General features: G+C 51.4%; 37 protein-coding genes, 1 pseudogene and 2 other annotated features. All 38 genes and pseudogenes read left to right on the forward strand.

Annotated elements, in window-relative coordinates:
• Positions 1–488: pseudogene (locus AC3WT9_RS20990) on the forward strand (hypothetical protein); the annotation flags it as partial.
• A gap of 103 nt (positions 489–591) precedes the next feature.
• On the forward strand, positions 592–1,590 hold the full coding sequence (hemB, locus tag AC3WT9_RS20995; RefSeq protein WP_341095763.1) for a porphobilinogen synthase: 999 nt from the start codon (positions 592–594) through the stop codon (positions 1,588–1,590).
• A gap of 32 nt (positions 1,591–1,622) precedes the next feature.
• Entirely contained in the window at positions 1,623–2,924 is a 1,302-nt protein-coding gene (gene hemL / locus AC3WT9_RS21000) for a glutamate-1-semialdehyde 2,1-aminomutase (RefSeq protein ID WP_341095761.1), read from the forward strand.
• 71 nt (positions 2,925–2,995) lie between these two features.
• On the forward strand, positions 2,996–3,868 hold the full coding sequence (locus AC3WT9_RS21005; protein WP_341380414.1) for an RluA family pseudouridine synthase: 873 nt from the start codon (positions 2,996–2,998) through the stop codon (positions 3,866–3,868).
• A 558-nt stretch (positions 3,869–4,426) separates the two neighbouring features.
• Positions 4,427–4,873 carry a hypothetical protein gene (locus tag AC3WT9_RS21010; protein ID WP_341379621.1) on the forward strand — a complete coding sequence of 149 codons (447 nt, stop codon included), beginning with the start codon at positions 4,427–4,429 and terminating at the stop codon, positions 4,871–4,873.
• Positions 4,874–5,036: 163 nt separating this feature from the next.
• Complete coding sequence (gene ypfJ, locus AC3WT9_RS21015; RefSeq protein ID WP_341095755.1) at positions 5,037–5,888, forward strand: KPN_02809 family neutral zinc metallopeptidase; 852 nt, start codon at positions 5,037–5,039, stop codon at positions 5,886–5,888.
• Between the two features lie 334 nt (positions 5,889–6,222).
• A complete protein-coding gene (locus AC3WT9_RS21020) occupies positions 6,223–7,644 on the forward strand; it encodes a glycosyltransferase family 4 protein (protein WP_341095753.1) in 1,422 nt (473 codons plus the stop codon).
• A gap of 138 nt (positions 7,645–7,782) precedes the next feature.
• Positions 7,783–9,201 carry a LysM peptidoglycan-binding domain-containing protein gene (locus AC3WT9_RS21025; protein WP_341379620.1) on the forward strand — a complete coding sequence of 473 codons (1,419 nt, stop codon included), beginning with the start codon at positions 7,783–7,785 and terminating at the stop codon, positions 9,199–9,201.
• A 219-nt stretch (positions 9,202–9,420) separates the two neighbouring features.
• Positions 9,421–9,705 (forward strand) — a binding site (T-box leader).
• Between the two features lie 173 nt (positions 9,706–9,878).
• Complete coding sequence (locus AC3WT9_RS21030; RefSeq protein WP_341380413.1) at positions 9,879–12,515, forward strand: valine--tRNA ligase; 2,637 nt, start codon at positions 9,879–9,881, stop codon at positions 12,513–12,515.
• A 5-nt stretch (positions 12,516–12,520) separates the two neighbouring features.
• Positions 12,521–13,897, forward strand: coding sequence for a bifunctional folylpolyglutamate synthase/dihydrofolate synthase (locus AC3WT9_RS21035; protein WP_038595716.1), 1,377 nt, complete (start codon positions 12,521–12,523; stop codon positions 13,895–13,897).
• Positions 13,898–13,904: 7 nt separating this feature from the next.
• Positions 13,905–15,290, forward strand: coding sequence for a UDP-N-acetylmuramate--L-alanine ligase (gene murC, locus AC3WT9_RS21040; protein ID WP_341380412.1), 1,386 nt, complete (start codon positions 13,905–13,907; stop codon positions 15,288–15,290).
• Between the two features lie 192 nt (positions 15,291–15,482).
• Positions 15,483–16,640, forward strand: a complete 1,158-nt coding sequence (locus AC3WT9_RS21045) for a GGDEF domain-containing protein (protein ID WP_341379619.1) — start codon at positions 15,483–15,485, stop codon at positions 16,638–16,640.
• A gap of 59 nt (positions 16,641–16,699) precedes the next feature.
• Positions 16,700–17,884: a GGDEF domain-containing protein gene (locus AC3WT9_RS21050; RefSeq protein WP_492407938.1), complete on the forward strand. Its 1,185-nt coding sequence runs from the start codon at positions 16,700–16,702 to the stop codon at positions 17,882–17,884.
• A gap of 179 nt (positions 17,885–18,063) precedes the next feature.
• Positions 18,064–19,245 (forward strand): glycosyltransferase family 4 protein, encoded by a 1,182-nt coding sequence (locus AC3WT9_RS21055; protein ID WP_341379617.1) that lies wholly within the window; start codon positions 18,064–18,066, stop codon positions 19,243–19,245.
• A 174-nt stretch (positions 19,246–19,419) separates the two neighbouring features.
• Entirely contained in the window at positions 19,420–20,601 is a 1,182-nt protein-coding gene (locus AC3WT9_RS21060; RefSeq protein WP_341379615.1) for a glycosyltransferase, read from the forward strand.
• A gap of 79 nt (positions 20,602–20,680) precedes the next feature.
• Positions 20,681–21,952, forward strand: a complete 1,272-nt coding sequence (locus AC3WT9_RS21065) for an SPOR domain-containing protein (protein WP_341095740.1) — start codon at positions 20,681–20,683, stop codon at positions 21,950–21,952.
• 225 nt (positions 21,953–22,177) lie between these two features.
• Positions 22,178–22,423: a DUF4321 domain-containing protein gene (locus AC3WT9_RS21070; RefSeq protein WP_038595700.1), complete on the forward strand. Its 246-nt coding sequence runs from the start codon at positions 22,178–22,180 to the stop codon at positions 22,421–22,423.
• A gap of 33 nt (positions 22,424–22,456) precedes the next feature.
• Positions 22,457–23,065, forward strand: a complete 609-nt coding sequence (locus AC3WT9_RS21075; protein ID WP_341095738.1) for a Maf family protein — start codon at positions 22,457–22,459, stop codon at positions 23,063–23,065.
• A 20-nt stretch (positions 23,066–23,085) separates the two neighbouring features.
• The gene (gene radC, locus AC3WT9_RS21080) at positions 23,086–23,775 is read left to right on the forward strand and encodes a RadC family protein (RefSeq protein WP_038595695.1); all 690 of its coding nucleotides are present in this window, start codon (positions 23,086–23,088) and stop codon (positions 23,773–23,775) included.
• Positions 23,776–23,815: 40 nt separating this feature from the next.
• Positions 23,816–24,850: a rod shape-determining protein gene (locus AC3WT9_RS21085; protein ID WP_038595693.1), complete on the forward strand. Its 1,035-nt coding sequence runs from the start codon at positions 23,816–23,818 to the stop codon at positions 24,848–24,850.
• Between the two features lie 60 nt (positions 24,851–24,910).
• Positions 24,911–25,789, forward strand: a complete 879-nt coding sequence (gene mreC / locus AC3WT9_RS21090; RefSeq protein WP_341095736.1) for a rod shape-determining protein MreC — start codon at positions 24,911–24,913, stop codon at positions 25,787–25,789.
• Positions 25,789–26,319, forward strand: coding sequence for a rod shape-determining protein MreD (gene mreD, locus AC3WT9_RS21095; RefSeq protein WP_341095735.1), 531 nt, complete (start codon positions 25,789–25,791; stop codon positions 26,317–26,319). The genes mreC and mreD overlap by 1 nt, the downstream gene beginning before the upstream one ends.
• Before the next feature lie 79 nt (positions 26,320–26,398).
• The gene (gene minC / locus AC3WT9_RS21100) at positions 26,399–27,058 is read left to right on the forward strand and encodes a septum site-determining protein MinC (RefSeq protein WP_341095733.1); all 660 of its coding nucleotides are present in this window, start codon (positions 26,399–26,401) and stop codon (positions 27,056–27,058) included.
• 5 nt (positions 27,059–27,063) lie between these two features.
• Positions 27,064–27,858 carry a septum site-determining protein MinD gene (gene minD, locus AC3WT9_RS21105; protein ID WP_038595685.1) on the forward strand — a complete coding sequence of 265 codons (795 nt, stop codon included), beginning with the start codon at positions 27,064–27,066 and terminating at the stop codon, positions 27,856–27,858.
• A 184-nt stretch (positions 27,859–28,042) separates the two neighbouring features.
• Entirely contained in the window at positions 28,043–28,900 is an 858-nt protein-coding gene (locus tag AC3WT9_RS21110) for a peptidoglycan DD-metalloendopeptidase family protein (protein WP_341095731.1), read from the forward strand.
• Positions 28,893–29,735 (forward strand): M50 family metallopeptidase, encoded by an 843-nt coding sequence (locus AC3WT9_RS21115; RefSeq protein WP_341095729.1) that lies wholly within the window; start codon positions 28,893–28,895, stop codon positions 29,733–29,735. Before AC3WT9_RS21110 ends, AC3WT9_RS21115 begins: the two co-directional genes overlap by 8 nt.
• 58 nt (positions 29,736–29,793) lie before the next feature.
• Complete coding sequence (locus tag AC3WT9_RS21120) at positions 29,794–31,035, forward strand: Rne/Rng family ribonuclease (RefSeq protein ID WP_341379612.1); 1,242 nt, start codon at positions 29,794–29,796, stop codon at positions 31,033–31,035.
• 110 nt (positions 31,036–31,145) lie between these two features.
• Positions 31,146–31,232: a sequence feature (ribosomal protein L21 leader region), on the forward strand.
• A 14-nt stretch (positions 31,233–31,246) separates the two neighbouring features.
• The gene (gene rplU, locus AC3WT9_RS21125) at positions 31,247–31,558 is read left to right on the forward strand and encodes a 50S ribosomal protein L21 (RefSeq protein ID WP_341017227.1); all 312 of its coding nucleotides are present in this window, start codon (positions 31,247–31,249) and stop codon (positions 31,556–31,558) included.
• 12 nt (positions 31,559–31,570) lie between these two features.
• Positions 31,571–31,906 (forward strand): ribosomal-processing cysteine protease Prp, encoded by a 336-nt coding sequence (locus AC3WT9_RS21130; protein WP_341095726.1) that lies wholly within the window; start codon positions 31,571–31,573, stop codon positions 31,904–31,906.
• 18 nt (positions 31,907–31,924) lie between these two features.
• Positions 31,925–32,236 carry a 50S ribosomal protein L27 gene (rpmA, locus tag AC3WT9_RS21135; RefSeq protein WP_019908993.1) on the forward strand — a complete coding sequence of 104 codons (312 nt, stop codon included), beginning with the start codon at positions 31,925–31,927 and terminating at the stop codon, positions 32,234–32,236.
• Positions 32,237–32,446: 210 nt separating this feature from the next.
• On the forward strand, positions 32,447–33,187 hold the full coding sequence (locus AC3WT9_RS21140) for a Spo0B domain-containing protein (RefSeq protein WP_341095721.1): 741 nt from the start codon (positions 32,447–32,449) through the stop codon (positions 33,185–33,187).
• A 15-nt stretch (positions 33,188–33,202) separates the two neighbouring features.
• The gene (obgE, locus tag AC3WT9_RS21145; RefSeq protein ID WP_341095719.1) at positions 33,203–34,513 is read left to right on the forward strand and encodes a GTPase ObgE; all 1,311 of its coding nucleotides are present in this window, start codon (positions 33,203–33,205) and stop codon (positions 34,511–34,513) included.
• Between the two features lie 329 nt (positions 34,514–34,842).
• On the forward strand, positions 34,843–35,280 hold the full coding sequence (locus AC3WT9_RS21150) for an ACT domain-containing protein (RefSeq protein WP_038595667.1): 438 nt from the start codon (positions 34,843–34,845) through the stop codon (positions 35,278–35,280).
• A gap of 75 nt (positions 35,281–35,355) precedes the next feature.
• Positions 35,356–36,642 carry a homoserine dehydrogenase gene (locus AC3WT9_RS21155; protein ID WP_492407939.1) on the forward strand — a complete coding sequence of 429 codons (1,287 nt, stop codon included), beginning with the start codon at positions 35,356–35,358 and terminating at the stop codon, positions 36,640–36,642.
• Positions 36,643–36,704: 62 nt separating this feature from the next.
• On the forward strand, positions 36,705–37,685 hold the full coding sequence (thrB, locus tag AC3WT9_RS21160) for a homoserine kinase (protein ID WP_341095716.1): 981 nt from the start codon (positions 36,705–36,707) through the stop codon (positions 37,683–37,685).
• Positions 37,682–38,569 (forward strand): prephenate dehydratase, encoded by an 888-nt coding sequence (pheA, locus tag AC3WT9_RS21165; protein WP_341095715.1) that lies wholly within the window; start codon positions 37,682–37,684, stop codon positions 38,567–38,569. The genes thrB and pheA overlap by 4 nt, the downstream gene beginning before the upstream one ends.
• A 4-nt stretch (positions 38,570–38,573) precedes the next feature.
• Positions 38,574–39,455, forward strand: coding sequence for a branched-chain-amino-acid transaminase (gene ilvE, locus AC3WT9_RS21170; protein ID WP_038595656.1), 882 nt, complete (start codon positions 38,574–38,576; stop codon positions 39,453–39,455).
• A 313-nt stretch (positions 39,456–39,768) separates the two neighbouring features.
• Positions 39,769–41,322, forward strand: a complete 1,554-nt coding sequence (locus tag AC3WT9_RS21175) for a LysM peptidoglycan-binding domain-containing protein (protein ID WP_341379606.1) — start codon at positions 39,769–39,771, stop codon at positions 41,320–41,322.
• Positions 41,323–41,687 lie beyond the last annotated feature (365 nt).

The raw sequence follows: 41,687 nt of genomic DNA on the forward strand, positions 1-41,687 counted from the left end.
GGTTAGCTTGGTTAGCTTGGTTAGCTTGGTTAGCTTGGTTAGCTTGGTTAGCTTGGTTAGCTTGGTTAGCTTGGTTAACGGGGTTTTCTTGGTTTGCAGGGTTTGCAGGGTTTGCAGGGTTAGCTGGGTTAGCTGGTTTTGCTGGTTTTGCTGGTTTTGCTGGTTTTGCTGGTTTTGCTGGTTTTGCTGGTTTTGCTGGTTTTGCAGGGTTAGCTGGGTTAGCTGGGTTAGCTGGGTTTACTGGGTTTACTGGGTTAGCTGGTTTTGCTTGGTTAGCGGGGTTTTCTTGGTTTGCAGGGTTAGCTGGGTTTACTGGGTTAGCTGGTTTTGTTGGTTTTGCAGGGTTAGCTGGGTTAGCTAGGTTAGCTGGGTTAGCTGGGTTTACTGGGTTAGCTGGTTTTGCTGGGTTAGCTTGGTTTGCCCTTTGTTTGCCTGTATTTTTCTGTGTTACTCTGAGTTCACCTCAGTCCGACCGAGTTCGTCTGTGACTATATGGGATGCCCCTCTTCGGGTCTGATTCACAGCTGGGCTATTGTTCAATAGATCACTTACCGTATGTGTTTATATATCTATTATACAGGAGGATGTCCAATGAGTTTTCCAATTACACGGCACCGCCGTCTGCGAGGAACAGCCGGAATTCGCGGAATGGTGCGTGAGACAATATTAAATACGCTGGATTTCATCCAGCCGATTTTTGTAACCTATGGAACAGGTGTGAAGAATGAGATCGGCTCCATGCCGGGTGTGTATCATTTTTCGCTCGACATGCTGAAGGCCGAAGTGGATGAAATTGCTGCACTGGGCATTCCTGCTGTGCTGCTGTTTGGCATTCCTGAGACCAAGGACGCGATCGGTTCTTCTGGTTTTGCCGATGACGGCATCGTGCAGGAAGCTACGCGGCTGATCAAGCAGTGGTACCCTGAGCTGCTGGTCGTTGCCGATACCTGCTTGTGTGAATTCACCGATCACGGCCACTGCGGGATGGTTCATACCCACACAGTAGACGGTGTCGTGCACGGCGATGTCATCAACGATGCTTCGCTTGAGCTGCTGACCCGAACAGCGGTGTCGCAGGCCAAGGCCGGGGCGGACATTATCGCACCTTCCAACATGATGGATGGTTTCGTGCAGGCGATCCGCACCGGACTGGATGAGAATGGCTTCGAGCATGTGCCGATTATGTCCTATTCGGTAAAATATGCTTCGGCCTTCTACGGCCCGTTCCGTGAAGCCGCTGACTCTGCTCCGCAGTTCGGCAACCGCAAAACCTACCAGATGGACCCGGCCAATCTGCGGGAGGCGATCCGCGAAGCGGATTCGGATGTGCTGGAAGGTGCAGATATGCTGATGGTGAAACCTGCGCTGGCTTATCTGGATGTCATCCGGACCATCCGCGACCAGTTTGATCTGCCGCTGGTTGCCTACAATGTGAGCGGAGAATACTCCATGGTCAAAGCGGCGGCGCTGCAGGGCTGGATCGACGAGCAGGCGGTAGTACTGGAAATGCTGACCGGCATGAAGCGTGCAGGAGCGGATATTATCATTACCTATTTTGCCAAGGATGCGGCACGCTGGCTGAAGGGCTAAGCTAATCAAGAATCGAACAGGAGTGAGAAACCATGGGTAATGTACCATTGGCGCGCCGGGAAGAAGCTTCCCGTGCAGCTTTTGAAGAAGCGAAGCAGTATATTCCCGGCGGGGTGAACAGCCCGGTGCGGGCGTTCAAATCCGTAGGATTGACACCGGTTTATGTGGATCATGGCGCGGGTTCGCGCATTTACGATATTGACGGCAACAGCTTTATCGACTACGTCTGCTCGTGGGGACCGCTCATTATGGGGCATGCTCACCCAGAGGTCGTAAAGGCATTGCAGGAGACGGCCGTAAAAGGGACAAGCTTTGGCGCGCCTACGCTGCTGGAGACGGAAATGGCCAAAACAGTGGTGGAACGTGTCCCTTCAGTGGATATTGTGCGGATGGTCAACTCCGGTACGGAAGCTACTATGAGTGCGATCCGGTTGGCCCGCGGAACTACCGGACGCAGCAAAATCCTCAAGTTTGAGGGCTCGTACCATGGCCATGCGGATAGCCTGCTGATCAAGGCCGGCTCCGGCGTAGCCACGCTTGGTTTGCCGGATAGCCCTGGCGTGCCTGAAGGCGTAGCAGTCAACACGATCACTGTGCCGTACAATGACCTGGAAGGGGTCAAAATCGCTTTTGAACGCTATGGCAGTGAGATTGCTGCGATTATTGTAGAACCGATTGCCGGGAATATGGGCGTTGTGCCGCCGCTTCCGGGCTTCCTTGAAGGCTTGCGCAAGGTGACGACGGGTTACGGAGCACTGCTGATTTTTGATGAGGTCATGACAGGCTTCCGCGTAAACCGCAGCTGCGCTCAGGGACTATTCGGCATTGAACCGGATCTGACCTGCTTCGGCAAAGTAATCGGCGGCGGTCTCCCCGTAGGCGCTTATGGCGGCAAAAGAGAGATTATGGAACAGATCGCTCCATCCGGCCCGATCTACCAAGCGGGTACGCTCAGCGGCAATCCGCTGGCGATGGCTTCCGGTCTCAGCACGCTCAAGCTGCTGACGCCAGAGGTGTACGACCGCCTGGAGATACTCGGCGCACGTCTGGAGGCAGGTCTTAAGCGGAATAGCGCCGAGACCGGTATTCCTCTGACGATTAACCGTGTGGGCTCCATGGTTTGCCCGTTCTTTACCGAAGGGCCGGTAATCAACTTCGAAACGGCCAAAGCCAGTAACCTGGATATGTTCCGCAGCTACTTCGCCAAGATGCTCGATCAGGGCATCAGTGTTCCGCCATCGCAGTTCGAAGGAATGTTCGTATCCGCCGTACACAGCGAGCAGGATATCGATGATACTATCGAAGCTCACTTGAACGCCCTGAAGTCACTGTGACGTCCGGAGCAGATAATGTATCGGTCCAGGGCGGCGGCGCCTGGACCCGGCGCGGCGAATGGCTGGAAGCCATGCCCGGCCGGGTCGTTACCGGAGCAGCCGATCCGCAGGCTGCGGTAGACCGCTGGCTGCTGGAGACGGCCGGGATGCCGGTGAAACTCCATGCCCGGCTGCGCCGCGAAGGCGGCATCCAGTGGAAGGGCGACCGGCTGCGGCTGGCGCTTTTTCCTTACCGGGAAGCGGGCATTGAGCCGGTGTGGCAGGAGCTTGAAGTGCTGTATGAGGACGACTTTTGCCTTGTTGTCCATAAGCCTGCGGGTATGGCGGTTCACCCGGACGGCAGCGGGTCAGATACAACGCTGGATCATGTTGTTGCAGCGCATTATGCCGCTTCCGGCGGAGGCGTCGCTGTGCGGCATATACACCGGTTGGACAAGGATACCACGGGTCCTGTGCTCTATGCGAAGAACGAATATGCGCAGCTTGTACTCGATGAAGACATGCGCGAGAAGGTGATATCGCGGCGGTACGCTGCGATTGTGGAGGGCGTCGTCCCGCCTGCGCTCAAGGTGATCGACGCCCCGATTGGCCGCGACCGCCATCATGCGGCGCGCAGACGTGTTTCACCCGGCGGACAATCCGCGGTAACGTTAATCCTTGGACGCGAGGTGCTGCAAGGCGGCACTTCGCTTAAGGTGCAGCTTGAAACCGGGCGCACGCATCAGATCCGCGTTCACCTCAGCCATATGGGTCATCCGCTGTATGGGGATGAGCTGTATGGCGGGCCGCGCTGGGGTTTGACAGGCAGTAGCCGTCAGGCTCTGCACGGTGAGGTGTTGGCTTTCAGCCATCCATGGAGCAAGGAAAGGCTGGAAATAGCCGATCCATGGCCGGAGGATATGCTGCGGCTGCGGGAGGAACTGGGCGGCGGGACAATAGGCTGAAATCAGTCTGTTGGAGCTTCCTAGCGACTAAATGATCTAAAGACAATCAAATTTTATAATGCAACTATAAAGAGACCCGAGGCTGAAGGGGCTACACCCTGTTTGTGAGACGAGGTGCAGTCCCGTCCCCTGCCTTGGTGTCTTTTTTTTGTTGCTGGAAAATTAATAATCACAATCACAAATGTGAATAAGTCACAAACTTGATGATGCGAATCCGCGAATGAGAGGCACAAGTACCTCCGAATAGGCGGAAAGTAAGCGATTTGGCGAAATGAGAGGTACAAGTACCTCCGAATAGGCGGAAGTTGAGCAAATTGGCGAATGAGAGGTAAAGATACCTCCGAATTGGCGGAAGGTGAGCGATTTGGCGAAATGAGAGGTACAGATACCTCCGAATAGGCGGAAGGTGAGCGAATCCGCGAAATGAGAGGCACAAATACCTCCGATCAGCGGAAAGCTGAGTGTCGCCCCCTTCAAGCTCCAGCCGTGCTAATTATTTAACGAATGATACATTTCTGCGTCTCGGTTCGTCTTTCTAATAAAGGAGATGGACAGCAGATGAAATGGAACAGAATCTCTGTAACGATAGCCGTCTTCGATGCGGTTTTAATAATTGCCGGGAGTATTACTGCAGCTACTGTCGGTTCGGATGTTGTGAAACTGATTCAACAATTTGGCAGTTTTACTGTGACTGTAGACAATCAATCCGATTACGATCTGTTTTCCGTAGAAACTGGGGTCCTTACCAGCGATTCTACTGGACAGGTCGTTGAGAGCAGTTCCAAGGAAAGCTTCGAGCAAGGGATACCCAGTGGAAGAAAGGTGAAAATCAGCCCTGAGCTAAGCCTTTTCGGTGAAGGCGGAATTTATCTTAAGTATACCGATCCAAGAGATGAGGACTCGCCGAAAACGGTCGGGATATGTTCGTATACCGAAAGCTTATCCGGCCATTCCAACGTCATCATTACAAATGACGATGTAAGTGTTGCAGAAAATTGCAGCTGAATTAGCGTTGCCGCCGTGTTTCTACTTTCTTGTCCCCCCATTTCCTGCCTGCCCAGCAAGTGGAAGTGCCAATCTGCCGTTTTTGGGTATAACACTAATAAGATATATACCCTTACGAAATGCAGCTTGGCACATTAACGATCCTACGACTGGGGGCATAGCCATGAAATGGCAGGGAAGAAGAGGCAGTTCGAATGTGGAGGACCGCAGAGGCAGAGGCGGGGGCGGCGGGAAGGTCATCGGCGGCGGGATCGGCGGAATTATTCTTGTCGTGATTGTAACACTGCTCAGCGGGGGCAATGCCGGGGATATCTTAGGGAACCTGACATCCAGTGGTACCAATTCTTCAGCTCCTTATGAGCAGACGGCTGAGGAGCAGGAGCTTTCCGAATTTGTATCCGTGGTTCTTGCCGACACCGAGGAGGTGTGGGGTGAGATTTTTAAGCAGCAGGGAATGACCTATAAGGATCCGACGCTGGTAATGTACAGCGGCAGTGTGGATTCTGCCTGCGGAACAGCCACTTCGGCAGTCGGGCCGTTTTATTGTCCCGGGGACGCCAAGCTGTATATTGATCTGAGCTTCTATGATGAGCTGCAGCAGCGCTTCCAGGCGCCGGGCGATTTCGCGATGGCTTATGTCATTGCCCACGAGGTGGGCCATCATGTACAGACCCTGTTGGGCACGTCGAAGCAGCTGAATTCGCTTCGCCAGAGCCTGAGCGAGAAGGAATTCAATAAATATCAGGTCCGGTTCGAGCTGCAGGCCGATTATCTGGCCGGAGTCTGGGCCAATCACGCCCAGGGCATGAACCTGCTGGAAGAAGGCGATCTGGAGGAGGCCCTGACGGCGGCGAGTGCGGTCGGCGATGACACGATCCAGAAGCAGGCACAAGGATATGCGGTGCCGGACAGCTTCACCCACGGGTCTTCGGAGCAGCGGAAACGCTGGTTCTACAAAGGTTTTAACTCCGGTACCATTGAAGGCGGAGATACTTTTAACGCTGCTCAGCTATAGAATGTGAGAGGGCAAAGTGTCAGCCGCTTAACCCGGGAACCGCCCATCCCCCTATGCGGGAGCGAGCTAAGCCAAGTATAAATAAGCCTGGAGACAGAGCCGATACGGCCTCGTCTACAGGCTTTTATTCTTTGGGCGAAAACCGCTTCCTTCCAAACTTTTTGGATTCCGGCAGCTGGTCGGCAGACCTACTTCTATTAACAGGCAGGTACTTTTTTCATAGAAAGAGACTGTTGCCCATGCCTTATAATCAGCGCCGGTCATATAATACTTTGTTAACGCGGAGCAGGCTGCTCCTCATGAAATGAATTCTACAAGCCGGGGAGAGGGGTTCATGAAAATACTGCTGGTCACCTACTGGGGACTCACCAATATGGGCGGAATCTGGACGTATATGAAACAGCTCTCAGACAAGCTGAGCGAGCAGGGTCATTCTGTTACGCTGATGGGAAGCCATGTAGAGAGCAATACGTTATATTTGCTGAACCAGGAGAGCTATTTTGATAAAAATGCATACTATAACACGCTGCTGCCTTATCTCGATCCTCTGCGGTTTCCGCATCTGCACCTGGAGCATGGCATTTTCAGTTTTGAAATCGGCCGTTATGTGTTTGAGGGAGGAGCGGCTGTGCTCGGCCTGGAGGACTATGATCTCATCCACGCCCAGGATCCCATTTCCACTTACGCGCTGCGGCGGGTGATGAAAAAGCGGGTGCCGCTGGTGGCCAGCGTTCACGGGGCATTGGCCCGGGAGTCGTACTACGAGTATAAGGGGATTGAACGGGAGCTTACGAAGGAGGAGTACGAGAGCCGGCCGATTTGGAGCTATTTCCGCCGGATCGAGCAGCTTGGCGCACATGCCGCTGACCTGATCCTGGTGTCTTCGAAATGGATCGGTCAACTGGTGAATGAGCTCGGCGTCACTCGGGAGCGGATTCATACGCTGCCTTACGGAATCAACCTGGAGCAGTACAATGACAAGGCTGCATTGCCTTCCCCGGTACAAGTTGGCGGGGGACATAAGGTGATTATGTATGCCGGCCGTTTCGAGTACATCAAGGGTGTACATGTGCTGATCGGCGCACTGGGTCTGGTGCATCGCAGCCGTCAGGACTGGGTCTGCGTCTTAGCCGGGAGCGGTAGTCTCCTGGAAGAGCTGAGATCACAGGCGGCAGCGCTGGGGATTCAGGGACATCTGGTGTTTGTGGGTAATTTAGACAATATCCCGTCCACGTTGCAGCAGGCCGATATCTATGTGCAGCCCAGCCTGCAGGATACGCAGCCCTACTCGGTCACAGAAGCCCAGCTTGCCGGTATTGCACCGATTGTGGCCGGGACGACGGGGATGCCGGAAATGGTTAAGCACGGGGAAACAGGCTGGATCTTTCCTACGGAAGATTCAGGGGGGCTGGCGGAGCTGCTGCTACTGCTGCTAGGTGATGATGAACTGCGCGGGCGGACAGGAAACCAGGCGAGAAAATGGGCGGTCCGCTGCCGCTCGCTGGATGTCATGACGGAAGGAACGCTTAAGGTGTACCGCAAAGCGGTGGGAAAGCAAACCTTGCGTAGAGGGGGGACCGGAGGCGAAATGCTGGCAGTGGAAAAGGAAGCAGGAGCGGTTCAGGGAGCTTTTCATCCGGCTGATTTGCTGGGCAGCGTTACCCCCGGCAATCCACTGGTACCGGCTCTGCGGAGCAGGCTGCCGCTGGATTATTCCGTTCCCGATGCCCGTATTTTTGGTTTTGACAAGCAATAAGAGACGGCCGCTCTGATGAAGTGTCCAAAGTTGTCATGCCTTTCTGATTGAAGCATATACATGAGAGGAGTAACATTTTGGGCTTATGCTCTGGGCTTGTCTCGGGGTTAGATTATGCCAAGAAGGAGGACATTTCCCGTGTTTGACCAGTCCCACGGTTTGCGGTTTGATATTTATGAACGCATCCACCTTTCGGAAGAACTTCCGGGAATCGCTGAACTGGAAGAGGTGGAGCTGATTCCGGAAATCCAGGTGATTCAGCGGGAGGACCGGGCCGAGCTGTACGGACAGCTTCTGCTCACCGGACTCTACCGGGGTGAGAACGACCGGACGGAACGTCTGGAGCATGCCATTCCTGTTGAAATCACAGTACCGCTGACCCGGGTCAGCTCACTTGAAGACATAGGGGTGGAGATTGAGAATTTCGATATCGACCTGCTTACGATGCGTACGGTCAATATAACTGGTGTACTCTCGCTGCGGGGAATCGGGGGATCGGAGACGCAGCCCGCCTGGCAGCAGGAAGAGTACACGGCAGCTTATTCACCTGACGAGGAAAAACAGGCCACGGGGGTTAGGGTAGAGGCCAAGGAGCATGAGAACGATGCGTTGTATGAAAACTCAGTGTGGACTTATGGCGAAGGCACCGCAGAGAATTTCGCTGAGGAGCATGAGTTTGCCCACAGTGGTCCTGAAGCTGCTGTGAATCCGCTGTTTTTGGAAGGCACTGTGTTCACCCACCAGCCTGCTGCATCCCCACCGGCCCAACAGAAGGACAAGGAAGTGAAGGTGCGGACACACAGCTTTGATAGCCCGCAGGGGATATCAACAGCCGGAACCGCGAACAACGAACCTGTTTCGGGACACTTCTTCGGGGCGCAAGGGAGAGCGGAGCAGGCTGTTCCGGCCGCTGGAAATCAGGCTGGCTATACAAATCCCTTTAACAGTTCTGACATTGCCAAAGTATCAGGCACCGAAAGTTCAGGCAGCGCAAAGGACATTTCGGATGCTGCCGCTGAGAACACAGCCGCGGAGGCGCAGGCGTCCCATCAGGAAGAAGAGGATTTCTCTGCTGAAAATGGGGACTATGCGGCACTTTTTGCTCAGGATAGCTCCGTATCTCACGCTGATCAGGAGAACGCGGGCGAAGGCGCGATCTCTAAGGAAGCAGCACCTCCGCAGGAGGAGAAGCCGGATCTGAAGGTTGCCCTGGGAAGCAAGAGACAAGAAGATATTCCTGCGAAGGAGCATCTCACCTTCTCTTCCCTGCTCAGCTCCAGCCGCTCCAGAAAGGAACAGGAGGAGCTTATCGCCGAGGATACAGCTGCGGCGGCGCCTGTTCCGGACTCCGGCCGTGACGGGGAATGGAAAAGCCGCTTTATCGGTGGCTTGAACGGCAAGGATCTGTTCCGTAAAGTGCGCCTCTGCATTGTCCAGCGTGAAGAAACAATCGATACTATAGCAGAGAAATATCAGCTCAGTGCAAGAGAACTTGTCATGTACAACCGTCTTTCCGGTCAGAATGTGGAGGAAGGCCAAGTTTTGTATATCCCTTAAGAGATGCCGGCAGGCGCATCGGTGTCAGAATCCCGATCGGATGAGATCGGGATTTTTTGTATTTCTGTCCTCTGACCTGAGATTAAGGATGAACATCAGGGGTTCGAATCAGGAGAAGGGGCTAATTTTAGAAATGGGCGGTATAAGTCCCGCAGTTTGTGTGTATGCTGGTTGACTAGGAATAGTACTAAATGTATTATTGGATTAAGTAAATTCTTAATAAAGACTGGGAACGGGAAGAGTAGGCGGTCAGCCCTTCAGAGAGCGGAACTATAAATTGCTGTGAGTTTCCGCAGGATGCAGCCACCGAAGTCGCCCCGGAGTTGCCCCTCTGAGCTTGTCTTCAGATTTATGAAGCATAGGTTAGGAAGTGGCCGGTTGCAGCCGTTATCTGCGTGAGTGTCGCGCTAAGTCTCCGGAACCTATGGGACCGGAACGGTGGTTTATTTTTCATTGGCGCGAAACAAAGGTGGTACCGCGAAAGAATGGCCTTTCGTCCTTTGAGACGAAGGGCCTTTTTGTATTTTTTTTCAGAGGTCCAGCTTCAGAGATACATCTACCAATGTTACTTAAATGGAGGGTTTAGAATGGCTGATCACAACAAAGCGGCGGCAGAGCTGCTGAAGCCGCAAGATCCGGCACAGGATGCTGCTGAGGGCAATAGCGCAAAGAGCGATATGCCGACTACATATGATCCGAAGGCGGCTGAACAGAAATGGTATGCCTATTGGATGGAGAAGGAGTTCTTCAAGGCTGGAATGCGGCCTGAAGCAGAGCCTTACAGCATTGTAATTCCACCGCCGAATGTAACCGGGATGCTGCACATCGGGCATGCGCTCGATTTCACGCTGCAGGATATCCTGATCCGTACCAAGCGGATGCAGGGCTTCGATACCCTTTGGCTCCCGGGAACGGACCATGCTGGTATTGCTACCCAGACCAAGGTGGAGCAGAAGCTGCGCCAGCAGGGCCTTTCCCGGCATGATCTGGGCCGCGAGAAATTCCTGGAGCAGGTATGGGAGTGGAAGGACCAGTATGCCAAGACCATTCATGAGCAGTGGGCCAAGATGGGCCTGTCTCTCGACTATTCGCGCGAGCGGTTCACTCTGGATAAAGGGATGTCCAGCGGTGTACGCCAGGTATTTGTGGAGTTATACCGTAAAGGACTGATCTACCGCGGCAAGCGCATTATCAACTGGGATCCGGCAGCCCGTACCGCTTTATCCGATATTGAAGTTGAGTACAAAGAGGTTAACGGTCACCTGTACCACCTGCGCTACCCTCTTAAAGACGGCAGCGGATTCATCACCGTAGCAACGACACGTCCGGAGACGATGTTGGGCGATAGTGCGGTAGCGGTGCATCCGAAGGATGAACGCTATCAGGATCTAATCGGCAAAACGTTGATCCTTCCGGTCATCGGCCGGGAAATTCCGATTATCGCCGATGATTACGTAGAGAAAGAATTCGGCAGCGGCGCGGTTAAGATCACTCCGGCCCATGATCCTAATGACTTTGAAGTTGGCCTGCGCCATAACCTTCCGCAGATCAATGTGATGGATGAAGGCGGCATGATGAACGAGGAGGCCGGTCCTTATCAGGGACTGGACCGCAGCGAATGCCGCAAAGCGATTGTTGCTGATCTCAAAGAGCAGGGCGTTCTGATTTCGATTGAGGACCATCTGCATCAGGTAGGACACAGCGAGCGTTCCGGCGCAGTGGTTGAGCCTTATCTGTCCACCCAGTGGTTCGTGAAGATGCAGCCGCTGGCCGAAGCTGCCATCACTGCACAGAAGAATGGTGACGGCGTTAACTTCGTGCCGGACCGTTTCGAGAAAACATATTTGAACTGGATCGAAAATGTGCGTGACTGGTGTATTTCCCGCCAATTGTGGTGGGGACACCGCATCCCGGCCTGGTACTCTGAATCTACAGGTGAAGTGTTTGTAGCGTATACGGAAGAGGAAGCCCGCGAAATCAGCGGACTTGATGATCTGAAGCAGGATGAGGACGTTCTCGATACGTGGTTCAGCTCCAATCTGTGGCCGTTCGCCACACTGGGCTGGCCGGATGAAAGCAGCAGCGACTATCAGCGGTTTTATCCGAACAATGTCCTGGTTACCGGCTATGACATCATCTACTTCTGGGTAGCGCGCATGATCTTCTCCGCGCTGGAGTTCACCGGCAAGAAGCCGTTCTCCGATGTATTCATGCATGGCTTGGTGCGGGATGCCGAAGGACGCAAGATGTCCAAATCGCTCGGTAACGGGATCGATCCGCTGGATGTTATCGAGCAATATGGTGCAGATGCTATGCGTTATATGATTTCGACAGGCAGCACAGCCGGACAGGATCTGCGTTTCCGTATGGAGAAGGTAGAGCAGGCGCGTAATTTTGCCAATAAGATCTGGAATGCCTCGCGCTTTGCATTGATGAATCTGGAAGGCGTAAACTTTGCAGATATTGACATTACAGGTGAGCTTAGCACGGCGGACCGCTGGATTCTACATCGCTTAAACGAAACTTCTCGTGATATTACGCGTCTAATTGACTCGTACGAGTACGGCGAGACCGGCCGCCTCTTGTATAACTTCATTTGGGATGATCTGTGTGACTGGTACATCGAGTTCGCGAAGCTGTCGCTTTATGGGGCTGACGCTGCTGCCAAAGCGAAGACGCAATCGGTGCTGGCCTATGTGCTGGACCGTACGCTGCGCCTGATTCACCCGTTCATGCCGTTCATTACCGAAGAAATTTGGCAGCATCTGCCGCATGAAGGCGAAACGATCACCCTGGCGGAATGGCCTAAATATGATGAGGCGCTTGAGAATCCGCAGGCAGTGGCAGAAATGACCCTGCTGATGGATATCATTCGTGCGGTTCGTAATATCCGCGCCGAGGTGAATGTGCCGATGAGCAAGAAGGTTGAGCTGATCATCAAAGCCGGAAATGAAGACACCTTGAGCATCATTACCCGCAACGACAATTACATCGGACGCTTCTGCAACACATCTTCGTTCGAAGCAAGCCTTGATCCGCAGACGCCGGATAAAGTCATGTCCGCAGTAGTTACGGGCGCAGAGCTTCTTCTGCCGCTGTCGGGGCTGATCGATATTGAGCAGGAAATTATCCGTCTGGAAAAAGAAGTTCAGAGTCTGAACAGCGAAGTAGAGCGCGTGGAGAAGAAGCTCGGCAATCAGGGCTTCGTGGCCAAGGCGCCGGCAAAAGTCATCGAAGAGGAACGTGCAAAGCAGGCGGACTATTCCGCAAAACGCGAGAAAGTGCTCGCCCGTATCGCAGAGCTGAGAGGATAAGGGATATGGAAGAGATCATCGGGGGCGGCGGTACCGCTCCCTTAAGTTCCTATACAGAAGCGGTAGAGTGGATCAACAGTCTGATTCCTTTCGGCATCCGTCCGGGCCTGGAGCGGATTGAGCTGCTGATGGAGAAGCTGGACCATCCGCACCGCAAGCTGAAATTCATTCACGTGGCGGGGACGAACGGAAAGGGCTCGACCTGCGCTTTTTTGACCAGTGTGCTGATCCAGAGCGGTTACAGCGTAGGGACCTTTACTTCGCCCTATATCACCAAGTTCACTAACCGTTTCCAGTACAATGGGACGGATATTCCCGAAGATACTTTGCTGGAGCTGTCGAATAAGCTTCGCCCGCTGGTACAGGAAATAGCAGACAGCGAGCTTGGTTCACCGACGATGTTCGAGGTGGCTACAGCGCTGGCGATTCTCTACTTCGGGGAGGTCTGTTATCCGGATGTAGTCGTATGGGAGACGGGGCTTGGGGGAAGGCTGGATGTAACAAACATCGTGACACCTATTGTGTCCGTGATTACGAATGTCGGACATGATCATACCGATGTGCTGGGAGATACGCTGGAGGAAATTGCCGGTGAGAAGGCCGGAATTATCAAACCGGGTGTTCCTGCAGTCAGCTGTGTGAGCCAGCCGGAAGCGATAGCGGTGCTTAAGGCCAAAGCGGCAGACAGCCGCTCTACCCTCTATCTGGCCGGGGAAGATTTCAGCTATGAGCTAGCCGGAATCAAAGATGGCGTGCAGAGCTTTAACTTTAAGGGTCCCTTCCGCTCCCTTGAGATCGGCATTGCCATGAAAGGCGAGCATCAGCTCAGCAATGCGGCCGGGGCCATGATGGCGCTGGAGGTTCTGCGGCAATATATGGCCTTTATGCTGGAGGATGAGGATGTGCTGGAGGGTTTCCGAAGCACATTCTGGGCTGGAAGGCTGGAAGAGGTAAGTGCTTCTCCGCGCATTGTACTGGATGGGGCGCACAACCCCGAAGGTGCGGAGAGCCTGGCCAAGAGCCTTCCGCAGTTTTATAAATACGGTAAATTAAATTTGCTCATGGGGATGCTGGCAAATAAGCATCATGAGTCATACTTCAAGCATATACTGCCTATAGTGGATACGCTCATCCTGACCGAACCGGATTTCCGGAAGAAAATGGACGCGGAAGATCTGCAGGCCATCGCAGAACGTCTGCGTGAGAAATATGCTAAAGAAAACTTGAAAATCATAGTAGAACGTAATTGGGGTAAGGCGCTGCAACTGCTGCAATCGATCACAGCGGAAGACGACCTTGCTGTCGTGTCCGGAACGCTGTATTTGATTTCTGATGTACGAAGTACGCTTTTGCAGCAACCCGATTCTGAAAAAGGCTGGTGACGAACTGTTGGATACTACTGAACGTGTGCATTTTATAGGGATCGGCGGCTACGGAATGAGCGCGATTGCCCGGGTGATGCTGGAAATGGGATATACGGTTACGGGCTCCGATGTGGCAGCTCAGGAATTAACTGAGAAACTGATTGCCAAAGGTGCCAAAGTTTATATTGGACATACTGCGGAACAGGTTAAGGGTGCAGATCTGGTTGTTTATTCTACGGCACTCGCAAGTGATAATGTGGAATGGGTAGAGGCGGAACGTCTCAAAATCCCGGTTCTGCACCGCTCGCAAATGCTGGCCCGGCTGCTGAATGAACGCAAAGGGGTAGCTGTCGCCGGCGCGCACGGCAAAACTACCACCTCTTCGATGATCGCGCTGATCATGGAAGATTGCGGAGTGGACCCGACCTATATTATTGGTGGAGAGATTATGAATGTCGGTACGAATGCGAAGGCTGGACAAGGGGAGTTTGTTGTGGCCGAAGCGGATGAAAGCGACGGCTCGTTCCTGCAGTATCATCCTTGGCTGGGGATCGTAACGAATATTGAAGCGGATCATCTGGAGAATTACGGCGGTGACTTCGGCCGCCTGAAGGCCGCTTATGTGCAGTTTATGAACCAGCTGCGCGAAGACGGCACCGCGATTGTGTGTGCGGATGATGAGACGGTCAGCGCCCTTTTACCTGAAGTTAAGGGCGCGGTGATTACCTACGGTATTCATCAGAACGCTGATTATATAGCCACTGACATCGTGCTTGGCGACCGGCAGGTGGCGTATACAATGAACAGCGGCGGTCAAGTGCTGGGGCGAATTGAGCTCTCCATTCCCGGACAGTACAATCTGTACAATTCAATGGCTGCGGTCATTGCTTGTCTGAAGTCAGGGATTGCATTTGAAGAAATCGCTGCAGCTATCGTGAAATTCCATGGAGCTAAGCGCCGGTTTCAGGTGCTTGGCGAAATCAATGATATTCTTGTAATAGACGATTACGCCCATCATCCAACGGAGATCCAGGCAACGATCAGTGCAGCCAAAGCGACCGGCAAACGGATTATTGCCGTGTTCCAGCCGCAGCGCTACACCCGTACCTTCTTTCTGCTGGATGCGTTCAGCCGTGCCTTCAGCGAAGCTGATGAAGTGATCATTACAGATATCTATTCGCCGGCCGGAGAGAAGCAGATTGAAGGTGTCACTTCCGCAAAGCTGGTGGAGCTGATTATTCAGAACAGCAACGCCGGTGCGAGGCATCTGGCTACCAAAGAAGCCGTGCTGGCTGACCTGCGGGGCCGTATCGCTCCCGGTGATCTGGTGATCACGATGGGCGCAGGAGATATCTGGAAGGTTGGGTATGCACTCGCTGATGACTTGCGTGAACTTGAAAAACAGGAATAGGATGACTTCTGTGAGCCGTTAATGCAGAACTGATTCTCATGAAGCCAAAGCGTATTTTGTCCGTGATGCCGGACAAAATACGCTTTTTGCTATAGAGTCCTAAGCCTGCAAATGATGTTGCGGGCAGAGTCTTGGAATGCTATAGTTTTGTGACAACAGAGTACTGATTTCCGTGTATATGGTGGTGTATTCATGAACTTCCAGCTTGATATTACAACGCTCTTATACTTGTTTATCTTTGGGAATTTATTTATTGCCTTGCTCGTCACCTTTTACCGCTTCCACTTCCCGAAGGACATTGCTTCATGCGTATTTATTGCTGCGAAGTGGGTGCAGGTCCTGTATTGGAGTTCCATCCTGCTGTGGGATATTCTCCCTCGCTTTATTGGAATTCCAGTGAGTAATGGGCTCATTCTTGCCGGAGGCTTCATGGAGATTGCAGCGCTGCTGGTGATGATGGGCATGTTCGGGCGGAGGGTGAAGCTGTACTATTTAGTGCTGATCGCGGGGAGTATAATCAGCTTTTGCATAATCGCGCTGTTTTTTAACCGTCCAAATTTACGGGTTGCGTCTACATCGCTGTGGTCGATGTTTTTTGTGATTTTACCGGCGTATCTTCTGACCTCTAACAAGGAGAGAACACCGCTTCAGAGTATGCTGGGATTCGTATTTTATGCGTTTGCCCTGTCAATGCTGGGACGGGCGTTTGCGGCTCTGTTTCTGGAACCCGGCATGGGCGCCTTGTCTGCGAATACCGCGCAATATCTATATTATCTGGGAATGTTCTTTTTGCTGATTGTAGGTACCGCAGCCTTTATTCTCCTCTCCAATGAGCATTCTTATAAAAAGCTGAAGAAAATGGCCACCTACGACTCGTTGACCGGGATCTTGAGCCGCCGGGCTTTTCTTCTGGAGGCGGAAGTGAAGCTGACTCTCGCGGTCAGAAAACAGGAGTATTATTCCCTTTTACTGCTGGATCTGGATCACTTCAAGGAAGTCAATGACACCTATGGTCATGATAAAGGGGATAAGGTCTTGCAGGATTTTGCATTTACGATTGAGAGCAGCCTTGGAAATGACGATCTGTTCGGCAGAGTGGGCGGCGAAGAGTTTGCCGTTCTGCTCTATGGGTTGAACGAAGAGGACAGCGGCCGCAAAGCGGAACAGCTGCGCACCGCTGTGATGGATGCCCCAAAGTTGAATCTGCCTTGCGGGTATACAGTCAGCATTGGTGTGATTACCGTTCTCCCCACTCCCCGGACATTCTTCAATATGCTGTATAAGCTCTCAGACCGGGCATTATACCAGGCGAAGCAGCAAGGCAGAAATTGTGTGGTGATCTCCCGGTAAGCGCAGATGCTCAGGTTGGATTGGAGAATACATATGCCTATGGTTATAGATGCAGGAAGGTGAAATTTATAGCTGTCCATTTTGATCTTAAGACATTGCTCGTTTGCCTTTTTTTCGCCAATCTTTTTACGGTGCTGCTGGTATTGGCCTACCATTCCCGTTACCCGAGGGATGGAACCTCCAGATTATTTATAGTTGCAAAGCTGCTTCAGCTTGTGATCCTGATTTTGCTGCTGATGGAGGGTTCTACTCCCTTTAAGTTTCTTCGGCTGATCCTTGTGCTGGGCTGCCTGGCGGGAGCAACCGCAGAGATGTTAGCCCTGCTGAGACTGCTCGGAGTAAGCACAGACCGGGTGAAGAGAAGTTACTATACGCTTGCAGGCTGCTCCGGGGCTGGACTGCTGGTGATAGAAATGCTGTTTCCCTTAAGGGCTCAGCCTATCGTCATCGTCTGGACATCCCTGTCCGTCGCGGGTCTTATGGCTTATCCGGTGTATATCCTCTGCGTGAAGCTGAAAGAGACTCCGCTGCAAAAAATTATGGGCCTGCTCTACAGCCTCGTGATGTTGTCGCTGCTGGGACGGGCGGTTGATCCGTTCTTAGAAACCGGGGCAACAGACACTGCGGCTTCGGGGTTATTGCAAACGTTTTTTTATATTGCCGTCTATCTGTTGATGTTCCTGTGGACAGCAGGTTTTATGCTGCTTTCCCGGGAGCGGATCTATGCAGAGCTGGAGCGGGTATCGACCTATGATGAACTGACCGGCATTCTTAACCGCAGAGCGTTTGTGCAACGTGCCGGCCCCCTGCTTGCTGCCGCAGCCAAGGAAGCTACCCCTTTCTCGTTCCTGCTGCTGGACGTGGATCATTTCAAAAGTATAAATGATACCTATGGCCATGATACCGGGGACAAGGTGCTGCGGGATTTTGCAAATAAAATTGAAGGGCAGCTTGCTACCAGTGATCTGTTCGGCAGGTTCGGCGGCGAGGAATTCGCCGTGTTTCTGCACCGTACAGACGAGGCGGCAAGTGATGAAATCGCCGAACGGCTGCGCCTTTCCGTACTTGATACGGTTGTCGAAGGGCTGCCGATGCCCTATACCATAAGCATCGGGGTAATTACCGTCACCTCAGCAGAAAGGATTCCGCTGAATACACTGTACAAGCTGAGTGATAATGCCTTGTACGAAGCGAAGCAGCAGGGCCGGAATTGTGTCTCCAGAAGCCGGCTAACGAGAACCTAGCCTCTGCCCTGACGGGAGGGCGGGGTTCTTGACGTTCAAGAAATCCGGGCTTATTTGAAATTTTTTTCTCGAAAATCCATAAAACGACAAAAACAAGATACACTTTGGGGTAATATATGCTAGACACATAACATTGCTATAGAACATACAGAAAAAAATGGAGATTAGGAGACAAAGACATGAGGGAGAAATTACTGTTCATATCCGCAGAGAATCCGTTTCCGCAAGATAGTGGAGGCAAACTCAGAACGGGAAATATACTAAATATTCTGCTAACCAAATATGATGTGGATCTCCTGACCTTCAGGAATCAGAGGCAGGTTGATAAAGAAGAGGCCATACCCGCACTTACTGTGCATGAAGTGGAACGAACCATGAATTACCGCAAGGCGATGCTGCGTTCACTTTATACATGGCGTAATTGTTCTTATATGAGCCATGTCGATGTGGACATGAAGGATGCAATTAAGAGACTATGTAATCAGAACCGCTACAGCCATGTGTTTATTTCACACAGCTTGCTTGGCTGCTGCATTGATATTGTACGGGTCGAGTTGCCGGACGCTGTCATTGTCACTGATGCCCATAATTTCGAGAGCAACCTGTCAGCCCAGCTGGCGCATAAGAAAAGCGGATTCGCTAAGCTTTTCTATTCACTGAATGCGCATTGGACAAAACGGGATGAGCTGAAGCTGATGGACAAAACCAACCTGCTGCTGACTACTTCGGAACAGGATGGTCTAGCTTTCAAGTCGATCTCTGTCAAGAATGCAAATAAAGTGCATGTTATCCCTAATTTCATCCGTATCAGCGATTACCGCACAACTGTTAATACCCTTAAGGAAAAATGGATTATTCTTCCGGGTAATATGAACTATTTCCCAAATGTGAATGCAGCGGCCTATTTTTTCCGTGATATTTATCCGCTTGTGAAAGCCCGGGTACCCGAAATCAAATGGTATATCGTAGGGCGGGATGTACATCCTGATGTGGCTGCTTTGGGTGAAAAAGATCCTTCCATTGTGATTACCGGCTATGTGGACAGCGTGGCGGATTATGTCCGGAAGGCCCAGGTAGTCATCGCCCCCTTGCAGGAAGGCAGCGGAACACGCCTGAAGATTCTTGAGGCATGGGCGCTGAAGACACCTGTTGTGTCTAGCACAAAGGGAGCTGAAGGCCTGTTGTACGAGCATTCCCGGAATATTTTGATTGCTGATGATCCCGTAACTTTTGCAGACAGTGTGGTGAAACTTCTTCTGGATCATGAACAGGGCCTGGTACTCGCAGACCGGGCGCATGAGACACTGATGGCAAATTATGAGGCTGAAAGTGTCAGGGAAAAGCTGCTCAGTTTGGTCTAAATTAAATAAATAATCTTTTCTCCCATAAATCGACAATCTTTTGAATGAAAATGCGGTACTATTGATCTACAACTAAAGTTTCATAAAAAGTGGCAGGACGGTTACCTCTCCTGCTTTTTTTTCTGAATCTTATTAGAAGAACAATCATTTTCATAGAACCAAGGAGCTATAGTCATGAGAGAGAAAATGCTGTTCCTATCCGCACATCATCATTATCCGGAAGATTTTGAGAGAGAAATAAGAACGGAGAATTATCTGGGCATACTGCTGGAGAGATTCGATATTGATTTGTTGGAATATTGCCATTGCGACTGGGAGGCCCCCTATACGGCTGGACCGGCGCTTAAAGTCCACAGGGTAACACGGGTGCCCGGGCAGCGAAGCTCATTACTCGGTTCCTTGAGTAAGCTGCGCAGCAGCACTATTTTGGCCGATGCCAACAAAGACTTGCGTGCGGAGATCACTGCGCTCAGCCGTTTGCATACATACAGCCATGTGTTTATAACGCATCCCTTGCTTGGAAACTGCATTGATATGATCTCTTCCTTATTACCCGGCGCAATGATTATTACGGATGCCCATCGTTTGGAGAGCAGACACTCGGAAGGAAAAGCTGCCGGCAAAAGGGGCTTAAGCAGACGTTACCATCAATTGAATGCAGCATTGTACCGCCGGGAAGAACGCAAATTAATGAATAAAACCGCTCTGCTGCTGACAGCCTCCGAGTGGGATGCCCTGTCCTTTAAGGCTTTATCCTTTGCAGATGCCGGCAAGGTGCATGTAGTCCCTCCTTTTATCGACTTAAATGACTATTATGATGCTGAACCGTCCGTTAAAGACAACTCCATTGTCCTTCACTGGAATATGCATACGAACCAGGGCAGAAATGCTGCATTGGTATTCTATCGAAAGGTTTACCCTTTCATTAAGGCGAAAGTACCGGACTGCAGATGTTATATTTTCAGTGGTCAGACACATTCCGAAATCCTGGCTTTGGCCAAAAGTGATCCCTCTGTTGTGATTATTGAAGAGCCAAGGCAGGAGGGGGAATACATACGCCGGGCGAGGGCCGTTATTGCAACACTGCGTGAAGGCTGCGGCGGGCATTCGAAGATTCTGGAGGCGTGGGCGCTCAAGACTCCGGTAGTTACTAGCCTGAAGGGCTCGGAAGAATTGATCTGTGAGCCGGGGCGGAATATTTTGCTGGCAGGCACAACCGGCGGGATAGCTGACCATGTGGTGAAGCTGCTCCAGACACCGGAGCTGGGTGCAATTATTGCGGACCATGCCTACCGGACGCTGCAGAAGCATTACGAAGCGGACAATGTTAGGGCTAAAGTGCTCAGCTTGGTCTAATCATATCAAAATAGCATAATCCTCTCTTCTCTATCATATATTCTCATATAGATTAGACGATAGCGAGGTGTGACGCTTGATGAACGGAAGAATGACTTTCCGGTTTGATATCGATCAGGACAAGGGCAAAATTGAACCGGTGGAAAGGCGTTCCAGTGCGGGACTGGGGACGGCAAGAGACTATGAGAACAAGGAGCTTCACCGCACTCCGGTTCCCCTGCATCATACACAGCCCTACGATACCGGCTTTACTGTTGGCGGGGAAGAACCGCCGGATGATATCGGGAATGACGATCTGGAACCTTATAATTCTCACGGTCAGGAGTGGGAGGGAGCCAGATGGGAAGCTGAGCCGTCCAAGCAACCGTTGTTATCCCCATATCCTGACCCCGATGTGTGGGAGAGAGCTCCGCAATATCCTGTTGAGGAGTGGAATGACAGTGCTGGGCGGTTCGGTGACATTTCATTGTCAAGTGCCGGATATGGCGGCTCTTATCATACCCGCCGTCCCTCCTACTGGTGGAAGTTTGCACTTTCCATAGCAGGAGCCGTTGGTACGGGACTGCTGCTCGGATACGCTGCATTGTCTTTCATTAGCGGAGGGAGCCCGCAGGCTGGAGAGAACACCAAGCCGGGCGCTGCTGCCGTGCAGAATCAGAACGCCGGGACAGCTAACCAGCCGGTAGCCGGAGACACCGGTTTGCCGAATGCTGGTCCAGCGGGCAGTGAAGCAGCCCGCATTCAGGTGGCGGTAGCGGCGCAAAGCTATTATCTGCTGCAATATGGCGTGTTCAGCACACCTGATGGAGCTGCGCAGGCTCAGCAGGAACTGCTTACCGCCGGACTTGCCGCAGGGCTGGATCCTTCAGAAGGCAACCGGGTGTACGCCGGGATCTCGCCTGACCGCGAACAGGCCAAGCTGCTGAGCAGCGGCCTGAAGAATCAGGGGATTGAGCTTTATGTAAGAGGAGTGGAGCTGCCGGCCGCAGAGCAGGTTGCTTTTGCCGGAACGCCACAAGCTGTGGAGGGTTATTTCGCAGCCAGCGGACAACTGCTTAATGAGTTGAGCAGCCTGTCCGCATCCTTGTTAGGCGGGGAAGTCCAGACGTTGGACAAATCGGCAGTCAGCAATTTGCATATGGAGTGGACCGAGGCGCTCAAAGCGCTGAAGCCGGGTCTGACCCCTGAAGGGCAGAGCATTTGCGGCGGGCTTGAGAAAGCAATGAGCCGGGGAATGGCTGCCCTGAATGAATATGAGAAGAACAAAGCACCGGGTCTGCTTTGGGAAGTGCAGGAAGCCATGTTGAGCTTCCTGACCGGTCAGAAGGGCCTGATGTCAACTTTGGTGTAAGCGTAAATACAAAATCCCCCATCCGGCTTGGGGGATTTTATGTGTTGCTTGCAGGGTTATACTCAGGTAAGGTTAAATGAGCCGCAACCACAGTTAGCTCCACTACACAGCTGCCTCGTGACTGCGTGTATGGTAATCATTTCCGTACCGGATTTTGCGTTTGTATTGAACTCAGTTTCACCGTATAATAATTAAGGTGTCAAAAAATGGCGAGGGAAGACTTAGATGAAGAAGAAAAATGTAGGAACACTGCTGTTATTTCTCATTCTGGGCTGGCTGGCCGGAGCGTGGATCGCGAAGCTGCTGGAGCCTGTAAAAACTTTGTCTTTTCTTACAACCTCGACGGTACTCAAGTGGTCCCCGCAAGCCGATTTGGACATCATAACCTATGACATCACTATTCATTTGAAATTGTGCTTGCTCAGTCTGGCCGGAATGATTACTGCCGTATGGCTGTACCGGAGGCTGTAATGGTCACTGCTGATTGGGAAGGGGCGTTTATACGTGGAATCTGACAATTCACGCCTCATTATTCTTGCTTCGGGTTCGCCGCGCCGCCGGGAATTGCTGTCTTTGCTGGGTTTGCCTTTCGAGGTGATTTCCAGTGATGCGGACGAGAGTACACCGCCGGAATTCACACCGGAGATGATTGTGCGCAGTCTGGCTTTGCGTAAAGCGGAGGCTGTGGTCCCGGCTGCCGGCAAGCGTAATGCCGTTATCGTCGGCAGCGACACGATTGTTGTGCTGGATGATAAGGTGCTTGGTAAACCTGTGGACGAGCAGGACAGCAGGGTTATGCTGGGACTGCTTCAAGGCAAGACCCACCAGGTGTACACCGGAGTAGCCTGCATCGGGCTGCCAGAGGGCAAGATTCTGGTAGAGCACCGGGTAACCTCAGTAACTATGAGAGCATTAAGCGAAGAGGAAATCTCCGCCTACATAGCGACTGGAGAACCTGCCGATAAGGCTGGTTCCTATGCGATACAAGGACTTGGTGCCACCCTGGTGGAGAAGATTGAAGGCTGTTACTTTAATGTGGTTGGACTGCCGTTGTCGCTGCTTGAGCGTATGCTGTCCCGGGTTGGCATTTCGGTGCTGGGCCGGCAAGGATAGCGGAGGAAAGAGGGATCGGGATGGAGTCGCAAACATTTATGCTGCGGGACCTCCCCCATGAAGAACGACCACGAGAGCGCATGATGCATTATGGGGCGGAATCATTAAGTCAAGCGGAGCTTCTGGCTATACTGCTGCGTACAGGCACACGCCGGGAATCAGCTATTCATATCGCCCAGCAATTGCTGGGACGGGCTGGTGGTCTCCGCGGACTGGCGGACCTGAGCATTGACGAACTGACGAATATTAAAGGCATCGGCCCTGCCAAGGCCGTGCAACTGAAAGCTGGCATAGAGCTGGGAAGACGGATGGCGAACTCCAGGCTTACCGAGCCGGTTACCATCCGCAGTCCGCAGGACGCGGCGGAGATTCTGACCGAGCAGCTGCGTTATTTGCAGAAGGAGCATTTTGTCTGTCTCTTTTTGAATACGAAGAATCACGTTATAGCGCAGGAGACATTGTCCATGGGCAGTCTCAACGCCTCTATTGTGCATCCCCGTGAGGTGTTTCGGGCAGCCATGAAATGCAGCAGCGCAGCCATTATATGCGCACATAATCATCCGAGCGGCGATCCTACGCCAAGTCCGGAGGATATCTCCCTGACCTCCAGACTTCTTCAGGCAGGCGAGATTGTCGGAATTGACGTACTGGATCACCTGATTATCGGAGACAGCAGATTTGTAAGTTTGAAAGAAAAAGGGTACATGTAATATAATTGTCCAGATTCACTGGGAAAAGGAGAATACAAGCATGTTAGGTGGTTTTACGAAAGATTTAGGGATTGACCTGGGGACAGCAAATACGCTCGTCTACGTACGCGGCAAGGGGATTGTTGTAAGAGAACCTTCCGTGGTGGCCATTAATACCGATACCAAGACAATTGAAGCTGTAGGCGAATCCGCCAAAAAAATGATTGGCCGCACACCGGGCAATATTCGTGCTATTCGTCCGATGAAGGACGGAGTTATTGCCGATTTCGAAACGACGGCAACCATGATCAAATATTTTATCCGTCAGGCCCAGAAGCAGCGTTCGATGTTCCAGCGTCACCCGAATGTAATGGTCTGCGTTCCGTCCGGAATAACTGCAGTTGAGCAGCGTGCCGTTGAAGATGCTACCAAGCAGGCGGGAGCCCGTGAGGCTTATATTATCGAAGAGCCGTTTGCCGCTGCTATTGGTGCGGATCTTCCGGTATGGGAGCCGACAGGCAGTATGGTTGTTGATATCGGCGGCGGTACTACCGAAGTGGCTGTCATCTCTCTTGGCGGTATCGTGACCAGCCGTTCAGTTCGTGTAGCCGGTGATGAGGCCGATGAGTCAATCATCCAGTACATCAAACGCCAGTACAACCTGATGATCGGTGAGCGCACCTCGGAGCAGCTCAAGATGGACGTGGGTTCTGCCCTGCCGCTGGAGAAAGCCGAAACGATGGAAATCCGTGGCCGCGATCTGGTGACCGGACTGCCGAAGACACTGACGATTACTTCCGATGAAATTTGCGAAGCTTTGTCGGATACGGTCAATGCGATTGTCGAAGCGGTTAAAGTGACCCTGGAGAAATGTCCGCCGGAGCTTGCTGCTGATATTATGGATCGCGGTATTGTTCTTACAGGCGGAGGTGCGCTGCTGCGCAATTTGGACAAGCTGCTGGCACGTGAGACCGGAATGCCGGTGATTGTCGCCGATAACCCGCTGGACTGCGTAGCTATCGGAACAGGCAAAGCGCTTGAGAATATCCATCTCTTCAAGAGCCGCAGCGGATCGAGCCTGCGCTCTAAGCGTTAGAATCCGACTTGGTTTGTTGCATGTCAACCCCTGTTGTGGGAGAAATACGGTTGTTAGAGGGTGTTGAAAATGTTTAAGCTGTTTAACAATAAACGTCTATTCATATTGCTGATTACATTAGTCATGTTTATCGTGGTGATGGGGTTCAGCCTGGGGACAAGAAAATCCTTGTCCTGGCCTGAGAATTTCCTCCGTGATACGACCGGTTTCGTGCAGAATCTGTTCTACAAGCCCGCTGGATATGTAGCGGGCTTGTTCCAAGATATCCGGGAGTTGAGTGAACTGGCCGAGGAAAATAAACGCCTGAAGATTCTAGCTGCCCAATATACGATAGATAAAGCGAATTACAATTTTGTTAAGGCACGTAATGAGAGTCTGCAGAAGGACCTTCATTTCACTAACGCGCAGAAGGAATTATATAAATATAACTATAATACTGCCCAGGTTCTCAGCCTGACCACGGAACCCAGCAACAGCACGCTTGTGATCGACCTTGGCTCCAGTGATGGTATGAAGCCGAATATGTCTGTAATTTCCGTAGATGGGCTCGTAGGTGTCATCAGTAAGGTGAGCAATTTCACTTCTACCGTGAAGCTGATGACTATGATGGATGTGAATGATCCGAATTCCCAGCCGCCTATAGCGGCCACGGCCATCGGTAAAGAGGGTAAGACCTTCGGCATGATTGAAAGCTATGATCAGGAAACCGGAATGCTCAAGATGAACAAGATTCCGCAGGGTGACCCTATCGCGGAGAAGGATACCATCGTTACCTCCGGCATCGGGAGATTATATCCGCAAGGGTTGACGATAGGAACCGTAATGAGCGTTGAGGAAGGACAATTCGGATTAACTTCGACTGCAATCATCAAGCCCAGTGCCGAATTTCAGGACTGGAAACAGCTGATTGTTGTATCTCAGGAGGAGCGTGCCGAATAGTGAAGATGCGCAGGTCGGTTCTTATTCTGTTATTGTTTCTCCTGTTTATCCTGGAAGGCGCCATTCTGCCCTGGCTGCTTCCGGACGCCTGGCAGCTGCGGATTATTCCGAATCTTGTATTTATTGTGATCCTGTTCGTCACGGTATACCATCACCGTCATACTGCACTTATATTAGGATTGTCTTTTGGCATGCTGCATGATGTCATTTATTACGGCAGAATTCTCGGTGCTCATTCCTTTGCCATGGGGCTGTCCGCCTATTTAATTGGTCTGATTTTTCAGATTCCACGCGCACCGCTGCCGATGATGATGACTGTTGTCCTGCTTGGCAGTCTGCTTCAGGACAGCGTGCTGTTCGCTATTTACAGCGTGTTTAATTTGAACCAGGAGCCTTATAATTGGGCGCTCCTGCATCATATGCTGCCTACCATGCTGTTTCATTTTGCTATGGCCCTGATCCTCTACATTCCGCTGCGGCGTCAACTCGAGCTGCTGAAGAAGGAGACCCGTAAGGAGGAAACGGTGTGAAACGGCCTGCATTTCTTTCGGCTGAAAGAAGGAATTTGCCCGGCCCGGCACGAATGATTCAGGATAGGGGGACAGGCATATGACAGTAAAATCCAAGCATGTGAGGATTAAGGGCATCAAGGACGGCCTGGTATTCCTGCTAGACGACAAGTGTCCCTTTGAAGATCTCTTAAGCGAGCTTCGCTATAAGCTGGAGCACAGCCATCAAAATATTCTGACTGGACCGATTGTGCATGTAGATATTAAGCTGGGCAGCCGAATTGTGACGGAGGATGACAAATCAGCTGTGCTGGAGATTCTCAAAAGTCAGGGCAATTTGCTGATTCGTTCCATTGAAGCGTTCGAAGCGCCGGGCATTGAGGATACAGACGCATTGTTTCTGATGAGCGGCATGGTTCGTTCCGGCCAGGTGCTGCATCATCAAGGTAATCTGCTGTTGTTGGGCGATGTGAACCCGGGAGGAACCATTACATGCTCGGGTGATATTTATATCCTCGGTGCGCTCAGAGGCATGGCTCATGCTGGAGTAGACGGCAATCAGGAAGCGATTATTGCTGCTTCTCTGCTGTCTCCGACACAGCTGAGGATCGCCGACGTGATCAGCCGGCCTCCGGATGAATGGGGGACCCGGGAGAGCACCATGGAATTTGCTTATTTATCAAGCGGTGCGATGCAAATCGACAAAATTCATAATATAGTCAGATTACGTCAGGGTTTAAATGTGTTTAAAGGGGTGTAGCCTCCATGGGAGAAGCGATTGTCGTAACCTCGGGCAAAGGCGGAGTTGGCAAAACAACTACAACGGCCAATATTGGAACCGCACTTGCATTGCAGGGCAAAAAAGTATGTCTGGTTGATACCGATATCGGGCTGCGCAATTTGGATGTAGTCATGGGGCTGGAGAACCGGATCATTTATGATCTGGTGGATGTGGCAGAAGGGCGCTGCCGGTTGAATCAGGCACTGGTCAAGGACAAGCGTTTCGATGAGCTGTACATGCTGCCTGCGGCCCAGACCAAAGATAAGACCTCCGTGACCCCGGAGCAGGTGAAGGATATTATTCTTGAACTCAAGAAGGAATATGAATATATTCTGATCGATTGTCCTGCCGGGATCGAGCATGGCTTCCGCAACGCCATCGCGGGTGCCGACAAGGCGATTGTTGTCACTACGCCGGAGCATGCGGCAGTGCGGGATGCAGACCGGATTATCGGTCTTCTGGAGCAGTCCCATGTGGAGTCGCCAAAGCTGGTCGTTAACCGTATTCGGCCTGGCTTGGTGAAGTCTGGGGATATGCTGGACATTGAGGATATCCTTCAAGTACTGAACATCGATCTGATCGGAATTGTTCCAGATGATGAGCTGGTCATTAAAGCGGCGAACAGCGGGGAGCCAACGGTGATGAATCCCGACTCTTCTGCAGCGATAGCCTACCGTAATATTGCCCGGCGGATTCTGGGGGACGCAGTGCCTCTGATGCAGCTGGACCGCAAGCCGGGGGCTTTCAAGAAATTAAAGAAATTTTTCGGCATGGCTTGAACCTGCTGCAAGCAATCCTATAAAGTTATCCCTTAGATAAAAAATCCCGCCGGCAGAGAATCTGCGGCGGGATTTTTTTATGATAAATAGGTTGCCGGACATGTTCCGCTTGGTTAAGGCTTGTTCTAAAGCACCTTCCATCCTTCATAAAATGGATATAAAACAAGCCCCCGGAGGGATCGAGATGGAACAGAAATCAGGCGTTAAAGGCCGCCGCAAAGAACGTATCCGCAACCTGCTGGAGGACAACCAGGATACCGTGGCAGTGCCGCCGCTTTTTGCTTTGCCGGAGAAGACAGCAAGCTTTAAGGAATGGGGAGCGGGTCCTAAAAATGATCTGGCTCCATCAGCGGAGCCGGACCCCGAGGTCGTGTGGAAGGAACGCCGCGGGGGCTGGGAGGACGAGGGAGGCGGCGGCAGATCACATTTTTCTGCCGGATTTATCCGGCGGACTGTCGCAAGCCTCCTTGTATTTGGAGGTGTATGGGGCATATTTTTTCTGCACCAGCCCTGGGCGCTGAAGGCGCAGGATTTTGTTTCGGATGCCCTCAGCAAGGATATGGACTTCGCCGCGGCCCAGGTATGGTATGAGGAGCACTTTGACGGTGCGCCTTCGTTCATCCCGATTTTCGGGGACGAGGATCAGCCGGCTCAAAAAGTTACGGCTGCCCACGCCTTGAGCGCCCCACTTGAGGGCAGTATTGTCCGTCCATTTGCGGCTACGCTGAAAGGTGTGGAAATTATGCCTGCGGAGGATTCAAAAGGCAGTATCACGGTGAAAAGTGTAGACACGGGACGTGTGTTATCCGTGACCAATGAGGCACAGGGCGGCATTCGGGTTACCGTACGCCATACGGGCAGCGTAACGGCAGAATACGGTCATTTGAGCGGAACAAAGCTTGCGGTGGATGACTGGATACAGAGCGGTGACACCGTTGGCTGGATGCAGGAGACGAAGGACGCTGAAACAGGGCTGCTTTTTTTTGCAATTATGAAAGACAAGACTTATATTGATCCTGCCGAAGTGGTATCGTTTGATTAGGATATTTGGCATTGAACTGTCGCTGCATCCGCTATTTGTGCTGATTCTGCTCTTTTCCGTGTTAACTGGACAGTTTCTGGAGCTGCTTACGCTCTTTACCATAGTGCTTATCCACGAATTGGGACATGTCTGCGCAGCTTTGCTGGCCGGGGTTACGGTCAGATCCGTTCAGTTGCTCCCCTTCGGCGGAGTGGCCGTGATTGAGGATCACGGGCGGCTTACGGCGAGCCGGGAGATTGGTATCGCGCTGGCTGGACCGCTGCAGAACGGAATCATGATCCTGCTGGCTGTTATGCTTCAGCAGGCAGGTGCAGGCAGTACGGCTTTTCTTGCTTATTTTATTCAGGCAAATGTGATTATCGCACTCTTCAATCTCCTGCCGGTTCTTCCCCTGGACGGGGGCAAGGTTCTTCAAGCTGCGCTAAGTATGGTTCTGCCGTATTATTATACTTTGCTGTGGGGCGGCAGAATAAGTATCGGAGCAAGTGTGCTTGTCATTGGCTACGCATTGCTGCCGCTTGGGACAGGCGGCGGCCTCCGGCTGAATCTGCTGATGATCGGGGCGTTTCTGCTCTATTCCAATAGGACAGATCATCGGAATCTGCCCTACCGCTTCATGGCATTTCTGATGAACAGAGAGGCAATGTATGCTCGCCATTTGCGTTCCAATAGCGAAGCTCGACCGATTGTTGCCGATTCCGCGAAACCTTTAGATGATATATTGCGTCTATTTAAACGTAATCAATATCATTTTATTTATGTGATGAACGATGATAGAAATATAGTAGCGGTTGTGCCGGAGCAGCGCCTGATCTCTACTTATTTTGGAAAGTAGAACAGCTTCCGTGCGGCCGGTGGCAATGAATGATTGATTGAAACCCAGAGGTGAAGCCATGAAACAAATGATCGTTCACTGCACACAGCATGTTACCCGGATGGCTCTTCTGGAGAACGGGAGGCTGGTGGAATACGCGGCCGAACGCGATCAGCAGCAAGGTCTGGTCGGCAGTTATTACAAGGGCCGGGTTATGAATGTTTTGCCAGGCATGCAGGCTGCTTTTGTCGATATTGGACAGAAGAAGAATGCTTTTTTATATGTAGACGATGTGCTGCATCCCCATTTAGATAAGCAGCCGGCGGTGAAACCTTCCATTGAGACATTGCTGCAGCCCGGCCAGGAGCTTGTCGTCCAGGTCCGCAAAGAGCCGCGGGGCGGCAAGGGAGCACGTGTGACCACCCACTATACACTGCCGGGACGCTGGATGGTATACATGCCTTTTGCAGAATACGTAGGAGTTTCCAAAAAAATCAGCCGGGAATCGGAACGGAGCCGGCTTAAAGCAATCGGTGAGCGGCTGCGCCGCAGTGAAGAGGGGCTGATCATGCGGACAGTCTCCGAGGATGAGCCAGTGGATGCCGTCGAAGGCGACCTGTCCTTTCTGCGTGCGCAGTGGGAGATGATTGTCCGCCGCGCCGGGGAGGCCGTAGCTCCGGCCCTGCTGCACTGCGATCTGAGCATCGTTCAGCGATTTATCAGGGATGCCTTCAATCCGCAGCTTGATGAGCTGATGATTGATTCGGCTCATGCGGTGAGGGAAGCGGAGGCATTTCTGGATGATATGGCTCCCGAAGGGTACAAGCCTGTTGGATTGTACCGGGGACAAGAGTCCATCTTTACCGCATATGGTGTGCAGGAGCAGCTGCATAAAAGCTTCAACCGGAAGATTATTCTGGAGGGCGGGGCAACGCTGATTTGGGACGAGACAGAGGCGCTGACCGTCATTGATGTCAATACGGCACAATACACCGGGAGTACCACGCTTGAGGAGACCGTAACGCGAACAAATCTGCTGGCCGCAGAGGAAATTGGCAGGCTTATCCGTCTACGCGATACCGGAGGCATCATCGTTGTTGATTTTATTGATATGGAGCGTGAGGAGCACCGCAGGCTAGTAACGGAACGGCTGGAGAGTGTGACGAGCCGGGACCGCACCAAGACGCATATTCTGGGCTGGACACATCTTGGTCTGCTGGAAATGACCCGTAAGAAGGCACGGCATGATTCGGCTAGCTTTGCCCCTGTGATCTGCCAATGCTGCGGAGGGACGGGGAAAGTTGGAGCCTGGCTGGAATAAGAATAATCAGCAAATCCAAACAGCTTTATTTATCCGCTTCTCTATACCATTGACTATCTGGATTAAGTATGATAATATCTTCAAGTATGTGTTTGATTGTTCTAATCCTGCACATGCTGTAACCGCTCCGATCGGGTACATAAGCGCAGATTTCTACGGGGATTTGCCACCTAGACTAGGCGAGTCTGAGACATGAGGAGGTGCAAGTACAATGTATGCAATTATCGAAACTGGCGGTAAGCAGTACAAAGTCCAAGAGGGCGATGTATTGTTCATTGAGAAGCTGGAAGCTGAAGACGGCGCAAGCGTAACGTTTGACCGTGTATTGGCTGTTTCTAACGAAGGTGGTCTGACTGCAGGAACTCCGCTGGTAAGCGGCGCGTCTGTAACAGCTAAAGTCGAGAAACATGGTAAGGGTCAGAAGGTTGTAGTTTACAAATACAAACCTAAGAAGAACTACCACAAGAAACAAGGCCATCGTCAACCGTACACTAAAGTAACTATCGAGAAGATTCAAGCGTAAGAAGGTGCGTTAATGATTAACGTGCGGATTACACGGGCTTCAGCTCAAGGTACGATTGTCGGTTTTGCCGTTAAAGGGCATGCAGAATACGCGAGGAAAGGCTGGGATATCGTCTGCGCGGGTGTTTCCACAGTTACATTTGGAACGGTGAATTCGATTGAGAAGCTGACTGGTGTTGTTCTGGATACTTCAATGGATGACGGATTTTTAAGCGGAACCCTGGTTCCGGTGAGTGATCCTGAAGTCTCCGCCAAGATCCAGCTTTTGCTGGAATCCATGGTTGTCATGCTCAGTGATATCGCAGAATCATACGGGAAGTATATTAAGATACAGCAAGTTATTATTTAAAGAAGGAGGTTGACCAACATGTTGAAATTGGATCTTCAGTTTTTCGCATCGAAAAAAGGTGTAGGTTCCACAAAAAACGGACGTGATTCCCACTCGAAACGTCTTGGCGTGAAACGTGCTGACGGTCAAGCAGTAACCGGCGGCAACATCCTGGTTCGTCAACGCGGAACTAAAATTCACCCAGGCACTAACGTAGGCATCGGTAAAGATGATACGCTCTTCGCATTGGTGGATGGCGTAGTGAAGTTCGAACGTTGGGGCCGCGACCGCAAAAAAGTGAGCGTGTACCCGGTTGATGTCGCTCCGGTAGCAGCGGCACTGGAAGCGTAAGCTTTCCGAACATTATTTGTATGTAGAAGCCTCCGGCATGAGTGCCGGGGGCTTTTTTGCAGGAAAAACAGGTGATACATTATTCACTTGCTCTCTGAATGCTAATGATTGCCGTGAAAGCCTGTGTTATACTGGGAATTGGCATATGCTTCATCAAGGTGAATATTGAATTAGACATGAATTTTGCGAACTGAGGGACGGGGAGAAAGAATGAAATCCTGGAAAAGTTTCGTCTGGGCAGTCATGTTATCCGTAGTGCTTCCTTTAGGTCTCGTGTATTGGCGTACCTCCCTTTTCACATGCCTGCTGCTTGGAATATGGGTAGCTGGGGTGCTTGCTTTCAGCTTTATTTACAACCGGCGTCATTTTGAAGAGGAACTGCGCATACAGGAGAAGACTCTGCAACAGGCGGCGAACCGGACACTGAATCATCATCGTCATGATTGGATGAATGAGCTGCAGGTGCTTTACGGATATATCCAGCTGGGTAAGCCTGATAAATCCGTGCAATGTGTGGAAAGAATAAAGGAGCGTATAGCGCTTGATAGCCGTATCGCCAAATTGGGAATCCCTTCGCTGGTGTTTTATTTGCAGTCTTTCCGCACATTCCGGAGCAATCTGGAGCTGGAAGTGCAGGTGGAGGAAGGCTTGCAGCTGGAGGACAAGCTAAGTCAGGAGAAAGGCGACGAGCTTACTTCGGTGATTATGCAGACGGTAAGGGCATACCAATACAGCGGACTTGTTCCGCAGGGCGATACCCAAAGACTCCGCCTAAGCTTTATACAGGATGGAGGAGACATTCTGATCTCTTTCGAAGGCGAGGGTGAGCATAGCAATCCCGAGCTGCTACAGGGGCAAATTTATAATATAGTCCAAGGGAAAATTATGAAGGCGGAGCAGTTGGAGCAGGACAGAGCTCATGTGAAACTGCGTTTACCGCTGGAGATGTAAGGAAGGTGAACATGAATGTTCGTAGATAAGGCTAAGATTTATGTTAAAGGCGGCGACGGAGGCGATGGACTGGTAGCGTTCCGGCGTGAAAAGTATGTGCCGGAAGGCGGGCCTGCCGGCGGTGACGGCGGCCGCGGCGGCGACGTTATTTTCCGGGTGGATGAAGGTTTACGTACGCTGATGGATTTTCGTTATCAGCGCCATTTTAAAGCAGAACGTGGTGTAAAAGGACGCAACAAGAGTCAGCATGGTGCCAATGCCGAGCATATGATCGTACGGATTCCTCCGGGAACTATATTGATCGACGACGACACCCAGGAAGTGATCGCCGATATGACCCGTCACGGACAGCAGGTTGTTGTAGCGCGCGGCGGACGCGGCGGACGGGGAAATACCCGGTTTGCCACTGCGGCCAATACAGCGCCTGAACTGGCTGAGAATGGGGAAGAAGGCCAGGAGCGTTATGTAGTTATGGAATTGAAGGTAATGGCTGATGTAGGCCTGGTAGGATTCCCAAGTGTCGGGAAATCGACGCTGCTGTCGGTAGTCTCCGCAGCTCAACCGAAGATCGGAGCCTACCACTTCACAACGATTACTCCGAACCTGGGTGTGGTGGATGTCGGCGACGGCCGGAGCTTTGTCATGGCGGATTTGCCCGGACTGATCGAAGGGGCCAGCGAAGGCATCGGCCTGGGTCACGAATTCCTGCGCCATGTTGAGCGCACGCGCATTATTATCCATGTCGTGGATATGTCCGGTTCCGAGGGGCGGGATCCCTTCGAAGATTGGGTCATGATTAATGATGAGCTGAAGCAGTACAATGCAAGTCTGATTGACCGTCCGCAGATTGTCGCGGCGAACAAAATGGATATGCCTGAATCGGAGGAGAACCTCAGTTCTTTCCGTGAACGGGTTGCAGAGCTGCGTCCGGATCTGGAGATTATGCCGATCTCCTCACTTACCCGCCAAGGGGTGCAGGAGCTGCTCTACCGTGCTACGGATATCCTTGACAGTATTCCGGTTGCTCCGGTGGTTGAAGAGGTGGCAGAAACCTCTGAACGTAAGGTTTATAAGCTGGAGGCCGAAGAGGATAACTCCTTCACCATCACCCGCGACAACGATGCGTTTGTCGTCAGCAGTCCGCGCATTGAGCGGATGATCAAGCGTATGCAGTTGAGTACGCATGATGCGATCCTGAAGCTTGCCCGTACCCTGCGCCACATGGGTGTAGATGCGGAACTGCGTAAGCGTGGGGCTGTAGAAGGCACGATTGTCCGCATTGCCGATTTCGAATTCGAGTTTGTAGAGAACAGCAGCTACTATTAATAGTGGTGCTGGCTGCACGCTACACGGTATAAAGCAGATAGAAGAAACGCCGACTACGTTTTTCCTGACAAGGAGGACGGAGGCGGCGTTTTTTTATGTAATGTTCTGTTTGGTTTAGGCTGATTGGCATACATTAAAGTGGTGAGAAACGGTGTATGACAGCAACCTTCGAACAGAAATGATCTGTCCTTTTGCAGCTTAGAGGATGTGGGTGGCTTCATTCTTGCAGTGTATTCTTGGCTTCGTGTGAAAATATGTTGCGTTATTCGGGCTGAATCCTATATAATGTCCACTAAGAAAACACAAAAGTCTTTGGGGTGAGGACGTTCGTGAAAGAACGCTATTATTTAGTCCGCGAGGACATATTGCCTGATGCTGTGCTGAAGACGATGCAGGTCAAACAGCTGCTTGAGGCGGGAGATGCCAAGACGGTGCACGAGGGTGTTGAGAGGGTTGGACTTAGCCGCAGCGCTTTTTATAAATATAAGGACGGCATACATCTGATCCATCAACTGGAGCGCGAACGCATTGTCACGATCTCCATTGATCTGGAACATGAGTCCGGCATGCTGTCCAAGGTACTCGGCTGTGTGGCGGTTCACGGAGCCAACGTGTTGACGATCCACCAGAGTATTCCGCTCCAAGGGCGGGCCAATGTTGTGATCTCCGTGGAGATCTCGCATTTAAATGAAGAAATGGGCGACATGCTTGATGGCCTGAAGGAAATTGCTGGAGTGAAGCGCGCTTTTATTATCGGCCAGGGTTAAGATGTTTAAGAAGCAGTTTTATTGCGGTCATTATTCTGTGAAGTATAGCTTCATATAACTTTTAGGAGGATTCAAATGAAGCCGGTTAAAGTTGGTTTATTGGGGCTGGGAACAGTAGGTACGGGCGTGGTCCGTATCGTAGAAGGAAATCAGGAGGATCTGAGCAGTCAAGTGGGCTCCCCGATTCTCATTGAGCGCATTGCTGTGAAGAATACGGATAAACCCCGTGAAATCGAAGTAGATGCCTCCAAAGTGACTTCAGATCCATGGGAGGTTATCCGTGATCCTGAAATTGATGTCATCGTCGAAGTGATGGGCGGCATTGCCGGAACAAAGGAATATATCCTTGAAGCGCTGGAACGCGGCAAACATATTGTAACCGCAAATAAAGATTTGATGGCGCTGCACGGCTCGGAGATTCTGGCTAAAGCGCAGGAGAAGCAATGCGATGTGTTTTATGAGGCAAGCGTTGCCGGAGGAATTCCGATTATCCGCACGCTGATCGAAGGTTTTTCATCAGATAAGATTATTAAGATTATGGGGATAGTGAATGGAACAACCAATTACATACTGAGCAAAATGAGCCAGGAAGGCGCGTCCTACAATGATGTACTTAAGGAAGCGCAAGGACTGGGATATGCTGAGTCTGACCCGACCTCCGACGTTGAAGGTCTTGATGCTGCACGCAAGATGGCGATCCTCGGCACGCTTGGCTTCCGAACAAATGTTGAACTCAGCGATGTCAGTGTGAGCGGCATCTCGGGAGTGAGCAAAGAGGATATCGCGTTTGCTAAACGTCTTGGTTATGAAATGAAGCTGCTAGGAATCGCAGAGTGTGAAGACGAGGCGTTCAGCATCAGTGTTCAACCGACCATGATCCGGGCCAGTCATCCGATCGCTTCCGTCAACGGTGTCTTTAATGCGGTGTATGTATTCGGGCAAGCGGTAGGAGAGACTATGTTTTATGGTGCAGGAGCAGGTGCGATGCCTACAGCAACCTCTATCGTTGCCGATCTGGTGGCGGTTATCAAGAACCTGAAACTGGGCGTTAACGGTCTCAAGCAGATTGTCCCGTATAAGCAAAAGAAGCTGAAGAGCGACGAGGACATCTTTTTCAAGAACTTTCTGCTGCTGCATGTAGATGATAAAGCGGGTGTGCTGGCGAAGATCACTCAGGTGTTTGCCGAATACGATGTCAGCCTCGATTCCGTTGTGCAGCAAGCCAACCCAAATAATCCTGATGCGGAGATCATAATTGTGACGCACAATGCAAGCAAGGCGAGTATGAATAAGGTAATGCGGCATTTGGAGCAGCTTGCCGTCATCCACCGGATCAAGAGCCATTATCGTGTGGAAGGCTGACAACGGAGTAAGTTCCAGATATCAGGAACCGCGTAAAAATAACGAAGGAGATTTCATCAGCCATGAGTATTTACGGAAGGTCTAGAGTTAAAGTCCCTGCCAGTACCGCCAATCTTGGACCGGGTTTTGATACACTGGGTATGGCCTTGTCGCTGTATGCCTGGATTGAGATGGAGGAAGCTGCGGAAACCGTGTTTCACCTACATGGTGATGAGATGAAGGGTGTGCCCCAGGACAAGAATAACTTGCTCTACCAGGTAGCCCAAATGGTTTTTGCGGAAGCTGGGGTTACCATCCCTGAGTTGTCGATTTCCATGTATTCCGAGATTCCGCTGACACGGGGACTTGGCAGCAGCGCGTCAGCCATTATTGGCGGAATGGCAGCAGCTAATGCTATGATTGGTTCACCGCTGGACAATGCCAGACTGTTTGATATGGCCACTGCACTGGAGAAGCATCCCGACAATGTTGGAGCGTCCCTGTTCGGGGGAATCATTACGGCTGTCTGGGATGGCGAGCATGCCGACTTTATCCGTCTGGAGCCGCCGCAGGATCTGGAAGTGCTTGTTGTGATCCCCGAATTTGAGCTGGCCACGGTCAAAGCACGTGGGGTCATTCCCTCCGAAATCACGGTGGGCGATGCGGTCTTTAACATCAGCCGTACTTCGCTGCTGACGGCGGCACTGGCCTCTGGCAGGCTTGATCTCATCAGCCGGGCCATGCAGGACCGGCTGCATCAGCCATACCGTGCGCCGCTGGTGCCGGGGATGGAGAAGCTGCTCGCTGAAGCCCCGCAGCATGGGGCGCTTGGGATTGCTCTTAGCGGCGCGGGACCTACACTTCTTTGTCTGGTCGACCGGCGCGAGGGCAGGAAGCAGGAGCTTGAGCAATTTTTGAAAGAAACGATGCAGCAGCACGGTATCCCGGCCCGCACTCGCTGGCTGCCTCCATGTACTTCCGGGGTTACCACTGAGCTGCTCGAAAGAAACGGGATGCAAAAGCAATCATTTTTGGATATGATAAAAGGAGAAATACAGCCATGAAGTCAATAGCGGTATTGCCGCAGGGTACCGTCTCCCACGAAGCGCTGCTGTACTTGTTTGGTGCTGAGCCTGTAAAGCTTGAACATCATAAGCTGATTTCCGACGTTTTTCTCTCTACGGCAGGCGGTGCCACTGATTACAGCGTCATTCCCATTGAGAACACGATTGAAGGTTCGGTCAGTCTGCATATCGATTGGCTCATTAATGAGGTGAATCTTCCGATGCAGGCGGAGTGGATCTTTCCGTCGATACAGAATCTCATCAGCAACCCGCAGGAGTTCAAGGATGACAGTGGAAATAAGGATTATACTAAGATCGTAAAGATCCTTTCCCATTCTGTCGCCATGGCGCAATGCCTGCAGTTTATCCGCGAGCATGCCCCTTGGGCTGAACTGGAGTCGGTCGGAAGCACTTCCGAAGCAGTGGAAATAGTAAAGAACAATCCGGGCAGAGGTTGGGCAGCAATCGGCACGGCACTCGGTGCCGCAACGCATGGCCTGGAGATCCTTGACTGGAAAATCACGGACCACCATAATAATTACACAAGGTTTGTCCTTGTAGGCCCGCACAAGCTGAGGCTTCCCCGCAAGAGTGTTGGAGACAAGACGAGTATTCTTGTAACCCTGCCGGAGGATTTTCCGGGAGCCTTGCATCAGGTGCTGTCTGCATTTGCATGGCGGCGTCTGAATTTATCACGTATTGAATCACGTCCTACGAAGAAGAAACTGGGTACTTATTATTTTTACATTGATGTGCTGGAACCGATAGAATCGGTCCTGCTCCCGGCGGCGATTGAGGAGATCAAGGCATTGGGCTGTCAGGTGCGGATTCTGGGCTCCTACCCCACATACACCTATGAGGAAGAGAAAGCGGAGGTGCAGTAAGTTCATGGCTGAGCAATGGATCTATCTGGATGGACAACACGTAACAAAGGAAAATGCAAAGGTATCCGTTTTTGATCATGGATTCTTATATGGAGACGGCATTTTCGAAGGCATTCGCATTTATAACGGCAACATTTTCAAATGCAAAGAGCATCTGGACAGGCTGTATGATTCGGCCAAGTCAATTATGCTGGACATTCCGCTGACTTACGATGAAATGCTGGAGGCTATGGCTGAGACGATTCGCTTGAACGATATGCGCAACGGCTATATCCGTCTGATCGTTTCGCGGGGTCCCGGAAATCTGGGGCTGGATCCACGGCGTTGCCCGAAGGCGAGCGTGATTATCATTGTGGAGCAGCTGGCCATTTATCCGGAGCAGGCTTATCTTAACGGTTTACGGGCAGTTTCCGTATCACAACGGCGCAATATCCCGGATGCACTGAATCCGAAGATCAAATCACTCAACTACCTCAATAACATCCTCGTTAAGATTCAGTCCAATCTCGCTGAGGCTGACGAAGCGATTATGATGAACGCTCAAGGGTACGTAACTGAAGGTTCGGGAGATAATATCTTCATTGTCAAAAGGGGTGTGGTGTACACGCCGCCTTGCTACCTTGGTGCACTCGAAGGAATTACCCGTCTGGCCATTATCGAACTCTGTGAGAAACTGGGACTTCCGCTGAAGGAAGAACCGTTCACCATGCATGATGTCTATATTGCCGACGAAGTCTTTTTCACCGGAACGGCAGCTGAGGTTATTGCAGCCCGTGAAATCGATGGACGGATTATCGGAGCAGGGCATGCCGGACCGATTACACTGCAATTACTTGAAGAATTCCGGAATGCGGTGGATAAGGACGGCTACAAAGTCTGGGAATAGTGATTCACTAAATTCATTGATTTACCATAAGCAAATCCTTTCATGCCAGTCATGAAAGGATTTTTTTTGTTCACATGATGTCAATCGCCCATGGGCTGCATAAGATGTAGTAACGAAGGAGGCGGCTGTACCGCATTGTCCGATGCTTGAGAGCAGAGCCGGAAATCGGAATTGCTTGTAGAGCGGGGTTGCAGCATAGCTGTAATAAATGCATCGCTTCACAACACTTTGGCATATGCCGTCTAAGTCAGGACTGTATTTGTGCTGATCTAAGATGCATAAGCTCACAAAATTTATAGGAGGTAAATGCTGCGTGAAAATACACATTGTAAAAAAAGGCGATACGCTGTATGCATTATCACAAAAGTACGGAGTAACGCTCCAAAAGATCATTGAGGCTAACCCGCAGATCAGTAATCCTGAAGTGCTTGCTATTGGGGATAAAGTTAAAATCCCTGCGGCTCCGATGCTTGTTCCGGAAAACAATGAGCTTTACTACAAGCACACTGTTAAACAAGGTGATACGTTGTGGAAATTATCCAAAGCATGGGGAATTACCTTGAAAGAGATCATTGACGCCAATCCGCATCTCAAGAATCCTAATGCGCTCATGACCGGTGAAGTTGTCAATATTCCCAAAAAGGCGAATGAGCCGACTCCAATTCAGGCTCAATCCGTGCAACCTATGCAATCCAATACCAATGCCAATGCAAATGCGAATGTAACTCCGGTTCAACCGCTTGCTGTATCGCCTGAGGTGGTAGACAAAACAAAGGTTGGCGGAAAAACCTATACCGGACCAAAGGAAGAGCCCGTTCAGGCAGTTTCCCCTGTCTCAACCCCGGCTCCGAATCCCGCACCGGCTCCTGTCCAGGTTGCCGCACCTCTTCCGAATAAAGCGCCTGAAGTAGCTCCCGTTCAGGAAGTAGTACATGAAACACAAAGTCTGTTTGTGCAAATTTCTGTACCTGCGCAAGAAGCTATAACCTATGAGATGCCCAAAGAAAAGGAGAAATCCGAGGTACAGCCGGCAACCTGGCCTGACCATAAGGACGGACCATGCGAAAAAACAGCAGGTTATCCCGGATTAAACGAAAATCCATATTATTTCGATTGCCCGCCGGCATATCCGTATTATGAGCAACCTATGCCAGTGATGGGTATAAATGTGGCCCCGAATTATATGCAGCCGACTTCGTATATGCCGGACTGTGGTTCTCCGTATGCCTATACGGGAAACGAATATCCCGCTACTGACTATTCCAATGCTTGGTATCCAAATGCAGCTCCCGAGTATGCAAATGCGGCTATGGCTGAGAATAATCCTCCTGTTGATTATTCTGCTTACGCAGTTCCGCAGTACGGTGGTCAGTCCATGAACCTCCCGTGGCCAACCTGCGGCTGTGGTGGAGGAATGCCGATTCAGCCCTATACTTATGAGCAGCCTGCATATACTAATATGTCACCCTATATGCCACCCTATATGCCACAGCCCGGTGCGGTTTCTCCTTACGGAGCTGGACCCTTCTCCATGCCGAATGAGGCCGCTGTTGCACCATTAGGAATACATGGGATTCCTGGATATCCGATGTATCCGGGGATGGAGAATTATGCTCATCACAACCGTGTGCCAGAAATTCTTGAGCCGGAGGTTATTGCGCAGGATGTTCCTCAAGCAGCAGAAGCCGTCAGCGCAGGAACCGCAGTGAAGAACAAAGCCAGCTCGGGAAAAGCGGGTACACCTAAAGTTAAAACCTCAGGTCTAGCTGCTGACAAATCAAATAAAACTGCACCTAAACAACGTTCGAAGCATGCAGACCGCACGGGGACTTCAAAGAAAAGTAAAAATCCATGGATATCAAATTAAATTGGGCTTGAATTGAAATTTGCGTACTGCACCAGAGGGCCTGCATCTTAAGATGCAGGCCCTCTGGTGTTTACTTAGTTATCATTAGGAAGAGTGTCATGCATTGTGTAGCTAACGATACTAATAGTACTAAAAGCAAAATGGTAAATCCTGTGGGTTGTTTTTGTTAGAGGTTACATGTTATATTATAAATCCAGTCGCAAGCGGAAGGAACGCTTGAATGATTGGAACGTGTTGAACGATTGATATTGCTAACATGATGAAAAATAAGTGTTGCATTGAATCGGAAAACATGATATATTATAAGAGTTGCTGGTGACGAGATAATCGGCACTGACAACGAGCTTGATCTTTGAAAACTGAAC

The organism is Paenibacillus sp. EB106-06-01-XG199, assembly GCF_058791575.1.

Bases quoted from the DNA above. Each gene is read 5' to 3' on its own strand.
- hemB (WP_341095763.1), top strand. From the start codon at position 592: ATGAGTTTTCCAATTACACGGCACCGCCGTCTGCGAGGAACAGCCGGA.
- hemL (WP_341095761.1), top strand. From the start codon at position 1,623: ATGGGTAATGTACCATTGGCGCGCCGGGAAGAAGCTTCCCGTGCAGCT.
- AC3WT9_RS21005 (WP_341380414.1), top strand. From the start codon at position 2,996: ATGCCCGGCCGGGTCGTTACCGGAGCAGCCGATCCGCAGGCTGCGGTA.
- AC3WT9_RS21010 (WP_341379621.1), top strand. From the start codon at position 4,427: ATGAAATGGAACAGAATCTCTGTAACGATAGCCGTCTTCGATGCGGTT.
- ypfJ (WP_341095755.1), top strand. From the start codon at position 5,037: ATGAAATGGCAGGGAAGAAGAGGCAGTTCGAATGTGGAGGACCGCAGA.
- AC3WT9_RS21020 (WP_341095753.1), top strand. From the start codon at position 6,223: ATGAAAATACTGCTGGTCACCTACTGGGGACTCACCAATATGGGCGGA.
- AC3WT9_RS21030 (WP_341380413.1), top strand. From the start codon at position 9,879: ATGCCGACTACATATGATCCGAAGGCGGCTGAACAGAAATGGTATGCC.
- AC3WT9_RS21035 (WP_038595716.1), top strand. From the start codon at position 12,521: ATGGAAGAGATCATCGGGGGCGGCGGTACCGCTCCCTTAAGTTCCTAT.
- AC3WT9_RS21045 (WP_341379619.1), top strand. From the start codon at position 15,483: ATGAACTTCCAGCTTGATATTACAACGCTCTTATACTTGTTTATCTTT.
- AC3WT9_RS21055 (WP_341379617.1), top strand. From the start codon at position 18,064: ATGAGGGAGAAATTACTGTTCATATCCGCAGAGAATCCGTTTCCGCAA.
- AC3WT9_RS21060 (WP_341379615.1), top strand. From the start codon at position 19,420: ATGAGAGAGAAAATGCTGTTCCTATCCGCACATCATCATTATCCGGAA.
- AC3WT9_RS21065 (WP_341095740.1), top strand. From the start codon at position 20,681: ATGAACGGAAGAATGACTTTCCGGTTTGATATCGATCAGGACAAGGGC.
- AC3WT9_RS21070 (WP_038595700.1), top strand. From the start codon at position 22,178: ATGAAGAAGAAAAATGTAGGAACACTGCTGTTATTTCTCATTCTGGGC.
- radC (WP_038595695.1), top strand. From the start codon at position 23,086: ATGGAGTCGCAAACATTTATGCTGCGGGACCTCCCCCATGAAGAACGA.
- AC3WT9_RS21085 (WP_038595693.1), top strand. From the start codon at position 23,816: ATGTTAGGTGGTTTTACGAAAGATTTAGGGATTGACCTGGGGACAGCA.
- minC (WP_341095733.1), top strand. From the start codon at position 26,399: ATGACAGTAAAATCCAAGCATGTGAGGATTAAGGGCATCAAGGACGGC.
- minD (WP_038595685.1), top strand. From the start codon at position 27,064: ATGGGAGAAGCGATTGTCGTAACCTCGGGCAAAGGCGGAGTTGGCAAA.
- AC3WT9_RS21110 (WP_341095731.1), top strand. From the start codon at position 28,043: ATGGAACAGAAATCAGGCGTTAAAGGCCGCCGCAAAGAACGTATCCGC.
- AC3WT9_RS21120 (WP_341379612.1), top strand. From the start codon at position 29,794: ATGAAACAAATGATCGTTCACTGCACACAGCATGTTACCCGGATGGCT.
- rplU (WP_341017227.1), top strand. From the start codon at position 31,247: ATGTATGCAATTATCGAAACTGGCGGTAAGCAGTACAAAGTCCAAGAG.
- AC3WT9_RS21130 (WP_341095726.1), top strand. From the start codon at position 31,571: ATGATTAACGTGCGGATTACACGGGCTTCAGCTCAAGGTACGATTGTC.
- rpmA (WP_019908993.1), top strand. From the start codon at position 31,925: ATGTTGAAATTGGATCTTCAGTTTTTCGCATCGAAAAAAGGTGTAGGT.
- AC3WT9_RS21140 (WP_341095721.1), top strand. From the start codon at position 32,447: ATGAAATCCTGGAAAAGTTTCGTCTGGGCAGTCATGTTATCCGTAGTG.
- obgE (WP_341095719.1), top strand. From the start codon at position 33,203: ATGTTCGTAGATAAGGCTAAGATTTATGTTAAAGGCGGCGACGGAGGC.
- AC3WT9_RS21155 (WP_492407939.1), top strand. From the start codon at position 35,356: ATGAAGCCGGTTAAAGTTGGTTTATTGGGGCTGGGAACAGTAGGTACG.
- thrB (WP_341095716.1), top strand. From the start codon at position 36,705: ATGAGTATTTACGGAAGGTCTAGAGTTAAAGTCCCTGCCAGTACCGCC.
- pheA (WP_341095715.1), top strand. From the start codon at position 37,682: ATGAAGTCAATAGCGGTATTGCCGCAGGGTACCGTCTCCCACGAAGCG.
- ilvE (WP_038595656.1), top strand. From the start codon at position 38,574: ATGGCTGAGCAATGGATCTATCTGGATGGACAACACGTAACAAAGGAA.